This is a genomic window from Streptomyces sp. NPDC030021, assembly GCF_055574035.1.
This window is the reverse complement of the sequence record NZ_JBVIAH010000004.1, coordinates 363,463-419,200: the sequence shown is the minus strand read 5'-3', so window position 1 is coordinate 419,200 and position 55,738 is coordinate 363,463. Positions and strand designations below refer to the sequence as shown.

Below are 55,738 nucleotides of genomic sequence, written 5' to 3'. Positions count from 1 at the left end.
GGGCGAACCGTACCGGCAGGGACAGCAGGTGGCGTGACATGAGGGTGCCGCGCCATTGCAGCTCGCTGGCGTCGACCGCCAGCTGGAGGTCGGGCAACCGGTCCAGCAGGACCTCGATGCCGGTGTCCGCGATGGCGCGGCCGATGTCCTGGCCCGGGCACTCGTGCGGGCCGCTGCTGAAGGCCAGGTGGGAACGGTTGCCGTGGACGGAGGCCGCGGGATCCGGCCGGATCTGCGGGTCGGCGTTGCCCGCGGCCAGCCCGAGCAGGATCATGTCGCCGGCCTTCACCTCCCGGCCGCCGAGCACGGTGTCACCGGTGGCCCAGCGCCCGATGATCGTGTTGATCGGCGGGTCGTCCCACAGGACTTGTTCCAGGGCGTCGGGCAGCGTCATGTGGCCTCCGGAGAGGCTGGCCCGGAAGCGCGGGTCGGTCAGCACGGTCCGCAGCGTGTTGGCGATGAGGTTGGCGGTGGTCTCGTAGGCCGCGATGAGCACGACCCGCAGGTGCATCAGCACTTCGGTGTCGCTCAGGTTCGCGGGGTGCTCGATCAGCCAGGACGCGAGGTCGCGCACGGGCGTGGCCTTGCGCTCCGCGACCAGGTGTTCCAGCGTGGCGGTGACGTAGCGGTCGCTCTGGAGGGCCGTCTCGGTCCCCTGGAGCATGTCGCGCGCCGCGTTGACCAGCAGGGGTCCGTGTTCGTCGGGTGCCCCGATGAGCTGGGTCATGACCAGCATCGGGAGCTGGTCGGAGAAGGCGGACACCAGGTCGGCGTACCCCTCACCCGCGATCTGGTCGACGAGCTGGTTGGCGAAGCGGGTCACGTAGCGGCGGATGCCGCGCTTGTCGAAGCGCTCCAGGGACTCCACCACGGCCGAGCGCAGCCGCTCGTGGACGGGCCCGTCGGTGAAGTTGCACACCGGTACCCAGGAGACCATGGGGCCGAGCGGGGTGTCGGCCGGCACCCGGCCCTCTTTCATGTCGCGCCACCCCCGCGGGTCGCGGGCGAAGCGCGAGGACGTGCGTGCCACGTCCAGGTTCTCCTGGTGGCCGAGGACCAGCCAGGCCGGGAGGTCCCCGCTCACCAGTACAGGGGCCACGGCCCCGTGTTCGGCCCGCAGCTTCTCGTACAGTGCGAGGGGATCGGCCTGGGCCTCCGCCCCGTGGAGGCGGTACAGGCCGCCGGCGGTCGCCGCCGCCGCGTGGGCGGGGCACTCGGGCGGTGGGGTGGGGCTGTTATTCACATTGCCTCCTGGGTGGCTGCCTGGGAGTGCAGGTAGCGCATGAGGGTCAGCAGGACATCGCGGGACGAGTCCCGCCGTCTGGCATCGCAGACGAGGATCGGGACCGCGGGGGGCAGATCGAGGGCCTGGCGCAGTTCCTCCAGCGGATGCTCGGGTGCGCCGGGGAAGGAGTTGACGGCCACGACGAAGGGGACGCCCCGCTCCTCCAGCCGTCCGATGACATCGAAGCTGATCTCCAGCCGGCGGGTGTCGAGGAGTACGACCGCTCCGAGCGCACCCTCGAAGAGCCCGCGCCACAGGAACCAGAAACGCTCCTGGCCAGGTGTTCCGAACAGGTACAGGACGAGCTCGTCGTTGATGCTGATGCGGCCGAAGTCCATGGCGACGGTGGTGGTGATCTTGCGGTCCACGCCCCAGGTGTCGTCTACGCCGACGCCGGCCCGGGTCATCGTCTCCTCGGTCGTCAGCGGCTTGATCTCGCTGACCGCACCGACCATCGTCGTCTTGCCCACACCGAATCCGCCGACGATGACGACTTTCACGGCGGCCGCGGCCGTCTGCGGGAGTATGTCCGCCTCACGCGGCCCGGCGGGCGGGTCAGAGCTTCTGAAGTCCATCGATCACTGCCTCGATCAGAGCAAGGTCGGGTAGCTGCGCGGCGGGAACGGGCGGACGGACGTACACGCGTCGAGCGGCCATCAGGTCCCCGACCAGCACGGTGACGACGCTCACGGGCAGGCCCGCGTACGCGGCGATCTCGGCCACCGACAGCGGTGACTGGCACATCCGCAGGATGGCCGCCTGCTCGGGCTGCATCTCGGGCCGGGCGGACCCTTTGGCCACGACTAAGGTCACAAGGTCCAGATGGACGGCGGTGGAGGGTCCACTGCGTCCGCCGGTGATGACGTAGAGCCGTTCGGGGCTGCCGTCCTCCCAGCTTGTGGGCGGCTCATTCACGCGGGCTGCCCGTCATGTCGGGGCGGGCTGCTCAGGTGGTCCCCCATTCGGGTCACCAGGTTGCGCATCTGCGAGCCCATCAGGCCCGCGTCCACGCCCTCGTCGGCGAGGACCGCGAGGTAGGAGCCGTCGCCGGCGGCCATCAGGTAGAAGAACCCGCCGTCCATCTCGATCACGACCAGGCGCATCCTGCCCTCCGAGCGGGGCAGTTCCGCGGCCACCGCTCCGGCCAGGCTCTGCAGGCCCGCGCAGGCCGCCGCCAGGCGGTCGGCCGTGTCGGTCTCGGCCCCGTACTGCGCCACGCAGAGCCCGTCCGCGGACAGGACGATCACGTGCCGCGTCTGCGGCACTCCGGCGGCCAGGTCCTTGAGCATCCAGTCCATGCTGCTGATTCGCTGAGTCATCATTGTTACGCCCCCTTGGTCGCTGAACCCGACGTTCCTTCGGTGCCCGGCACATCGTGGCCGGGGGTGCCGGACAGTCCGCTGTGGAACGCCTCCAGCCACATTCCGGGGCCGCCGTCGTCCGCAGGCCGGGGCTCCGCGGCCGGCCGGGCGTCGGCGGTGGTCACACGGTCCTTCCGGCGCCGCTGCGGCAGGCCGGTCGCGGTACGTGCGCCGGCCTCCGGCTGCCCGGCGCCGACGGGCGCAGGCCTGGGCACCGGAGCCGGCCGGGGCGCGGGCGCGCCCACGCCCGCCGACGAGCGGTCGAAGGGGTGCTCGCGCGGTGTGGCGGCCACGGCCCTGGGCCCCGAGGAGGAGCCGATGCCGTGGGCGAGACCGGTCGCGGAGGACGCCGTGGTGATCAGGTGCTGCGGCACGATCACCACGGCGCGGACGCCGCCGTACGCGGACGAGCGCAGGGACACCTGGAACCCGTAGGCCTGTGCCAGCCGGCCGACCACCGCCAGACCCAGCCTGGGCGTCTCGCCCAGGTCGTTGAGGTCGATGCCGGACTGGGCCTGGGCGAGCATCTTCTCCGCCCGGCTGCGGGCCTCCTCGCTCATGCTCAGGCCGCCGTCCTCGATCTCCACGGCGATGCCCGACTGCACCTCGACGGCCGTGAGGTGGACCCGGGTGTGCGGCGGTGAGTACCGGGTGGCGTTGTCCAGCAGCTCCGCCAGGGTGTGGATCAGCGGCTCCACGACGGGACCGACGACGGCGACCTCGGAGACCGAGTGCAGCTCAACCCGCTGGTAGTCGATGATCCTCGACATCGCGCCGCGCATCACGCTGTACAGGGTGACGGCCCTGCTCCACTGGCGGCCGGGGCGCGCGCCGCCGAGGACCGAGATGGAATCGGCGAGCCGGCCGATCAGCGCGGTGCCGTGGTCGAGCCGCAGCAGGTCGCCGAACACGTCCGGGTTGCTCCCGTGCCGGTCCTCCATCTCGCGCATCTCGTGGGCCTGCTGATGGACGATCGCCTGCACGCGCCGGGCGACGTTCACGAAGGCCCGCTGCGCCGAGTCGCGCAGGCTCTCCTCGTTGTCGACCGCGTCGACGACGTGGGCCAGCACGGCCTGGAGGGCGGCTCTGAAGCGCGGGGTCAGGGCCTCGTCGTCGCCCCAGCGGCTGCCGTGGCCGCCGCGCCCTCCCAGGGCGGTCAGCACCTCCTCGGCCAGCTCGCCCTTGCGCAGCCGCTCGATGGCCTCGGGCAGCACCGACTGGGACAGCCGGGCCGCCTCGGTCTCCTGCCTGGCCAGGGCGTGCTGGAGAGCCGCGACCTGGGCGCGCCCGGCGGCGAGCGCGCGGCCGCGCCGCCGCGCCTCGACGAAGACCGCCGCGGTGCACACGGCGCCGACGGCGATCAGCACGGTGCCGAGCGGTCCCGAGGAGGAAGCAAGTGCCCCTACCAGGCAGGCGGCGGCCACGACCGCGATCGCGGGCAGCATCCGGCTTGCTCTTCCCTCCAGGTGGGCACTTTCGGGGGGCGTACCTCTTTGCTCCATCGGCGTCCTCGAACTATCGAAAAAGGGGGGCCTTCTGACCGGTGGGCGGGAGCATAACTACGCCCAACTGCCCTGATGTGGGCTTTCGTTGGAGTTCATCGGACCGGAGGAACCGTTATGCGCCATCGATGACGTCGAATTCCGGCGAGGATCCGGGCCCGCGCACGGCGCGCGGTGGCGTAACGGGAGGTGGGCGGCGCGCCGGCCCCGTTCGGCGCGCGGGAATCCGCGCGCGCATTCCTATCGGTTCCGGCCGCACCCCCTGGCTCGCGGGTGGCGGCCGGGACCGAAATGCGCTAGGGGGTGGGACGGGCCGCGCCGAGGCCGGTGAGCAGGACGTCGAGGGCGAGGTCGGTCGCCTCGTCCAGCGGCGTGTCCTCGAGCAGGGAGCCGACGGCCAGGGCCGCGAGGCCGTGCACCACGGAGAAGGCGACCTGGGCGAGCCGGGCCGGGTCGCCCGCCCGTACGACGCCCTCCTGCTGCGCGAGGGCGATCAGTTCGGCGGCGATCTCCAGGCTCTGGTGGCCGAGCTCGCGGAGTTCGGCGCTGGAGTGGTCGGCGTGCTTGGCCGTGAACATCAGGCTCAGCAGCGGGGCGTGCGCGACGGCGAAGCCGATGTACGCGCGGCCCATGCAGGCGAGCCGGGTGGTGACGGGGCCGGGCTCGCCCACGGCGGCCCGGAGGCGTTCGTTGAGCCGGGTGAAGCCGCCCACGGCGAGCGCGTCCAGCAGCGCCTGCCGGTCGCGGAAGTGGCGGCCGGGCGCCGCATGGCTGACGCCGAGGTCCCGTGCGAGGGCGCGGAGGGAGAGGCTGTCCGCCCCCGAGGCCGTGAGCACGTCCTCCGCGCGCGCCAGCAGCGCCTCCCTGAGATTGCCGTGGTGATAGGGCGCATCGGCGTCGGCCAAAGCGGTCTCCTCCCTCGATGTTGTCATTGACAACAATGTTTGCTCTGCCTACATTCAAGTATCGACCATCAACCGGAGTCCCGGAACGGAGCGCCGACCCATGTCTATGACATACCGCGGAACCACAGCCCTGATCACCGGGGCGAGTGCAGGCCTCGGCGTCGAGTTCGCCCGGCAGTGGGCCGAGCGCGGAGCGGACGTCGTCCTCGTCGCCCGGCGCGTCGACCGGCTGGAGGAGCTGGCGGCGGACCTGGAGCGCCGGTACGGGGTCACGGCCCGCCCGATCGCCGCCGACCTCGCCCGGCCCGGCGCCGCGGCAGCGCTGCGCGCGGAGCTCGACGCACTCGGCGTACCGGTCCATACGCTGGTCAACAACGCGGGCTTCGGCACCCACGGCCCCTTCGCCGACGAGGACCCCGCCAGGATCAGCGAGATGATCCAGCTCAACGTGCTCGCGGTCACGGAACTGACCAGAGAGTTCCTGCCCGGCCTGACGGCCGACGGCCGGGGCGCCCTCGTCACCGTGGCCAGTGCGGCCGCCTACCAGCCGACCCCGGCGATGGCGGTCTACGGCGCCACGAAGGCCTTCGTCCTGAACTTCACCGAGGCCGTCGCGTACGAGACGCGCGCCTCCTCCCTGCGGGTGCTCGCCGTCTCGCCGGGGCCGGTCCGCACCGAGTTCTTCGACGTCGTCGGCAGCCGGGACGCCGCCGTGGGCCGGATGGCCACCCCGGAGCAGGTCGTCACCGCCACGCGCCGGGCACTGGAACGCGGCAAGACCCCGCCCAGCATCGTCGTCGGCCTCGGCAACCGGCTCTCCGCCACCGCGTCCGCCCTGGTCCCCCGCCGCCTCGCACTGACCGTGGCAGGGCGCGCCCTCAAGGCATGACCGGACACACCTGAACGCCGGAGGGCGGGCCGTCACAGGGGTGACGGCCCGCCCTCCGGTCCTTCGGGGAGTGCGCACGGAGCCGGACGCTCCCCCGTGGACGTCCGGCTCGGGCGCCCCTCGCGCGACGGCGGACAGGCCTACCAGGCGGCGCGGCAGTTCAGCAGCTTGGTGGTGCCGACCTTGCGGTCGCAGGCGTAGGCCTTCACGTCCTTCTTGTTCTTGAAGGTCCAGCTCTTCGTGCCGTTGACCACCGCCACGTAGTTCTTCACCGAGTGCCAGGCCCCGTCCTTCCAGTCCTGGTAGGCCAGGGCCAGGACGGCCTCGTAACCGTCGCCCGCCACCTTGTCCTTGGCGGTGGAGCCCTGGAATGACCCGGAGTAGAGCTTCTCGCCGGTCTGCGGGATCGTTCCCGACACGTGGTACTCGTAGGTGCCGCTGATCTCGGCCTTGCCGCTGGTGGAGGTCTGGTAGAAGCCGATGGTGGCCGCGCTCGCGGTGCCCGCCAGCCCGATCACGAGGGCCGAGGCGACGGCGGAGGCTCCGACGAGCGTGCGCTTCACAAGAGTGGTCATGGCTGTGTCTCCCTTGCTCGGGGAATCAGAAGTCGATCGGTGCGCCGCCGCCGCGGTGTGCCCCGGCGGCCGGCCAGACAGAAAGCTAGGCGGGCCGGCGGCCGCCCGGCGGCACGCACCGGGATGATTCAGGCCTCCACCCGGTGCGGGTGGCGGACGTCCCGGCTGCAACCGCGGCGGTAGCCGGACCATGCGTACGTGGTAGGGCCCGGTCCTGCGGCAGGCCCATGGCCCAGCCGCCTGATGGCCCGTAAGCTGCGCCGATGCACGCTGGATCGGGATTCCTCGACAGGCTCGGGGGAAGGTACCGGCCGCTGGCGGTCGACTCGTTGCTCGCGCTGGGCTACGTCGGCGCAGGGCTGTTGCTGGGGCAGGAGCAGCCGCCGGCCGGATGGCGGTCCGTGGACGGGCTGGGGGCGGTCCTGACCGCCCTGGTGGGTCTGGTCATGGTGGCCCGCCGCTTCGCGCCCGTCGTGGTGTTCGGCGCCAGCAGTGCGCTGTGGACCGTGTTCATCGCCTGCGGGTACTGGCCGGTGGTCAATTCGATGCCCCCGCTCCTGGGCCTGTACACGGTGGCGGCGACCCGTCGCCCCCGAACCGCACTCGTGTGCACGGCCGTTGTGGCCGGGGTGTGGGTGTACGCCGGGATCGGCAACATCGACCACAGCTCCATGCCGACCGTCCTCGCCCAGGCGGTCCTGTTCCCGGCCGTCGTCCTCGTCGTCGGGCGCGGCTCGGGAGCACTCGCCGAACGGAACAGGCAGTTCGCCGAACTGACCTCCCAGCTGCGCAGACAGCAGGAGGAGAACGCACTCCGGGCCCTCACGGAGGAGCGGGTGCGCATCGCGCGGGAACTGCACGACGTGGTCGCACACCACATGTCGGTGATCTCACTCCAGGCGGGCATGGCCTCGTACGTGTTCCCGACGGACCCGGCGGCGAGCCGGCGGGCCCTGGACACCATCGCCGACACCAGCAGGGAGGCGCTGGAGGAGATGCGCCGGATGCTCGCACTCCTGCGCGTCGGCCAGGAAGGGCAGCGGGACGGACAAGGGGAGGACGGAGCCGCCTACGCCCCGGCCCCCGGGCTCGACCTGCTGGACCGGCTGCTGGAGCGGGTACGGGGCGCGGGGGCCGAGGTCACCATGGAGATCGCGGGACCCCCGGTCCGGCTTCCGCAGGGCATGGCGCTGTGCGTCTACCGAGTCGTCCAGGAGGCGCTGACGAACGTGCTCAAGCACGCGGGACCGACCCGGGCGGCCGTGACCATCCGTTACGAACGCCGCACCATCGTGGTGCGCGTGACGAACGAGGGAGGCGGCAACTTCCAGCCAAACAGGGAGATGTCACCTGGTCACGGCTTGATCGGCATGAGGGAGCGCGCGAAGATCTACGGCGGATCGGTCACCGCCGGCCCCCGCGCCCTCGGCGGATTCGAGGTACGGCTCACCCTTCCGGCGCCCACCACCAGTGACCGGCCGGGTGGTCTCCCGGCCCCGGGCACCGGGGACGTCCCTATCCGATGAGGACCGAATTCCCCGATGCCCACGGTACTGGTGGTCGACGATCAACTGCTCATCCGTGCCGGACTGGTGTCCCTGCTGAACGCCGCGCCAGGGCTGTGCGTGGTCGGCGAGGCGTGCGACGGGGAAGAAGCCGTCCGGCTGGCCGAGGCCACCGCACCCGATGTCATCCTCATGGACCTCCGGATGCCGGGCACCGACGGCATCACCGCGACGCAGCGCATCCTTCGCCGCGCGGGTGACACGGGTGACACACCGCCGAAGATCCTGGTGCTGACCACCTTCGACCTCGACGAATACGTCTACAACGCCCTTCGTGCGGGCGCCTGCGGGTTCCTGCTCAAGGAGACGCCCCCCGAGCGCCTGGTCGCCGCCATCCATACCGTCGCCTCGGGCGACATGCTCTTCGCGCCGACCGTCACCAGGCGCCTGATCGAGGCGTACCACCCGGGGCCGACACCGCCGGGGGCGATCGCCCCGGACTGGCACACCGTGACCGGCCGTGAGCGCGATGTCCTGCGTCTCGTGGCCACGGGCGCGACGAACACGGAAGTCGCCCAGCAGCTCTTCATCAGCGAAGCCACCGTGAAGACCCACCTCAACCGCGCGATGGCCAAGCTCGGGCTCTCCAGCCGCGCCCAGGTCGTCGTCTTCGCCTACGAGACGGCGCTCGTGACGCCGGGTGGCCCGACGAGCCTCCCCGGCTCCGGCCCTGCTGCGGGCGGGCCGGGCTGAGCGTCCGGGGGAGTCCCGCGCGCAGCGGCCTCCCCGCCCCCACAATGGAGGCCGGCGAGCAGGAGGGGAGCGGGAATGGCAGACGAGCAGGCCTCGGTGCGGGTGGAGCGGGACGGCCCCGTGTACACGGTGATCCTGAGCAGGCCAGCGGCACGCAACGCCGTGGACGGACCGACGGCGACACAACTGGCCGAGGCGTTCCGGGCGTTCGAGGCCGATGAGGACGCGGCCGTCGCCGTGCTCTGGGGCGAGGGCGGAACGTTCTGCGCGGGCGCCGACCTCAAGGCCATCGGTACCGGGCGCGGCAACCAGGTGCTCGCCACCGGCGACGGACCCATGGGGCCGACCCGGATGCGGTTGACCAAGCCGGTGATCGCGGCCGTCGCGGGGCACGCGGTGGCGGGCGGCCTGGAGCTGGCGCTCTGGTGCGATCTGCGGGTCGTGGAGGAGGACGCGGTGTTCGGTGTGTTCTGCCGCCGCTGGGGCGTCCCCCTGATCGACGGCGGTACGGTCCGGCTGCCCCGCCTCATCGGCGAGAGCCGGGCCATGGACCTGATCCTGACGGGCCGTCCGGTCCCGGCGGCCGAAGCGCATGCGATCGGGCTGGCCAACCGCGTCGTCCCCACGGGCCGATCGCGGGCGGCCGCGGAGGAACTGGCCCGCGAGATCGCCGGGTTCCCCCAGATCTGCCTGCGCCACGACCGGTTGTCCGTCCTGGAACAGCACGGACTGGCCGAGGAGGACGCACTGGCGGGGGAGTTCCGGCACGGCCTGGTGCCACTGACCGCGGGTGAGACCCAGGCCGGAGCGGGCCGGTTCGCGGCCGGGGCGGGCAGACACGGCACCTTCGGGCCGTAGCGGGTACCGGGCACCCTGAAGGTGTGGCGCCTGCCACGACCGGCCCCGGGAACCCGGCCTCCGGCGGCTCCGACCCCTGTCGTAGAGCGGCGTATCGGCCGAGCCATCGGAAGGAGCCATCGGATGAACTGCAGGAACGCGCTCCGGTCCCAGGTTGCTGCCGGCGTTGCGGCCGCGTAGGGAGGTGCCGCCGGGCTGACCACGGGACGCCCCTGTACCACCCACCACACGGCGCGCCCCGACCTGGAGAAACAGGGCGGCCTCCTGAAGAACGCCCGTGTGGCCGACCACGGAGACCCGCGGCGACCGGCGTGGAGGCCATGCTCGAATACGAGGCCCGCGGCACCGTGTGGACGCCGCCCGCGGCCGGGCCGCCGTAGCCGGCGGTCAGCGGTGCAGGTGCAGCGTCCAGTCCTCGGGTACCCGGCCGGCCGGGCCCGGGGTCGGCTGCTCCGCCGGGTGATCGCGCGGAGCGGCCAGCTCGGGGCCGGAGTCGTACAGGGCGTCCGTGTCGTAGTTCCAGAACCACTCCTCGCCCGGCTCGAAGCTCTGCACCAAGGGGTGGCCGGAGGACTTCCAGTGGGCGGTGGCGTGCTGGGCCGGGGAGGAGTCGCAGCAGCCGATGTGGCCGCACTGGGCGCAGCGCCGCAGGTGGAACCACCAGCCGCCCAGCTCGTCGCACTCGACGCAGCCGGTGCCGGTGGGCGCGGCGCTCGGGTCGATTCCCTCGATGTCGCTCATACGGGCTCCTCAGCGGTCTCGGTCTCGGTCGCGGATCCGGTATCGGTATCGGTCCCGGGGGCCGGTGCGGTCAGTGGTAGCAGTACCTGGAATCGGGTGTCCCCCGGGGCGGACTCGACCTGGAGGCTGCCGTGGTGCTTGTTCACGACGATCCGCCAGGAGATGTCCAGGCCCAGACCGGTGCCCTCGCCGACCGGCTTGGTGGTGAAGAAGGGGTCGAAGATGCGGCTGCGGATGTCCGCCGGGATGCCCGGTCCGGTGTCGCGGAACTCCACCAGCAGGCGGTCTCCCTCGCGGGCCGTGCGGACCGTCAGCGTGCCCTCGCCGCCGGTGCTCCCGATGGCGAACACGGCGTTGTCGATGAGGTTGGTCCACACCTGGTTGAGCTCCGCCGGGTAGGCGGGCACGTCCGGCAGGGAGCGGTCGTAGTCCTTCACCACCCGCACCCGGGAGCCGAACTTGCCGGACAGCATCAGCAGGGTGCTGTCGAGGAGTTCGTGGACGTCGACGACCCGGTACGGGGCGCGGTCGAGCTGCGAGTACTGCTTGGCCGCGTCCACGAGGTGGGAGATGCGGGTGGTGGAGTCGTCGATCTCGTCCATCAGCAGCTCGGTCTCGACCGTGTAGTTGAGCCAGCCGATCGCCGACGGCAGGATCTCCTCGGCCACGGTCGCCGCGACCCGGTCCAGCCAGTCCGTGTCCAGCCCGGCCTGCACGAAGGTCGGCGCGAGCCGCCAGCCCTCCGCGATGCCGTGGTCGTCCAGCCAGTCGGCGAGCTCGTCCTCCCGGTCGGAGGCTTCCAGCGGGCTGAGCGCCGTCGCCTTCGCGACGCGTTCGACGGTGCGCTCCTGGATCTCGATGAGGTCGGCGATCGTCTCGCGCGAGTACTGGCCCTGGGAGATGTGGGCCAGCTTGTGCCGCATCTTGCCGACCCGTTCCCGCAGGGTCGCCGTGGCCCGGACGGCGGCCGCCGCCGGGTTGTTGAGCTCATGGGTGAGGCCGGCGGACAAGGACCCGAGCGCCAGCAGCCGTTCGCGCTGCCCGATGGCCCGCTGGGTGTTCTTGGAGCCGAAGAACAGCCCCTCCAGCAGGTGCGCCGCCATCGGGAACCACTCCTGCATGATGTCCGAGAACGACTGCGCGGGCAGCACGAAGAACCGCGTCGGCTCGGTCACCCGCATCGAGTTGGTGTACGTCTGCGGCACCTGGTCGCCCAGGTACGCCTGCATGGCTCCCGCGTACACGCCGCGCTGCGAGGTGCGGCTCACCTCGACGTCGTCGCCGCCGACCCGGCGGAACAGCACGACCGTGCCCTCGATCATCACGTAGAAGCAGGTGGCCGGGGAGCCCTCGGTGTACACGGGACCGGCTTCGAACCGCTCCACCCGCCCCTCGGCGCACAACCGTCCGAGCTGCTCCGGGGTGAGCTTCTCGAACAGGAACAGCGAGGCGATCTCCTGCGGGCTGCAGGGCATGGACTGTCCGCTCATGACTGCTCCAGGTACCGGTGGACGAGCATCACGGCCATGGCTCCCTCTCCGACGGCGGACGCGACGCGCTTCGCGGACTGGGCGCGTGCGTCGCCCGCCACGAACACGCCGGGAATGTTGGTCTCCAGGTGGTAGGGCGGCCGGTCCAGTTCCCACTCCGCCGGGGGCCGCCCGTCCGGCGTCAGGTCCGGCCCGGCCAGGATGAAGCCGTGCTCGTCGCGCAGCACCGTTCCGTCCAGCCAGTCGGTCAGCGGGGCCGCGCCGATGAACACGAACATCCACTGCGCGTCGACGAGTTCGCTCCCTCCGCCGTCCAGGTCGCGCAGCGTCAGCTGCTCCAGGTGCCCCTCGCCGTGCGCCGCCTCGACGACGGTCCGGGTACGCACGGTGATGTTCGGCGTCTCCTCGATCTGCTGGATCAGGTAGTACGACATCGAGGCCGTTAGGGACTCCCCGCGCACCAGCAGCGTCACGGACTTGGCGCCCCTCGCCAGGTACATCGCCGCCTGCCCGGCCGAGTTGGCGCCGCCCACGATGTACACGTCCTGCCCCTGGCAGGAGGCCGCCTCGGTGAGCGAGGAGCCGTAGTACACCCCGCAGCCGGTCAGCTGGTCGCAGCCCGGCGCGTGGAGCTGCCGGTACGACACCCCGGTCGCCAGGATGACGCTGTGGGCGGCGATCGCCGAGCCGTCCGAGAAGCGGACGACGCGCGCGGCGCCGTTGGCCTCCAGCCCGGTGACCTCACGCGCCGTGAGGATCTCGGCGCCGAACCGGCCGGCCTGGCGGCGGGCACGCTCCGTGAGCTGGGCACCCGACACGCCGTCCGGGAATCCGAGGTAGTTCTCGATGCGGGAGCTCTGACCGGCCTGTCCGCCGGTCGCCGACCGTTCGACCAGTACGGTGCGCAGCCCCTCGGAGGCCCCGTACACCGCGGAGCCGAGCCCGGCCGGGCCGCCGCCGATGACGACGAGGTCGTAGAAGTCGGCGGCCGGCGTCGTCGCGAGCCCCACGTGGGAGGCCAGTTCGGGCGCCTCCGGTTCGATCAGCGCGGTGCCCTCGGGCGTGATGACCAGCGGCAGCCGCTGCCCGTCGGCCCCGGCCGCCTCCAGCAGCCGCCGCCCCTCCGGTTCGTCGGAGGAGTACCAGCGGTACGGCACCTGGTTGCGGGCCAGGAACTCCCGCACGTCCGAGGAGCGCGCCGACCAGCGGTGTCCGACCACCTTGGTGGCGGGTACCGGACGGTAGTCGCTGGTGCGCCAGGCCGTGAGCAGATCGTCCACGACCGGGTAGAGCTTCTCCTCCGGGGGGTCCCAGGGCTTGAGCAGGTAGTGGTCGAGGTCGACGACGTTGATCGCGTCGATCGCCGCGTTGGTGTCGGCGTACGCGGTCAGCAGCACGCGCCGCGCACCCGGATACACCTGGAGGGCCTGTTCGAGGAACTCGATGCCGTTCATCTGCGGCATCCGGTAGTCGGCGAGGATCACCGCCACCAGGTCCCCGCGCAGCTTCAGCTCGCGCAGCGCCTCCAGCGCGGAGTCGCCGGTCTCGGCGCGCACGATCCGGTACTCGGCGCCGTAGCGCCGCCGCAGGTCACGGGCGATGGCCCGGGAGACTCCCGGGTCGTCGTCCACGGTCAGGATGACGGTCCGCGCCGTGTCGGCGGCCTGTGCCATACGTCGTCTCCACCCCGAGTGCTCTGGGCAGGCGGCCCGGCGAGCCGCCCGCGCCGGTTCCCGCCCATCGTATGGTCGATCGTCCGGAACCGCTCCGGGACGACGCGGGCCGTGCGCTCCGGGTACCCACCCGGTCGCTCCTGGTCAACGCCCCGCGGCCGCTCGCGGAACGTCACGTACGGAGGTGCTCCGGTCACGCGCCGGCATCGACGATGCGGCCGTCGCGCAGTTCCACGACCCGGTCGGCGAGTTCGATCAGGTTGGGGTCGTGGGTGGCGACGAGGATGGTCACCGACTCGCTGCGCACCACCGCGCGCAGCAGCTCCATGACCGACCGGCCGGTCTCCGAGTCGAGCTGGCCCGTCGGTTCGTCCGCGATGATCAGGTCCGGGTCGTTGGCCAGGGCGCGGGCCACCGCCACGCGCTGCTGCTGGCCGCCGGAGAGTTCGCCGGGCCGCTGTTCGGCGTGGTCCGCGAGCCCGACCAGGGCCAGCAGGGTCCGGGCGCGCTCCTCCCGCACCTTGGCGGGCACGCGCCGCAGCCGCATCGGAACGCCGACGTTCTCGGCAGCGGTCAGGACGGGTATCAGACCGAAGGACTGGAAGACGAAGCCGATGCGGTCGCGGCGCAGGGCGAGCAGGCCCGGCTCGTCGAGGGTCGCCAGGTCGGTGCCGTCGAGGGCGATCCGGCCGCCGGTCGGGGTGTCGAGGCCGCCGACGAGGTTCAGCAGGGTGGTCTTGCCGGAGCCCGACCGGCCCCTGAGGGCGGTGAGTTCGCCACGGCGGACCTCGAAGGACACCCCGCGCAGGGCGTGGACGGCCTGCGATCCGCTGCCGAAGCTGTGGTGCACGTCGTCGACGACCACGATCGGAGAGCCGTCGCCCTGCCTCCCTGCCTGCGTCGCGACCGTCGCTGTCGCCTGATGATCCGTCATCGTGTCCGTTCCCCCGTCGAGTTGTCCGCGCGGGGCGCCCGGCCCCTCGTTCCGCACCATCTGCCGCTGCAGCTTTCTGATCGCATTTGCGCATCTGTCGCACCAATCACGCAAGCCCCTTCCCTCTATCGATCACATCTGACAGCATCGTCCGCTATCCGGTACTGACGGTCCGGACGGGGGAGGAATACCACACGTGCTCGGCTTCGTCGTGCGCCGACTGCGCGGGCGATGGCCGCTCGCCGTCGCCGTGCTGCTCACCGTACTGATCACCGCGACCACACTGACCGCGCTGACGGCATTCACCCGTGGCGTGGGCGAGGAAGGGCTCCGGCGGGCCCTGACCGGGACGGCACAGTCCCGGACCACCGTCCTGATCACCAGCGGCCATCCCGCCGACTCCCGCGCCAAGGACGACGCGTCCGTACGGGCCTTCGCGGACGAGGTGTTCGGGCGGCTCCCGGTGGCATCCGAGAGCGTGGCCCGCAGCCGCTCGTACGGGCTGCCCGGCGTCGCAGCCTCCGGCCGTGACGCCGACCTGACCCTGCTCGCCGCCCTCGGCAAGGACCACGTACAGCTGCTCGCCGGTGCGTGGCCCGCGCCGGTCGCCGCACCCCCGGCCGTCGGCGTCCCGGCCGCGCCGACCCAGGTGGCCGTGCCGCGCGCAGCGCTCGCCCGCCTCGGCCTGGCCGAATCCGCGCTGCCCGCACCGGTCCGGCTGGACGACCGGTTCGGCGGGGCACCGCTGACCGTGCTGGTCACCGGCGTGTACCGGGCCGCCGACCCGGACGCCGCGTACTGGCGGCTCGACCCCCTCGGCGGCCGCGAGGTCCAGGCCGACACCTTCGCCATCTACGGCCCGCTCCTGGTGGACGACAGCGCCTTCACCACCGGCAGCATCCTGCAGAACCACCGCCTCACGCTGCTCACCCCGGACCTGCGCACGGTCCGCGCCGCCGAGGCCGAGGCCGTGCGGACCGCGACCGACCCCGCGAGCGTCGCCCTCGAACGGGCCGGCTCGCTGCGGACCGCCACGGAACTGCCCAAACTGCTGGCCGAGCTGAGCGCCGGCACGGTCGTCGCCCGCTCCACCCTGCTGATGGGCGCGCTCCAGCTCGCCGTCCTGTCGACCGCCGCGCTGCTCCTCGTCTCCCACATCCTGACCGTCCGTCAGGAACCGGAACGGGTCCTGCTCACCGCACGCGGCGCCTCCCGCCGCCGCCTCGGCGCGCTCACCGCGGCCGAGTCCCTGCTGCTCGCCCTGCCCGCGGCCGTCCTTGCGCCCCTGCTCACACCGCCCCTGCTGCGCCTGTTCGGCCGGTTCGGACCGCTCGGGCGGGTCCACCTGGAGATCCCGGACACCTGGCTGGTCTGGCCGGTCGCGGTCGGCTGCGCCCTGGCCTGCGTCCTGCTGACGACCCTGCCCTCCGTCCTGCGCGGAGCCTCCGCCGCCGTGCTGCGCCGCGTGGGCAGCCGCCAGGCGCTGGTGACGGGAGCCGCCCGTTCCGGCCTCGACCTGGCCGTCGTGGTCCTCGCCGTCCTCGGCTACCAGCAACTCTCGCAGTACGGCGGTACGGACGCCCCCGCGACCGGCGCCTCCGCCGGCGCCGGGCTCGGTGTCGACCCGGTCCTGGTCGTCGCTCCCGCCCTGGCCCTGTGCGGGGGCACGCTGCTGGTCCTGCGCCTGCTGCCGTTCGCGGCACGGGCCGGGGGACGGCTGGCGGCGCGCGGCCGGAGCCTGGGCCCCGCCCTGTTCGGCTGGCAGCTCGCCCGACGGCCCGGCCGGGCAACCGGACCCGTGCTGCTGCTCGTCCTCGCCGTCGCCAGCGGCATCCTGGCGCTCGGCCAGCACACCGGCTGGTCCGCTTCCCAGCGTGACCAGGCCGACTTCGCGACCGCGGGCGGACTGCGGATCTCCGGAAGCAGCATGTCCCCGATGGGGCAGGGCGGACGCTACGCGGGCCTGCCCGGCGGCGACCGCCTCGTACCGGTGGTCCGCCGGGAGCAGAAGCTGCCGGACGGGAATCCCGCCGACATCGTCGCGCTGGACGCCGTCAAGGCGGCCGAACGAGTACCACTGCGCGCGGACCTGCGCGGCGGGCACGGCATGCGCGAGCTGTTCACCCCGCTCGCCGCCGGCGGCCCGGGCGCCGCGGCCGCCCCCGCGAGCCCCGGTGTCGCCCTGCCCGGCTCCCCGCGCCGGATCGACCTCGACGTGTCGGTCCGGTCCTCCGGTACGAGCTGGGCCGCCGTGAGCCTGCTGCTGCGCGACCGGTTCGGGGCGACGTACGGGACGGCCTCGGTCACCCTTCCCGAGGGCGGCGACGTCACCCTCCCCTTCCTCCTCGACGCGCTGACCGGCGCCCCGGTCGGATCGGCGGCCACCCCGCTGACCCTGGCGGGGATACGCCTCTCGTACGCCGGGGACGGCGACAACCCCGGCGACGGCAGCGAACTGACCCTGCGCCGGATCGCCGTCTCCGACACCGCGGACGGCGCCGCCACGGGCGTCACCCCACCCGCGGACGCCGCCGGCTGGCGGGCCTCGCTCCCGCAGGGGACGAGCGGTAAGAGGGCCCCCGAGCCGATCCCGGTCCCGGCCGGCTCCACGGACCTGCTGCGGCTGCGCTACTGGGGCGGTTTCGGCACCCAGCAGGGCGTCACCACCGTCGTGTTCCCGGCGCCCGCCGCACCGGCCCCCACCGCCATCCCCGCGGTCGCCACCACCCGCTACCTCCGGTCCCTGGGCGCCTCCGTGGGTGACACGGTCCCCGTCACGCTGGACGGCGCAAGCGTCCCGATGCGGATCACCGCCTCCGTGGACTCCCTCCCCGTGGCCGGCCGCTCGGCGCTCGCCGTCGACCTCCACGTGCTCGGCCGGTTCCTGCTGGAGTCCGTCGGCCAGCAGCCGGCCTCGCCCACCGAGTGGTGGCTGCCCGCCGACTCGGCCGCCGACCCGGTCCCGGCCCGCGCGGCGGACAAGCTGCGCGAAGGCGCCCGGATCGAGCGCGTCCAACTGCGCGAGGAGATCACCGAGCGGCTGCTGGACGACCCGCTGAGCGCCGGCCCGCAGAGCGCCCTGGCCGCCCTCGCCGCCGCCTGCGCGGTCCTGGCGGCCATCGGCTTTGCGACCTCCACCGCCGCCGAACGACGCGTGCGCGGACGGGAGTTCTCGGTCCTGCTCGCACTCGGCACCCCGCGCCGCTCGCTGGCCCTCGCGTCCGCCGCCGAGGGCGGGGTGCTGATCGTCATCGGGTCCGCGGTCGGGACCGGGCTGGGCATCGCCCTGGTCCACCTGATGGCGCCCCTGGTCGTGCTGACACCCGCTGCCGGGCGGCCGTTCCCACCCGTACAAGTGGACATGCCGTTCTGGCAGACCGTGCTCACGGTCGCCGCCATCGCAGCCGTTCCCCTGCTGTCGGCCGCACTCAGCGGCCCCCGGGGCCGCGACATCGCCGCCCGGCTGCGTCCCGTGGAGGAGATGTGACCACCCCGCCGTCCGCCACCCCGCCCTTGTCCGCCCCGGCGCCCGCCATCCCGGCGTCCGCCACCGCCCCGCGGCCCGCGCCCTGGGTCAGGACCCGGCTGCGGGCGGCACCACTGGGCACCCTGCTCGGCGCCGCGCTGGCCTTCGTCGCCGTCCTGCTGGCCGCCGCGCTGCCACGCGCCCAGGACCGGGGCGCCGACCAGGCCCTGCGGTCCTTCCTGGAACGCAGCGCGGCCGGCAACACCAGCCTGCAGGTGACCGCGCCCTCCCCGGACAGCGGGCAGAGCGCCCAGGCCCTGGACTCCACGCTGGAGAAACTGCTCGGGCCGACCGGATCCACCTTCCGCGTGGACCCGGAGAAGACGGTCCACGGCGCGCGCACCACCAAGCGGCAGCTGCTGCTGAATCCGGAACTCGCCCGGCCCTCCGGCCTTCCGCCCAGCATGAACCTCCTGCACGTCCGCCAGGCGGAAGCCCATGTGAAGCTGGCGGAGGGGCACTGGCCGAGCAGCACATCCACGGCCCCCGCGCAGACCGTCCCCGGGGAGATGGCGCCCCTGCAGGTCGCCCTCTCGCAGAAGGCCGCCGCGACCCTCGGCGCCCGCGTCGGATCCGTCCTGAAGAGCGAGTCCCGGGCCGACGGCACACCGTCCGTCGAGGTCGTCGGCCTCTACGTGGTCCTCGACGAGACCGACGACTTCTGGACGGACAACCTGGGGTGCCTCGCCCGCGCCTGCGAGCACTACTACAACGAGAGCCTCGCCTGGGACGTCGACGCCCTCGTCGGCACCGGGGACCTCGACCGGATGAGCACCTGGAGCCGCACCTCCGAGGACTTCTGGCAGCTGCCGGTGGACGTCGGCCGGCTGCGGGCCGACCGGCTCGACGCCACGAGGAAGGACATCGCCTCGTACATCGCCGGGCCCACCGCCGCCACCCTCGCCCGGGAGACCGGCCGCGCGCGGCTGCACACCACCTCGTGGCTGCCCGAGCGGTTCGAAGAGGCCCGCGCCCGCACCCAGGCCGCAGCGCCGCTCGCCGCGATCGGACCCGCCGGGGTCGGCGGCGTGGCCTTCGTCGTCCTGTGCCTGGCCGGCGCGCTCGCGGCCGACCGCCGCGACGCCGAACTGCGGCTGCTGCTCGCGCGCGGCGGCTCGCGCGCCGCCATCGTCGGCCGGCTCCTCGGCGAGGGCGCCGTCACCGTACTCCCGGCGGCCGCGGCCGCCACCGCGCTCGCCGTCCTGCTGCTGCCCACCCCCCGGCTCGCGCCCGCACTGCTCTCGGCCGCGGCCGTCGCCCTGCTCACCCTGCTGGCCTTCCCCGTACGGGCGGCCGTACTGCTGTCCCCGGCACGCCCGGCCGGGCGCTGGCGCAGGCCCGTGGCCGAACTGCTCGTCCTCGTCGCCACCGCCGCCGCCGTGGTGGAGGTCCGCCGCCGCGGGGTCGCCCCGCCCGGCAGCGACCTCGACCCGTTGCTGATCGCGGCCCCGCTGCTGCTCGCCCTGTGCGGGGGGCTGCTGCTGGCCCGGATCCAGCCGGTGGTCACCGGATGGCTCGCCCGGGCGGCCGGCCGCAGCTCCGGACTGGTCGGCTTCCTGGGGCTCGCGCGGGCCGCCCGCGGCCCCGCGACGACCGGCGGGCAGGCCCGCGGCCGCACCGGCCCCTCCGTCCTGCCGATGGTCGCGCTGCTCGTCGCCATCACCACCGGGGGATTCGGCGCGGCCGTGCTCCAGTCGGTGGACTCGTCCCGGCTGGGAGTCGCCCGGCTGACCGTCGGGGGCGACGCGGCGATCTCCGCGTACGGGAAATCCCCGCTCCCGGCGGGGCTCGCGAAGGCCGCGGGCGAGCTGCCGGGCGTACGGACGTCCGTGCCGCTGTGGATCGACCACGACTCCTCCCTGCACGGCACCACCGTGAGATCCAGCCAGGTCACCGTGATCGTTGCCGAGCCGGCCGCGTACGCGGAGCTGTCCCGGGTCCTCGGCTGCGGATCCTTCGACCCCGCCCTGCTGGCCACCGGCGGTGCGGCGTCCGCCGATGCCCCGGTGCCCGCGCTGTTCAGCGCGAGCCTGGCCGGGCAGGCCGAGCAGCGCGGCACGTACACGGTGCAGCCCGGCGACGGCGGGGAGCTGAAGGTACGGGTCGCGGGCCTGGTCGACTGCACCCCGGCCCATCCGGCGCGGGACGCCGCGACCGTCGTCCTGCCGGCGGGCGCCGCGACGGCCCTCATGGGCGGCGCCGACCACCCGAACCGGTGGCTCGGCCTCGGTGACGTCGACGGCGACCGGCTGCGTGAGCTGGTCCGCTCCAAGCTCCCGGCCCCGTCCGGGACTCCGGCCCCGGCGCCCGCCCCGATCCCGGGTTCCGGTTCCGCCGCGGGCCCGGCCCCGCTCGACGAGTTGTACCCCGTGCACACCAGCGCCGAGGCCGTCACCGCACTGGGCGCCGATCCGCTGCAGCGCTCGGCGCAGCGCCTCTTCTGGGCCTCCATGGCCGGAGCGGCGGGCTTCGCCCTGCTGGCCGTCCTGCTGACGCTGGTGCGGACCGTCCCCGAACGCGCCGCGCTGCTGGCCCGGCTGCGCACGATGGGGCTGCGCCGCAGGCAGGGCGTGGCGCTGATCCTCGCCGAGACCCTGCCGCAGACCCTGGCCGCGACGCTGGGCGGGGCCCTGGTCGCGGCGGCCGCCGTGGCCCTGCTGGGCCCGGCGATGGACCTGTCCACGCTGGTCGGCGCGCACGTGCCGAACGGCGTGCAGCTGACGGCGGGGCCCGTACTGACCCAGGCCCTGGGTCTGGCCGCCCTGGTCGCCGCGGCCGTGTGCGCAGAGGCGGCGACATCCGGGCGACGGCAGATCACCACCGAGTTGAGAGCGGGAGACCAGCGTTGAACACCGACCAGCCGACGTACGAGGAGCTGCGCCGCCGGGCGACGGCCGCCGCGGAGCCGCGCACCCCGGCGGCGGACGCCGCGATCGCCTGCGACCGTCTGGTGCGGATCTTCAGCCAGGACGGCATCGAGGTACAGGCCCTCCAGGGGCTGGAGCTGACGGTCGAGCAGGGCGACCTCATGGCCCTCGTCGGTGCCTCCGGCAGCGGCAAGTCCACCCTCTTGAACATCCTGGCCGGCCTGGACGTCCCCACGGCCGGCAGCGCGGCGGTCGCCGGCTACGACCTGCTGGAACTCTCCGCGCGGGACCGGCTGCGCTACCGGCGCGAAGCGGTCGGGTTCGTCTTCCAGCAGACGGCCCGCAACCTGTTGCCGTTCCTGACGGCCGCCCAGAACGTCGCCCTGCCGATGCAGCTGAAGGGCGACAGCCCCCGCCGCGGCGCGGGCGCACGCCGCGCGGCCAGGGTCGGGGAGATCCTGGAGGCCCTCGGGATCGGCGACCTCGCGCACCGCCGCCCGGCGGAACTGTCCGGCGGCCAGCAGCAGCGCGTCGCGATCGCCGTGGCGATGGCGAACGACCCCAAGGTGCTGCTCGCCGACGAGCCCACGGGCGAACTGGACTCGGAGACGGCCGCAGCAGTCTTCGAGACCTTCCGGACGGTGAACAAGGAACTCGGCGTGACGGTGGTCATCGTGACGCACGACCCGATGGTGGCGGGCGAGGTCCGCCGGACGGTGGCGATCCGCGACGGCCGTACCAGCAGCGAGGTCCTGCGCCGCCTGGTCACCGACGAGCACGGCGAGGAATCCATCAGCGAACGCGAGTACGTCGTCCTCGACCGCTCCGGGCGCGTCCAGCTCCCCCCGAAGTTCCTGGAGGCCCTGGGCATGGAACACCGCGTAGCGGTCGACCTGGCCCCGGACCGCATCGAACTACGCCCGGACGGCGCCTACTAGAGGCTCCGTCGCCCGTGAGACGCCAGTCGTGAAGGTCTTCCAGGCCCTCGTGCGGGCGACCGCATGCCCGACGCGGACGCGGACCCGCTGCTGGGACGGCGCTGTCCAGGCCGGCTCGGACGCTGTGATCACCACCATCTCGGGATCAGCGCACCCGGCCGGCGGGCTCCCGACAGCAAGCCCTTCCCACGTCAGCGGAACTCGTGGACCAGCTGGATCTCGCCGACGATATGGGCGTTGAAGTCGTCCAGCTCCTCAGCCGGAACCCAGAGCTCGAGGATCGTCCGCCCGCCCGCCTGCTGAACGGGATATCGGCTCAAGAACTCCGACTCGACCTCGAAACGAGTGACGAAGCCGGCGCCATCGTGCTTCACGTTCCAGTCCCGCGCGATCCTGATCGCGTAGTCCTCGTTGAGGACCGGGTAGAAGATCGGCTGCTCGGGCAGCCTGGGCGGCCACGCACGCCAGTTCAGCTCCCGCACCAGATCCAGCTCCTCGGGGCCGGTGGGGCGCCACAGGGTCGTCGTTGCCTGTCGGCTGGTCATCTGCATCGCTTTCTTGACGTGGGCCGCCGGTACGGCGGGTCGGGAGACCGGACGCTACAGGCACCTCAAGGTCGGCAGCTACGCAGTTTCGGTACCTGGCGCCCGAGGTGACGAGCACCGCTGCCGGCCCGACCGGCGGCGCCAGGGACCCGCGGACAGCGGTAGGGACGGTTCGCCGGATCACGGACATCGATCGCTCCTTCGTTCGTTCGTCTGACACCTCCAAAGTCCCATCGCCTGTGACTCACCGTCATCACCCCTCGGAGCGGTCCGCGATCTCATACCTGAGAGCCACCCGCACGGATCCGGGCTTCCACACGGCGCGCAGCCGCTCCGCGGCAGCGGCCGCCTGGTCACGGCCCGCCCGGCAGGCCGGCGCCCAGTTCACCCAGTTCACCCAGTTCACCCAGTTCGCCCGGTCGTTGAGGCCGGCGCCGAACGCCCGTACCGCTTCCGCGTCGGGGCCGATGGTCACCACGGTGCGGGCGGGCCCCGCCCGCCGCCGGACTCCGGTCCAGGGGCTCACCCGGCGAAAGGCGCGCCAGGGGCTCGATGACGACGACCGTGCGAGCTCCGGCCGCCAGGTCCGCGTTCCCGCCCCGGAGCGCAGGGCGCCGTCCATGTACCGCCGCTCCTGCACGGAGTCCGGCAGCTCGGCCGCGGGGAGGCGGCCTTCGCCCTCGGCGCGACGCACGCGCCCGACGCCGACGCCGACGCCGACGCCGAGGTCGAACCGGCGGTCCGCTCCCGAGGGTTGTCCGGCGGTTCGACCTGCGGCGTTCAGAGGTGGGATCCGGTGGTGGACGGCCTGGTTTCGAGGACCCAGGTGTGGTGGCGGACGGTGTCGGCCCCGGCGCGGCCGGCGAGGATGTCGCAGAGGAGCTCCGCGCAGGCCCGCCCGTAGTCGGCGGGGCGCAGGTCGACCGCCGTCACGGGCGGGTTCGCGCTCCGGTTCGCGGTGCCGTCGACGCAGGAGGCGACCAGCAGGTCGGCGCCCACCGTGCGGCCGAGGCCGGCCGCGGCGCGCAGGGTTCCGGGGGCGGCTCCGTCGGGGGCGCAGATCACGGCGTCGATCCCGGGGTCGGTGGCGAGCAGCCGCCGGGTGGCGGTGTCGGTGTCGGCCTCGGTCGCCGCGAACGGGACGGTGTGCAGGGTGACTTCGGTCCGGTGCGAGGTACCCCACGCGGCGGCCGTCTCGCGCAGGGCCTGGGCCCAGGCGGAGGTGCCCTCGGGCGCGAGGAGGGCGGGGCGGCGGGCACCGCGGTCGTGCACGTGGTCGAGGAGGGCCGTGAGCGAGGCGGCGTTGTCGCAGACGACCGCGCCGTCGGGGGTGGGGGAGGGGCCGAGGTAGCGCTCACCGGTGACGACGGGGACGCCGGAGTCGAGCAGCCCCGGGACGGCGCTGTCGCCGACCTCGGGGTCGATGACGAGGAGGCCGTCGACCCGGGAGGCGAGCGGGCCGGAGGCACCGCCGCCCGGGGCGAGCAGGACGACGTCGAGTCCTTCCTCCTGGGCGCGCTGGACGGCTCCGAAGGCCAGGTTCATGTAGTAGCCCAGCCGGGTCGCGGTCTGGGGCAGGTGCAGGCCGACGGCTCCGGTGCTGGAGCGGCGCAGCCGTCGGGCGGCGCTGTTGGGGCGGTAGCCGAGCTCCTCGGCGACCGCGCGGACCCGGTCCCGGGTGGCTTCCGCGACCCGCCCGGAGCCCTGGAGCGCGTCGGAGACGGTGCTCTTGGAGACACCGGCGGCGCGGGCGACATCGAGCAGGGTCACGGCAGGTGGGGTCACGCCCCGCATTCTAGACGCTCGGTCCAGCCTTGCCGGAACGTTCCGGCAGCGTCTACATTCATGCCTTGCCGGAACGTTCCGGCGCCGCCCGCGTCCGGCCCGTCCGGCGCACCGCACCGACCGCTCCTTGACCGATCCTTTCCGCATCCCGCATTCTGACTGAAATTTCAGTCAGAACTTCGAAAGCAGCCCGCCCGTGACCTCGTACGCGCTCCTCACCTCCTTCGGATCCCCGCTCGGCTCCCCGGGCCGCACCCAGCCCGGCGAACGCGAACCGCTGCGCGTCGGCCTCGTTCAGATGCGCTGGTACGCCGATGCCGCCGAGCACGACGACCGGCTCCGCGAGGGTGTCGCCCTGGCCGCCGGGCAGGGCGCCACGGTCGTCTGCCTCCCGGAACTCACCCGCAGCCCCTACTTCTGCAACACCGACGACCCCATGGCCGACGGCGCCGCCCGTCACCTGGAGGACGTGGAGACCGGCCCCACCGTCGCTCTCGCGGCGGAACTCGCCACCGAGCTCGGCATCACCGTCCACGCCTCCCTCTACGAGCGCGCCGAGGACGGCGGCCTCGGCTACAACACCGCCGTCTGCGTGGACTCCGACGGCAAGCTGATCGCCCGGACCCGCAAGAACCACATCCCCGCCTTCCCCGGCTACCGCGAGGACCTGTGCTTCCGCCCCGGCGACAGCGGCTTCCCCGTCATCGCCCACGAAGGCGCCCGCTTCGGCTTCCCCACCTGCTGGGACGAGTGGTTCCCCGAACTCGCCCGCGCCTACTCCCTGGCCGGCGCGGAGATCCTCGTCCACCCCACCGCCATCGGCTCCGAGGTCGACCTGCCCGACTTCGACACCCGGCCCATGTGGGAGCACGCCATCAGTGCCAACGGCCTGGCCAACGCCCTCTTCATGATCGTGCCCAACCGGGTGGGCACCGAGGGCCGTTCCACCTTCTACGGCTCCTCCTTCATCTCCGACCCCTACGGCCGGATCGTGCTGCGCGCCCCGCGCGACCGCGAGGCCGTCCTCGTCGCCGACCTCGACCTCGACCAGCGCCGGGACTGGCTGGAGTTCGGCCTCATGCGCACCCGCCGCCCCGGGCTCTACGGCAGCCTCACCGAACGGCTGGACGCGCCCGGAGCCCAGGCCCTGTCGTGATGCTCCCCCGAGGGTCCCTCCCCGAGCCGGGGGAGGGGCCCTCGGGGGACCCGTTGTAGTGATCATCGGGGGGGGGTGTCCGCGTGTCAGGGTGCGGCGTCCTCGCCAGGACGCGGGCATGCCTCGCTCCCTCTCCCGCCGGGCCCTGCCCCGTATGGACGGGGTCACCAGCGGTCACTGCGGTGCGGCGGCTCCGGAGTCCGGTGACTGCTGGAGGCCGGACGCGTCGACCGCCTCGAAGTCCGAGCCCTTGAGGTCCTTGAGCCCGTCGAGCTGCGCATTGTCCCAACCGGGGTTCTCCTCGCCGGTGATGTACCAGGGCGAGCCGTTGTCCGCGACGATGGCGCCGTACTTCTTGAGCGCGTCGGCCACGGCCTTGGCCTGCGGGGCCAGCCCCGAGGTGTCCACCGAGCTCTTGAGCCGCAGCCGCAGTCCCATCGGAGGCAGCGCGCTGTCCGCCGCCGAGCCCGCCTGGTGCCTCGCGGGCCAGACGTAGCTCTGGTCGGAGTGGGGCACGGTGATGCGGATGGCGTGGTCGATCCGCCCGCCGGCCGCCTCGTCGTAGCGCGCCAGGCCGGGGAGGATGGCGAGGCCGGCGGCATCGGCGGATGTCCATCCGTCGGGTCGCAGGGCGTTGGACCGCAGGTCGAAGATCGCACCCGAGCCGGCGTGCCAGGTGGTGCCGCCCTGCCGCTCGGCGTCGAACAGCTCGTAGGACTTGCACAGGGCCTTGTCCCAGACGACGACGTGCCGGTCCCCGTCGCTCGCCGGACCATTCTCGATCCTGGCGTCAGGCGGGATCCGGTAGCCCGATGTCTCGCTCTCCTCGGGGTAGTCCAGGGACACCTCGGATTCCGGCACCGTGGTGTCCGAGACGGTGATGGGAATGCCGAAAGGCCGACCTTCCACGAGCCCCGATCCGAAATCCGGATGGAGGGGGTCGGCGGTGCCGATCGAGGCGACGTACCGGTCGGAATTCGGGTGCACGGGCAGTTTGTCCACGGGGGCGTGCCAGAAACTGTCCGACGGTGCCGTGGGGCAGGAGGGTGCTTTCCTGCCGGGATCCGCCGCCCCGGACAGCAGGCAGGCGGCGGTCAGTGTGACGACGGTGGCGATGGCCGGGATTCCATTGCGCGAGCGCAATGCCGTGATGCGCTTCATTGGCATCGACTGTCCTGAGTGCCGGTCGAACGACTCGATCGATCTGCCCGAGCGGAATGCTGAGAATTCGCCGGTCCGGCTGGTCCGGCTGGTCCGGCTGGTCGGCCGTTTCGGCGGTATCGGCCTTTCGGTCGCTTCCGTCCATGTTAATGCCGGGGTGGTCGAGGCGCCTGAGCTCCAGGGGCCGCCTCATCGGCCGGTGAGAGCTGCGTCACTGCCGGCGCCTGCTGCTGCCTGCCGGCCCGGAGGTGTGGAATGCGCCACTTGTGGGGGTCGGTGGTGAAGAGGGTGGCGCGCTCGACGGCCGTACCGATCCCGCGTAACCCGCAGGTGGCCAGCGCATATACCGGTTCCGGCCTGTTTTCCTGACCAACTACGCAAGAGTTAATAAATCGGGCAAAGCGACCCGTTTCTTCCACAACTCCCTTTACGGTCATATGCGACTTGATGGTGTGTCAGCCCCGAACGTGCGAGCCATAATCGGCCCCGGTCGTCTCCGGAAGCAATGGAGCCATCGGGACACCGATCGACCTCCCAGGCGGATCGCCGCACCGGACCGACCCTCAAGGCGCTGTACATGTCCCTGGCCCGCCGCACCCGACTCGCGGCCCTGCTCGCCGCGCTCTCCGTCGGCACCGCCGGGGTGACGGCCTGGGCCTACGGACACGGGACCGAGCTTCCGCAGGTGGCCCCCGAGGTGCTGGTCACCCCGAGCGTGACCGAGGGCTCCGCCCTCCAGGTCGTCGCGCACCCCGACGACGACCTCTTCTTCATGAACCCCGACCTCAGCCGCTCCATATCGACGGGCATCAAGGTCACCACCGTCTACCTGACCTCCGGCGAGTCCGACGGCAGGAACGAGGCCCACAGCCCGCACCTGCAGGACGCCGCCGGTCCCGCCGACCGCGCCGCCTACGCGGAGGCCCGGCAGAACGGCATACGCGCCGCCTACGCGCAGATGGCCACCGGGGACCGCGCCAGCGCCTGGCAGCGCAAGTCCGTACCCACCGCCGGTGGCGGCAGCGCCGAGGTGGACGTCCTGGTCGCCCGGCCCCAGGTCAATCTCGTATGGATGGAGCTGCGCGAGGCCCGCAGCATCTCCGGGGACAATCCGGAGAGCCTCCGCGGCCTGTGGGACGGCCGGACCCCCGCCCTGGGTGCCCAGCTGACCTCCGGGACCCCGGTCAAGGACTGGTTCTCCTACACCAAGGACCAGACCGTGGCCGCCATCGCGGGCGTGTTCGAGGCGTACCGGCCGACGACGATACGGACCCAGGACCCGACCCCCGGCAGGGCGGAGGGCGGCGGCGCCTTCCTCGACCACCAGGACCACATCTACGGCGCCCGTTTCGTGCAGGCCGCCGCCGAGCGCTACGCCAAGACCACGGCCAGGCCGCACTTCTCGGTCCAGAACTACGTGAGCTACCCGAACAGCTCACTGCCCCCGACGCTCGACCCGCAGACGGCCGAGGAGAAGCTCGGCTACCTCAAGACCTACGCCTGGACCGACCACCAGGACTGGTGCGGCAGCCCCGCCGGCTGCGGCGACCGCAAGACCGCGACCCGGCCCACCGGCGCCGGCTGGAGCCAGACCATCCGCTACAGCCGCGGTGACGGCACCTCCTGGATGACCGAGGGCGTCTCCGGACGGCTGTGGGCCTTCGCCGCGCTGGACGGCCGTATGGCGTACTGGTCGCGCAGCGGCCCGCAGGCCCTCTGGCAGGGCCCCGAGTTCCTGCCCGGCGACGGCATCGACTCCGGGGCGGCGGCCGTCCGCCTCTGGGACGGCCGGATCGGCGTGTTCGCCACCCGCACCACGCTCGGCGCGACGCCCCAGGAGTACGGCCGGGAGATCGTCTACGCCGTCCAGAGCGAGGTCGACGGCGGATTCGGCCCGTGGCGGTCGCTGGGCACCCCGGACACCGTGGACAGGTCCGGCACCTCGGCGATCAGCGGGCCGTCCGTCGCCGTGGACGCCGAGGGCCGGATGACGGTGTACGTCCGCGACTCCCGCCGGACGCTGCGCGCCCGGGCGCAGGAGACCCCGGGCGGCGACTTCGGCGCGTGGCAGGCCCTGGGCGGGGCCGGCCTCCAGGGCGATCCGGTCACCGCGACCGACGCGTCGGGGCGGCGCCACGTGTACGCGGCCACCGCCGGGTCCGTACTGGCCTGGGTCCAGCCGGCACCGGAGGCCCCGTTCGGAGACCCCGTCCCGACCGGGCTGCCCCAGACGACGGGCGCGCTCTCGGTGCGCCCGGAGGGCGACGGCGTCCGCCTGTTCTTCCGCCGGCCCGGTATCGGCACCGTCGCCACGAGCCTGGCCCGCGCGGGCGGGTCCGCGCCGGAATTCTCCCCGGTCGCCGAGGCCGGCGGCCTGGGCGGCTACGGCGCCGTGGGCATCGCGGGCGACCTGCTCGCGGGCCGAGCGGGCGCGGGCACGGTGGGCGTGGCGGCCACCGACGGGCCGCAGCCCTGGCAGGAGTCCCAGATGCTGTACACGGGAGCCCCGGCCGGTGTGGCCGAGGGGGCCGGTACGGCCGTCGCCGCGGCGCTCGGCCTGGACGCCGATCTGCACGTCATCACGACGGTCCCTGCGGGCGGGGCCACGCCGCCGGGCAGCCGGACCCCCGCCCCGTGGCATCGGGCCGTCCAGCCCTGGACGCTCGCGCTGGCCGGCCGCCCGGGCGCGACCGTCGCCGGGGGACAGCCCCCTCGGTGACCTGCGCCGCAGCGTTCGCCCGCGGCCCCTGCGGCCCCCCGGGCCGCCGGGTGGCAGGGCGGATGGGGGCGGGCGAGGATGTCAGCCAGACCACCTCGCGCAGCCAGGGCGGCCGCACTCGGACCAACGGGCGATCGGGGCTTCCATGACCCCTCCTCTCATCTCGTGCCGACGCATGTGCGCAGGACCCGGAACGATGCGCGCCTTCGCAGCCCTGGCCGCCTGCACGGCACTGGTGGCCGGATGCGGCAACGACACCGCGCCCGACTGGGGGTACCCGGAACTCGGGAAGACCCTCCGGTCGCTCTCCCGCGATCTCGACCGGGCCTGTGCGCGGACGGAGACCCCGGAGAGCTGCGCGGAGGACCTCGACCGGCTCACGGCACCGACGGAACGCGCTTTCGCCCAGGCCCTGGAGCACAAGCTGCTCGATGTCGGCACCGTGGCGGCGATGAACGAACTGGACAGGGCGAGGGAGGCCCGCGTCGCCGCCGCCGAGGAGGCCAGGACCCGGCAGGATCCGCACCACCTCCCCCTCGCGCGCGCCGTGGCGGCCGAGAAGCTCGCGTACGAGCACCTGCTCGCCGAGCTGGAGCGCCTGCGCACCGCTCCGCCGCCCGGTGACGGAACGGACCCGGTCTGAGGCGGTGCCGCAGGCCGAAGGGCTGAGCGGGCTGAAAGGTCTACGGGTCTACGGGTCTGCGGAGCTTCGGCGCTTCGGCGCTACGGCGTCCGGGGTGGTGCGGGGAGCGCCCCGCCGTCGAGTGCCACCAGGGTGAGGACGACGATCGAGCCCGTCCAGGCCAGGGGGGCGACCGACGAGGGCCGGCCCGCCCGGTCCACCTTCTCGGGCAGCTCCCCGAGCGGGTTCCGCTTGGCGAGGACCCAGTCCAGGACCTGCCGCGCCTTCGCCGGCTGCCCCGTGCCCGCCCATGCGAGGGCGAAGAACGAGGTGCTGGGGGTCCAGGCGTTCACACCCCAGGGCGCGGTCGGATCGTTCCCGGGGGTGAGCCCGCCGTTGGGCAGCAGCAGCGCCTTGTACGTGGTGTCCAGCGCCCGGGGCAGATCGGCCGGGGCCGTGTTGAACGGGGGTGCCATGAAGGCCACCGCGCTGTCCTGTCCGTGCTGTCCGTCGACGGTGCGCTGGTAGCCGAGGGGGGCGAACTTCCGGGTGATCCCGGTGGAGAGCCGCCCGGCGGCGCCGGACCAGCGGGCCGCGTCCTGCGGCCGGTCCAGTTCGCCGGCGAGGTGCGCGGCGGCGTTGAGCCCGGCGAGCAGGGGTGCGGCCGTACCGATGTTGGTGGTGGTCGTCATCACCTCCCAGTAGTCGGGGGAGGCCGGGGGCAGCCCGTCCGCCCCGAGGGAGGCCGCCGCGCGGTCGGCCGCCTTGCGGATCATCGGGTAGAGGGCGGTCAGCCGGGCGAGGCGGGTGGCGGGAGGCGCCGTCAGGTACCACTGCCAGGTGGCCCACGGCACCCAGCCGTTGGCGTCGAGCTGCCACCGTCTGCTGTCCGGCGGGCCGGATCCGTCGAGTTCCGTCCGCGCGTCCCAGGTGCCGTCCTTGCGCTGGGTCGCGGCGCTGTAGCGCAGGATCCGGTAGGCCTCGGCGTCGTGGCCGGTGTGCGCGAACGCGGCGGAGGCGAAGCTGGAGTCGCGCGGCCAGGAGTACATCCAGCCGGGAGACCAGCCCGCCGCCATGGCCCCGTTCGGCCGCAGCAGGGCGCGCATGGCCAGCAGGGCCCGCTCCGCCGCCGTGCGCTGGGCCGCTGAACCGCCCGGCACCCGGCCGGCGGCCAGCCAGGCGCGGCTCTCCGCGATCTGCAGCCGGGCCGTCGGGTCCTCCGGGGGCGCCACGAGCGACGCCGTCCGGCCGGTGGGGAGGTACCTCCACCGGCCGGACAGCAGCCGCAGCACGTGGCTCCGCTCGACGTACCGTGCGCCCCCGGCGACGGCAGGTGTGACGCCCTCGGCGGCGTTGGTGTTGGAGAGGAGCCCGACGGTGGGGGCGACGAGCATCGACAGGGGCGCGTAGCGGCCCTCGGCCTCGCCGTGGCTCTGGTGTCCGAGGGGCCGGACGAAGAACACCGGCCGCCCTTCCTGGGAGGGCCGGCCGACGGGGTTCCCCGCGACACACACGGGGAGGGCGACGCTCGCGAAGGACGCCGTGACGGCCGCCCAGCGGACGACCCGGGCAGCATGCATCGCCACTCCTTCTGTCGGGCTTCCGTGCGGGCGGCCCCCGGAGCTCCCATCGTGGGCCGGACGTGCTGAGCCCGCCACGACATGCCCGCCGCCCGGGTGACGGCAGGGAAGGGCCTGAAGCGGCCTCGCGTTCCCGCACGGAGCAACGCACGCACCAGGGACGCAGCAAGGGGCGCGCAACGGACGGAGCAACGGACGCGGCAACGGACGCGGCAATGGACGCGGCAACGGAGCAGCGGCCGAGACAGGGGCGAAGGTGCCCGTGGCGCACGGCAGGAGCGCCGCGGGCCCGGTCCCGGCGGCTCTCCTCGCGGATGCCGGTGGGCGGCGGACCGTGCACATTGGTGTGACCGGAACCGGCAGGCGCATCGGCCGTCGGCAGTCGGTCCGGCCGCGCTTCGCTGCGAAGGACTGGTGAATGAGCACTGCTTCGACCGAGGGGAATCGCCGGTTCGTCCGCAGGCTCCTGCCGGTCGCGGGCGGCTCCCTCGTGGCGGCGGCCGGAGCCCTGATCGCCGTGGGCTGCTTCCTCGGCCTCTACGTCCGGCCCACCTCGGACGACTGGTGCGCCGCCTGGAAGTCCCGCGATCTGGGCGTCCTCGGCATCACGCACGACTTCTACACCACCCAGAACGGCCGGATCACCAACGCCTTCCTGAGCGGCATCGTCTACGGCGACGGACTCGCCGGGATGAAGATCCTGCCGACCGTCATAGCCGTCGCCTTCACCATCGGCCTGGTCCTCCTCGGGATCAGGTTCCTGCGGTGCCTCGGCGTGAAACCCCCGGTGCTGCTCCTGGTCGCCGCCGCCCTGGCCGTCCAGGCCGTGATCTACTACGGCGGCACACGCAGCTATCAGGTCCTGCTGTGGGCACCGGCCACGATCTCCCACACCATTCCGAGCGTCATCGGAGTGTGGGCGCTGCTGCTGGCCATCTGGACGGTCCGCCAACCGCGGGCCGCCCTACGCGCGGGCGGCTTCGCCGCGGCGTTCCTCATCGGGTTCGCGATCGGCACCCTGAGCGAGTCGTTCTCCCTCGTCAGCGGCCTCCTCGCGGCCTGCGCGGGACTGCTGGCCGTGCCCCGCCTCAAGCTGGCGCAGACCTGGCATCCGTTCACCTGGTGCCTGCTCTGGTGCGCCGGGGTCGTCTGCGGGCTGATCGTGCTCACCACGTCCCCCGGCGCCCGGTGGCGCCGTGCCCAGCAGCCGCCCAAGGAGTCCATGCTCTCCGCGGGCGAACTCCGGGGCACCTACGAGGACTGGCTGCACATGTGGGACACCGTCACCGGCCAGTGGGCCTACCTCGGAGCCGCCGCGGTCGGCGTCCTGCTGGGCCTGGGGGCCGGGCTCGCGGCGCCCGTGCCCGCGCCGGGGAAACGGGAGTCGGGCCGGGCCGTCCCGCGGAAGATGCTGGTCGCCCTGCTGTTGCTGCCGGTGCTCGTCGTGGTGCTGGGATCGTTCGCGGTGGTGGTGGGGCTGCGCAGCGGCTACGGACCGAGCGGATGGACGTACGCCCGGACCTGGACGAACTACCTCGTACCCATGGAACTGGCGCTGTGCTCCTACGGCGTCCTGCTGGGGGTGTGGGCCCGCCGGTACCTGGCGCGCCGGGGGGCCGCCGTGGCCCTGCCGGCGGGCATCGTGGTCGCGGCCGGACTGACGCTGGCCTCGCTGGCCGTGCTCGTCCCGGGCGTCAAGCAGCTCACCACCGCCACGGTCACCCGCGCGGTGGCCTGGGACGCCCAGAACTCCCGCATCCGGACCGAGGCCGCGGCGGGTGCCACCGACCTCGGATACCGGCCCATGTACATCGGGAGCCTGGCCGAACCCTTCTTCACGTCCGACTACCAGCGGGACTGGGTCGCGGCCTGTGTCTCCACCTGGTACGGCATCGAGCGGATCCACCGCCTCTGAGCACGGTCGTGCGGGCTCAGCCGCGCGGCACCGCACGGGCCAGGAAGTGACCGGCGGCGTCCTCGTACTCCTCCAGCTGCCAGCCCGTGGTCTCCAGCGCGCGGCGGAGGTTGCCCTCGGCGAGGAGGTCGTCGGGGTCGAGGGAGCGGCCGTGCCGGGCCGCGCGCTCCGCCCGGCCCGACGGGTGGAAGAGCAGCAGGACGCCGTCGGCCGCGGTGACGCGGGCCCATTCGCGCAGGGCGGCGGCCGGGTCCGGGAGGTGGTCGAGCAGCCCCGCCGAGAAGATGCCGTCCAGGGAGGCTCCGGCCAGCGGGAGCCGGGTGCAGTCGGCGGCGAGGAGGGACCCGTGGCGGGTGCGGCCGTGCCGGGCGGCGGCGGCCAGCATGGCCGGGGTGAGGTCGACGCCGAGCACCTGGCCGCGGGGTCCGACCTGCGCCCGGAGCGCGGGCATGGCCCGGCCGGTACCGCAGCCGAGGTCCGCCGCCCGTCCGCCGGGTGCCAGCCGCAGCCGGGCGATCGCCGCCTCGTAGGCGGGGGTCTGGTAGGAGAACCGCTCCTCCCAGGCGTCGGCCCGGCGGGTGAAGAAGGCCCGGGTGGCCGTGTGTTCGGCGCGGGCGGCCACGAGGGTGGCGAACCGGCCGAGGAGCTGCTCGCCCCAGGGGTCCAGGGGGAGCTCCTGCGGCAGGAAGCGGACGCCCCAGGCGCTGGCGCCGATCCGGAACGCCTGGTCCGGGTACCCGTCGCAGGAGGCCAGGACCACGGCGTCGGCGGGCAGTTCCAGAGGGTCGCAGGCCGGCCGCAGGTACCGGGAGGGCCGGGCGGCCCCGGCGAACAGCGGGTCGGAGCCGACGGCCCGGGTGAGTTCCACCGGCGGGCGGCCGGGGGCGGTCTCGGGCCGGGCCCCCGGAGCGTCGCCCGCCTCCCGCACCAGCAGTCGGGTGCCGGGTTCCAGGGCCAGTACGGGCACCTCCGCCGCGAGGGCTTCCTGTAGGAGGGCCGGATCGGCGGCGCCCAGGACGATCAGGCCCTCCACCCCGGCGAGGTCGGCGGACGGGCCGGCATCGTCCGCGAGCGGGACGGTCCGGGAGGTCAGACCCGCTGCGGCGAGCACCCTGCTCACGGCGGTGGGAGCCTGCCCGGCCGCGGGCTGCATGACGACTACCGCCATACCTCAGTCCTTACATTCGAGCCGATGTAGCTGTTTCGGGCTGTATCTGCGTAAGCATGCCCACATGGAGACCGCATATGCCAGATGTGCTCCGCTCCGTGAGACGGGCGGCCGGAACGCGACAGCCGGAACGTGGTGGCCGGAGTGCGGGGGCGCGGTTAGCCGGCACGCAAAGAGGCCCCCGCGTGCCGAACACCGCGATCGGCATGCAGGGGCCTCTTTTTGCCGGTGCTCCCCATGGCGGCGAGAGCCGCTCGACCGTCACGGGGCCGGTGTACGTGCCGTCGGCCGACGTCGACCCGGCGGGGCGACCGGACGTGGACACGGAGGCGGGCCGAAGCGGCCTGCCTGGAGTCAGTTAATCATCCACAAGGTGAATGCGCCATAGTGGACGGCATATGCGAGGCGATTGCCGCTCTTCTCGTAGCGTGTGCCTGTTTCGATGCCGCCCGTCGATCGGAACTCACAGGGGCACGAGGGTGATCTCGGTGGCCTTGACGCTGCACCACACCGCAGTGCCGTCGGCGATCGCCAGCTCGGCGGCGGCCTGCGGGGTGATCTCGGAGACGACGTCGGCGGCGGCCTGCGACGTGACGAGGACCCGGAGCCGGCTGCCCGCCGCGGTGATCTCACGGACGGTTCCCGGCCATACGTTGCGCGGACTGCCGGACGGCTGCTCGCGATGGAGGGAGACGGCCTCGGGTGCGACGATCGCCAGCGCCTCGGAGCCCTCCGGCACGGGTTCCGCCACCACGACGGACCCGCCGGCGACCAGCTTGAGCCCGTCCACCGTGGTCGTCCCCGGCCAGGCGTTGCGGCCGAGCATGCGGGCGACCCACGGGGAGCGCGGATTGCGCGTGACCTCCGCGGGCGGCGCGTCCTGGAGGGCCCGGCCGTGGGCCAGTACGAGGACCCGGTCGGCCAGCGACACGGCCTCGACGGGATCGTGGGTGACGATGAGGCAGACTCCGCCGAAGCCGGCCAGGTGGGTGCGGAGGGTGTGCCGGACGCGGGCCCGGGTGGTCTGGTCGAGTGCGGCCAGCGGTTCGTCCAGGAGGAGGAGCCGGGGGCGGGCGGCCAGCGCCCGGGCCAGCGCCACCCGTTGGGCCTGGCCGCCGGACAGCTGCGCGGGCTTGCGCTCGGCGAGATGGCCGACACCGAGCCGGTCGAGCCACAGGCGCGCCCGGGAGCGGGCCTCGGCGCGGCTCGTGCCCTGCGCGCGCAGGCCGTAGGCGGTGTTGCCGAGCGCAGAGAGGTGGGGGAACAGCGCGCCGTCCTGGGGGACCCAGGCCACGCCCCGCCGGTGCGGCGGCAGGGCCGTCACATCGTCGTCGCCGAGCCGTAGTGCGGCATGGGCGCGCGGGGTGAGGCCGAGCAGGGCGCGCAGCAGGGTGGTCTTGCCGGCGCCGTTCTCACCGACCACGGCGATGGTGGTGCCGGGTTCGGCGTCCAGCGTGAGCTCGTTGAAGCCCGTGACCTCGGCGTGCAGGGACCAGCGGCCGGCGGGCGCGGAGCCGGCGACCGGTTCCGGCTCGGGGGCCCGGGCGACCGGGTCCTCGGTGGGTGTCGCGTGATGGGTGTCGCGTACGGCGTGGCCGGAGGTCCAGCGGCCGCGCAGGGCGACCAGTACCGCCATCGCCACGACGAGCAGGAGGAGGGACAGCGAGGTCGCGGCCTCGGGGTCGTCCTGGAGCAGCAGGTAGACCTGGAGGGGGAGCGTCTGGGTGACGCCGGGCAGGTTCCCGGCGAAGGTGATCGTGGCCCCGAACTCCCCGAGCGCCCGGGCCCAGGTGAGGGCGGCTCCGGCGATCAGGCCGGGGGCCACCATCGGCAGGGTGACGGTGAAGAAGACCCGCAGCGGGGTGGCGCCGAGGGAGGCCGCGGTCTCCTCGTAGCCCGGTCGCAGCCCGCCCAGGGCCCCTTCGAGGCTGATGACGAGGAACGGCATGGCCACGAAGGTGGCCGCCACGGCGGCGCCCGAGGTGTGGAACGGCAGGGTGATCCCGAAGGCGTCGTCCAGGAAGGGGCCCAGCAGACCGCGCCGGCCGAAGCCGAGCAGCAGCGCGACACCGCCCACCGTCGGAGGCAGCACCATCGGCAGCAGCACCAGGGACCGTACGACGGTCTTCCCGCGGAAGTCGATCCGGGCCAGCAGCCAGGCCAGGGGTACGCCCAGGACCAGGCTGAGGCCCAGCGCCCAGAAGGAGACGACGAGGGAGAGCCGCAGGGCTTCCAGGGAGCCGGGCGTGGTCAGGTGCTCGCCGAGCTCGCCCCACTGGGTGCGGACGAGGATCCCGGCCAGGGGGAGCATCAGGAAGGCGATCGCGAGGAGCGCGGGCACGGCCAGGAGGAGCGGCGGGCGGGGCCCGGCGGTGCGGTGCCTGGTCACGGCTGCTGGAAGCCCGCCTCCTGGAGGATCTTCTGGGCCTCCGGCGAGGACAGCCACTGGACGAAGGCGTCCGCGGCGGCGACGTTCTTGGTGTCCTTCAGCGCGGCGGCCGGATAGGAGGCGACGGCGTTCTGGTCGGGCGGGATGTCGACCGCGCCGACCTTCCCCTTGGCGGCGGTCGTGTCCGTCTTGTAGACGAGGCCGGCGTCCGCTTCGCCCAGCTCCACCTTGGACAGCACGGCCCGTACGTTCGGCTCCAGCGAGACCGGCTTGACGGTGATGTTCTGCTTGTCGAGGATCTCCTGGCTGTAGCGCCCGGCGGGGACCTCCGGGGCCGCCAGGACGACCTTCAGATTGGGGTCGGACAGGTCCTTCAGGGAGTCGATCTTGTGGGGGTTGTCCGGAGCGGTGGCGATCACGAGCTCGTTCTTCGCGATCACGGTCGGGGTCCCGGTCTCCGCCTTGAGGCCGTCCATCGTCTTGGTGTCCGCGGTGACCAGGGCATCGGCCGGGCCTCCCTGCCTGACCTGTGCGGCCAGTTCCTGCGATCCGGCGAAGGAGAAGGTGACCTTCGTGCCCGGGTGCTCCTTCTCGTACTCCGCCCCCATGGTCTTGAACACGTCGGTGAGGGAGGCGGCGGCGAGCACGGTCAGGTTCGCGGCCGGTACGGAGCCCGATGCGGAGGCGCCGGTCGGTGCGGCCGCGGAGGTGCCGGTGCTGCCACTCCCGCAGGCGGCCAGGACGGGAACGAGGAGGGCGCCGCCGAGGAGGCCGGCGGCCGCCCGGCCCTGTCGGACGTGCAAAAAGAAGCGCATGGCGGGATGTGTTCTCCGGTCCGGTTGTCCGAATCCCGCGCACGCACGGCATGAGAGACGGGAACGGTGCTGCATTTGCTGCCAATGGAGCATTGCCGGGCCCGCATCTGCAATTCGCCGCTCCGGGGTCGAGGGGGTGCCGATTCCGCCAACCGGGTCATAAGTCCCAGGTCAGGAAGGCGAAGGGCCCGGAAAAAGAGAGGATCTGGGGCCTTTTCCGGAATACGCCAGGAGCTTGCGTCCATTCGGTTGGCGAATGCGATGGGGGCGCTCCGGACCCCGTCCTTCATCGGCTACGGTCGGCCATGACGCAGGTCACAGAAGTACTTGCGGTTTCGTTTCCGACTATGTGAGGCGTGTTTTCCATGAGCCTGTCCATCCGCAACCAGATCGCCGGCACCGTCACGGACGTCGCGACCGGTGGCGCCATGGGCTCGGTGAAGGTCTCCGTCGAGGGTGGCGAGCTGACCGCCGCGATCGCCAAGGACGCCGTCGAGGCCCTCGGTCTGGCCTCCGGCACCTCCGTCGTCGCGCTGATCAAGTCGACCGAGATCTCCCTGGCCGCCGCCTGATCCCCCGCATCACCCTGAGGGCCGCACCGCACCGGTGTGCGGCCCTCAGGCGTGGGCGCGAGGTTCACGCCCGGGTGAGGCGGGAGGTGAGCGGATCGGAGCGCAACCGCAACCCTCCCGCGGGGACCCGGAAACGCCCCGGGCCGACAGTCGTGTTCATGCCTCCGACGACCGCGCCTGCCCTCGCACCCGCCCCCGATCCGGTCTCCGCCTCCGCGTCCATGCCCAGAGTCCCGGCACGGCCCCCCGTGGTGTCCTGGGCGCGGGCCCGGGTACTGGCCCACGGCGCGGCGCGCCCGCTGCCCGCCCGTACGGTCCCCCTGTGCGACGCGGCCGGACTCACCCTGGCCGACGGCCTGCCCACCCTGCGGCCGCTCCCGGGCTTCGACACGGCCGCGATGGATGGCTACGCGGTGTCCGGCACCGGCCCCTGGCGGGTACGGGCCGCCGTCCGCGCGGGCGCGCCCTGGGCGGGCGTGCTCGGCGCGGCGGAGTGTGTGGAGATCTCCACCGGGGCCGAGGTGCCGGCCGGGGCCCGCGCCGTGCTGCCGCTGGAGTCGGCGGTGACCACGGACGACGGCCGGGTGTCCGGCCCCGTGCCGCCGCCGGGCCGGCACATCCGGCGCACGGGCGAGGACGCCCCCGCGGGCCGCCGGCTCGCCCCGGCGGGCACCAGGATCGGCCCCGCGCTGCTCGGGCTCGCCGCCGCCTGCGGCCATGACACGCTGCCGGTGCGGCCGCGCCCCCGGGTCGGCGTACTGGTCACCGGGGACGAGCTGGACCACGCGGGGGTACCCGGCCCCGGCCGGGTGCGCGACGCCCTCGGGCCGCTGCTCCCTGCTCTGGTCGCCGAACTCGGCGGCGCGACCGAAGAGGTGCGGTACGTCCCCGACCGGCCGGGCGGACGTCTGTCCGGGGCCGTGCACGCGGTGCGGGGCGCCGACATCGTCGTGGTGACCGGCTCCACCTCCGTCGGTGCCACCGACCAGCTGCGCCGGCTGCTGGAGGCCGCCGGGGCGCGGATGGTCGTCGACACCGTCGCCTGCCGGCCCGGCCACCCCATGCTGCTCGCCGAACTGGCCCCGGACCGCTGGGTGGTGGGGCTGCCGGGCAATCCGTACGCCGCCCTGGTCGCCGCCCGTACCCTGCTCGGCCCCCTGATCGCGGGCCTGTCCGGACGTGCCCTCGGTGCCCTGCCGCACGTTCCGGTGCACGGGCGGGCGCGGCCCGCCCCCGGACTGACCCGGCTGGTGCCCGTCGCCTGGGACGGCGCGCGGGCCGGGATCGCCGAAGGGCACGGCGCCGCGTTCCTCCAGGGGGCCGCCGTGGGCGACGCGCTCGCCGCGATCCCCCCGGACTGGACGGACGGCGCTCCGGCCCCCCTGCTCCTGACGGCCGGCTGACGGCCCGGCCGACGACCCGTCAGACGAGGTCCAGCAGCCGTTTGTACGAGCCGCCGAAACCGCGGCGCTCGTCGACCAGATGGATCTCCAGGATCCAGTGGGCCTGCCACCCTCCCCCGACGGTCCGGCGCAGCGGACGGTCGTTCTCCGCGCAGATGTACGCGTCTGGCCGTGCGTCCCGGACACCTGCCGAGGGATCCGCCCCGACCAGGTGACCGCAGTGCCGTCCGGCCGTCGTCCAGCCCGCCGCGGTGGCGAGCGCCAGGAGCTCGGCGTGCAGTTGCCCGCCCGTGAGGCGTGGGTCGGCGAGCAGGGCCTCGCGGCAGGCGTCGAACATCTTCGGCAGGTCCAGGGCGAGCCGGCGCTTGTCCGGGTCCCCGCCGAAGACGAGGGTCGAGGCGAAACCGGCCTCGGACACCGCGAGCACCGAACCGAGTTCGGCGATGACGAGGTCGTCCTCGCCGACCACCCGGTCCGGTGTCTCCGGGCCGTACGGGAGCAGGGTGTGCGGGCCCGAGCGCACGATCGGCCCGGGCAGGCGCGCGGCCGTGCCGAACAGTTCCCTCGCCAGGTCCCCGATCCGGTCGCTCGCCTCGCGTTCACTGCGGCCCGGCGCCACCAGGCCACGGGCCGCCGTTCCGGCGAAGAGGGCCTCGGCCATGCGCTGTGTCTCCACCAGCCCCAGGGCGCGCAGTCGTTCGTCCATCCGGTCGGGTACTGACATCGCGTTCTTCCTCTTCTTCCGCATCTTCCTACGGGGTCGCGCGCACGATCACGAGCGATCCCTCGTAGGTCGGCCGACTGCGCAGGTGGCCGAATTCCTCGTCCCAGGCGCCGGACTCCAGGTCCGCGCGGAGGGTCCGGTCGAAGTGCTCGCGGACCCGGTCGTCGACGAAGCTCCAGGCCGAGCACGCCTGTCGGGCGGCGGGGTCGAGCAGCGTCTCCGGGCGCCCGTAGTAGGCCTCGTCGAATCCGTCGGTGCAGTCCAGGGGGATGGGCACGGTCCGGACCGTGCCGGAGCCGCCCAGGGCCGACGCCAGCTCCTCGACGGTCGGGTGGCGCAAGGCTTCGGTGTCGAGGACCTCGGGCGCGTACCGGTACAGCCAGAAGTCCCGGACCAGGGCGGGGTCGCGGGTCAGGATGACCACCGGGCCGCGGGCCACGCGCCGCATCTCGCGCAGCCCCGCCCGTACATCGGACCACTGGTGGACGCCGAACAGGGTCATCGCCGCGTCGAACTCGCCGTCGGCGAAGGGCAGGTCCTCGGCGACGGCGCCGACGTCGAGAATGGTCCGGGAGTCGCCGAGGGCCTCGGCGAGCAACCGGGCGATGCGCTCGTCCGGGCGGCCGTGGGGGGAGTCGCCGGCGGAGAGGGAGCCGATGGCTCCGCCGCCGTACGGGGTCCGTGTGGTCATACGGTGTTGCCTCGCCTTGTGAACAGGAACGGGGAGGGGCCCGTACGCCGGTGGTTGTGCCGGTCGGGTGCGGGTGTTCGTGGGAGTCGTAAGACCAAGGGGTCCTACGACCAGAGGGTCCTACGACCAGAGCCGGAAGCGTTCCCAGCCGTCCCCGGCCCGCTCGTAGCGCAGCCGGGTGTGCACGCGGCTGCGGGCCGCCTGCCAGAATTCGACCTCGCCCGGGGCGAGGGCGTAGAGGGTCCAGCCGGAGTCGACGAGCGAGGAACCGGCGGACCTCCTTGCCTGCTCCGGGCAGGCTGAGCAGCCGGTTGCCGGACAGCCGGGCGGTGTAGGGGGAGTTGCGGTCCACCGCGGACCGGGGCTTCCCGGCGCGCTCCGGGTCCGGGGCGGCCGTGAGTGCCTCGCGCACCTGCTCCAGCCACCGTCCCGCGGGCTCCTCGTAGTCGGGCTCGCAGTCCGGGCGGGGCAGGAGCCGCCGGCCGCCGAGCTCTTCGAGGCGCTGGTCGAGCCGGCGGCCGTCACCGCCCGTGGCGATGTCCAGGACGATCCCGCACCCCACGCCGCAGTCGGAGCAGAACCTACGCACCCGCTGCCCGGTCGCGGCCTTCGCCTCCGCCTCTGCGGCCGTGTGCAGCTCGGTCCCGTTGCGGTCCAACGCAGGAGTCCCTGTTGCGCGCAGGTGACGGGCGGTGCCCCCGGGGTTTACAGGCGGCTTCGCCAAGATCACCACGGGTGGTGAGGCGGTCAGCGGCCGAGCGCGTCGAGGTGCTCGTAGAGCGCCCGGTGCCCTTCGGCGGTGGGGTGCAGGCCGTCGACGAGCAGGTCGGTCCGCTCCCGCAGCGGCTCCCACAGGTCGAGGTGGTCGATGTGGTTCGCCTCGCACCAGGCCCGGAGGAAGGCGCGCAGAGCGAGTGCGCGCGCCCGGGTGAAGCGCAGGCCCTCGTAGTCGCGGGTGCGGTCCTCGTCGAGCCAGGACGGCCCGGCGACGACGAGCCGGGCGTTGTGGCCGAGGGCGGTGGCGGCCAGCGCGTCGAGGCTGCCGGTGAGCTGCGTGAAATCGGCGGCTCCGTCGGCGTCGGCCTCCGCGGCGGCGAGCGGCACGGCGGAGTCGTTGATGCCGGCGGCGACCAGGAGGGTGTCGGGCCGGCGCGCCGCCAGCAGTGCGGGCGTCTGCTCGCCGACGTCGGCGAGGGTGCTGCCGGGGACCGCCAGGTTGAAGAGCCGGCGTCCGGCCTCGTTCGAGGCGATGTGGGCGGCCGCCAGGTGGCCCGCCCAGCCGCCCCGCGGGTCGCAGCGTCCGTAGGCGATGCTGTCGCCCACGATGACGATGCGCTCCGCCGGGCGCAGCGGCCTCGCGTCCAGGTAGGCCCAGGTGCTCTCGCCGGAGGAGAGGACCACCCGCCGGCGGGTGTAGTCGTCGACCTCGTAGGCATCGGCCGCGGCGAGCTCCTGGTCGGTCAGGTGCAGCACGGCGCCTTCGACCGAGGCGCCGAGCCTGCGCTCCAGGATCAGATGCACGTCGAGCCCGCTGGCCGCGATCACCGCCGGATCGGTGATCTTCAGGGGCCGGGTGGTGTAACCGGCCAGCGACGCCGGGGAGGTGGGCACGGCTCTGCCGAAGAGAGCGGTCTGGACCCGCTCGTCCATCAGCGTGCCGAAGGAGAAGAGGGTGTGCGTGCGTGATTCGGTCACAGTGAGCCGCAGGGCCTTTCTTCACGGAGGGTCAGGTTTCACCCTAACGGCCGCCCACCGCCCGACCACGTCCGCGCGGAGGCCGGCGAGCGCGGAGAAGGCGTCGGCCCGGACCGGCCCGTCGGGGTCCTCCTCGTACCGCTGCGCGAGGCGGTCCCCTACGTCCTCGCCCACCAGGGAGGCGAGCGGCGTGAGGCCGACGACCGCTCGCCGGGTCTCTGGATCGGGGTCCTCCAAGAACCGCAACAGGGCCGGGAGTTCGGCCAGGACCAGGTCGAAGGCAACCGCGTCCGCGCCGCCGCGCTCCGCCGAACCGGGCCCGCGCCCGTCGGCGATGTCCGCGAGCCGGCGGATCAGGTCCGCCGGTACGCGGGGTACGTGCGCGGCCGCGTGCGCGAGGAATGGGATCGCCGCGAGCGTGGCCGAGTACACCTCGTTCCAGCGGGTCAGCACCCACAGCGGGCGCACCAGGTCGCGCGCCAGCCGCCCGTCGTCCGCGTACAGCGCCCGGATGATCCGGGGAACGTTCGAGGCCTCCGCCCGCTGCGGTCGAGGAGTACGGCCCGGACCGGTGGCTCGGCCGGTCGGACGACCTTGAACTCCACCGGTCCGAGACGCGCTTGGTGGATGGTGACCGGAAGCCTCAAACGACGCATCGCGACAGCCGGCCCCTACGCCGCACGCGTCTTGTCCGCGGCGCCCACGCGGGGGACACCGTCGACCGCCGTACAGATACCGAAGACACGGTCGTGGCCGGTCCAGCCGTTCACCCGGCCCCGGTTGTTGCTGATCTGCACCCGCTTCCTCGCCGGGTCCACGGCCGACACCAGGTGCAGGTACACCGTCCCGGCGACACGGGCGAGGACGATGTCCCCGGCCTTCAGCTTCAACGGGTCGGCCGGAGCGACCACCACCCGCTGACGACTGCGTATCAACGGGACCATCGAGGAGCCGGTCGGCCGGAACTCCACGGTGGCTCCGCCGGCGACCCTGCCGGCCACTGCGTCCAATGCACCCATCCGTGGATGCTCGCAGATCCGGCCGCGGGACCCCATCGATTTACGCCGGCGCGCGTACGGCGGCCTCCCGGTGTGTCTGCGGTGTGTCTGCGGCGGTCCGTTCCCGGCGGGCGGTATGGATGGTGGGTCGGGGACGAGAGCGGGGAGCGGCGCGTGGCGGCGATGGTCGGACTGTTCTGGGTCACTCCGGACGCGGTGTACGTGGGGTCGCCGCCGAACGCCCTCGGGATCTGCGTCCGGCTGACCGCCGAGGGCCTGGATGCCGCGGACCCCGACAGCCCCCGGACATGGACGTGGGCGGGGCTGCGTTCCGCCGTGGTCGAGGACGTGCCCGGGCACAACCCGGTGGGCCGTGCGACGAAGGCCCTCGGCGCGATGTTCTCGGCCGCGATCGGAGCGGACTACCTCGGCGAGGGGCCGCCGGAGATGACGCTGCGCCTGGAGACGGAGGAGGGTACGCACGAGGTCACCGTCCACGCGGCGGTGGCAGGCTACCCCGCCGAGGAGGCACGGCTCTCCCAGGACCTGCTCGACCGCTTCGTGGCCGGAACCGCGGACCCGCGGGCCGTCGAGGCGTGGGGCCGGGAGCACGCCGTGGAAGGCACCCCCGAGCCGCGTGCGCGGGAAGCCCTGCTGCACACCTGGGCGCAGCAGTAGCCGGTCCTCCCACTCAATCGATGCAGAACTCGTTGCCCTCGATGTCCAGCATCGGGATGCACGCATCATTGCCGTCGTACAGCGTGCGCACGTGTACCGCGCCGAGCGGGACCAGTCGTGCGCATTCGGCCTTGAGTACGGCGAGGCGCTCTTCACCCACGAGGCCGGTGCCGACCCGCACATCGAGGTGCAGCCGGTTCTTGGCGGCCTTCCCTTCGGGGACGCGCTGGAAGTACAGCTGCGGACCCACGCCCGAGGGATCGGTGCAGGCGAACCACGCGTCCTGCTCCTCGGGCGGCAGCGAGCGCTTGAAATCGTCCCAGGTGGCGAACCCTTCCGGGGGCGGCGGTACGACATACCCCAACACCTCGCACCAGAAACGGGCGAGGCGCTCAGGTTCCGCGCAGTCGAAGGTGACCTGGAACTGCTTGATCGACGACATCGGTCCAGCATAGAGGCGTGATCTAGGACGACTCCTGGAGGTAGGCGGCGATCATCGCGAGGTCGTTGGCGATGGCCAGCACCTCGGTGGGGTCGGCGCTCGGTGTGGAGGCGCCGTTGACACCCGCGTAGAAGGTGTCGAAGCGGCCGCCGCCCTTGTCGAGGTAGCCCGCGATGGTGATGGCGCCGACGGCCAGCCGGTCGTTGAGGGCGTCACCGCCGACGGCCGCGCCGGTCTTGGCGAACACCTTCCCCCGGGCCGGACAGCTGCGGCAGTTCTCGGCCAGCAGACCGTCGACCCCGAGGACGGGCAGGGCCTCCCGGAACAGCCGCGCGTCCGGGGTCCGTTGCCAGTACGCCAGCATCTGCACCAGCACCTGCGGCGTGGCCCGGTCGGCGGGGTTGCCGCCCCGGCCGTCCATGAGCTGCGCCTGCTCGCGGTCGACGCCGGCCTGGTCGAGGAAGTCGGCGAGCACCGGGAAGCCGGCGGGGCACTGGTCGCTCTTCGCGGTGACGGCGAGGAGGCAGATGCCGAGGTTGGCGCCCAGGTTGTGGCTGACCTTGAGGATCAGCTTGGCGTACTGGGCGTAGGGCGGGGAGGTGTACGCGGCCACCCGTGGCCGTCCGTCGTAGTCGCGCGGCAGCCGCCCCACCGGGTTGGCGCCCGACGGGTCGGCGGTGACGTGCACCCCGGCGCGTTCGAGCGCCTCGATCAGCGCGACCCGTCCGAAGGCGGCCGGGTCGCCGATCGGGGAGGTGCGCAGCAGCGGTTCCGAGCCTGCCGCGATCGTTCCCGTCAGGCGGATCCGGGTGCCGCCGTCCGTGGCCGTCACCGTGACCGCGGTCGGCTTCCCGGCCGCCACGGTCTTCACCGCCGAGGTGACCTGGTAGGGCGCGACCTTGGGCCGCCAGTCCAGCCGGGCGTCCGCGCCGGGCCGGTCCCCGGGGGTGGTCATGAGGTCGATCAGGTTGTCGTTGATGATCAGGGGCGTCGGCGTGGGGACGAGCTCCGGGTCGGGGAGGAACAGCCGGCTGTCCACGATCACGTCGCCGTCGACGCGGGTGATGCCGGAGGCGCGCACCTGCCGGGCGAGCAGGTCGATTCCGGCGAGCGGGTTCTCCGGGGTGAGGGTCGCCCCGGGGAAGTCGTTGGCGTAGGTGTGGTCGAGGTCGGTGTACGCGACCGTGCCGTCGGGGCGCGTACGGCCGCCCATGGTGAGGTCGCCCTGGGCGACGAGGTCGAGGTCGCCGGTCAGCGTGGCGCCGTCACGCTCGCCGACCGCGTAGAGCGGGGTCACGAAGCGGTGGTCGGCGCCCAGGGTGTGCCACGGGCCCGAGACGCTGATCAGCTTGGCCGTGGACCCGGGAATGAAGAACTGCCCGGGGAAGAGGCTGTGCACCACGCGGCCGTTGTCCGGGTCCGTCTGCAGGAGGCCCCACTGGGCATTGCGGTAGTCCGGCTTGCGCATGATCTCCCTGATGCGCGGGTCGAGGCCGGCGAGCCCCGTGTCGCCGGTCGCGGACGGCGCGGTCGGGGTCGTAGCCGGGGATGGGGACGGGGGCGGGGTCGCTCCGGTCGCGGTACCCGAGGCGAGGGCCACGAACAGCAGGGCGGCGCAGGCGGCGGGCATACCGCGCCGCAGTGCTGCGGGGTGGATCGGTCTGCTCACAGCGCGCTCCGTTCGTCGCGGCTGTCTCCTCCCGAGGCCAGGAAACAGCGTGGCACGGCCGCGCCGCCCGGGCGCGCCGAGCGGGTTCACTCCTCGGTCGGCAGCCAGCAGCCGTGCAGGCCGAGCGGGACGCGCACGGGGATACGGGCGCGAGCCACCGGGCCCGAAGCGGGATCCTCCGCGGGGATGACCAGGAACCAGCTCGATCCGTCCGTGCGGTCCGTGGCGAAGGTCAGCCAGTGGCCACCCTTCTCGGAGCCGGTCCCCGAGCCCGGCTCGGGGGCGAAGACCGGCTCGCCGACCGAGAGGTCCCCGGCCGGCCAGACGCGGGAGGTGCCGGTCTCGTTGTCGTACCAGCGCACGGCGTCGTACTCGCCGGGCAGCAGGTCCGTCCGCCCGGTTTCGGTGGCCAGCGCGGTGTACCGGTGGCGCCGGCCGATGCGCCGGTCGTCGACCCGCGGGAACTCCACCCGGGAGTCGTCCAGCGGGGTACGGGCCATGTGGCCGGCCGCCGGGTCGATGCGCGCCCGCACCAGACCACCGCTGATCGGTTCGGTGTCCTCCTCCGGGCCGCCGACGGTGAGCCTGCTCCACTGCACGTAGTCGAGGACCACCGGGGCGTCCGCGCCGGGGCCGTCGTCGTACGCGTTCACGGTGTGCCACGCCCAGAAGGCCTCGTCCGCCGCCCAGCGCACCGGCCCGCCGTCGCGCGGGATCAGCGCCACCCGGGTGCCGCGCTCGGGGCGCCAGGCGAGGAAGGAGCCGCCCGTCATGGCGGCGGCGAGGTCGAAGAAGGCCGGGGCGAGGACGAGGACGGCGTAGCGGCCGGTCAGGGCCATGTCGTGGATCATCATCGGCTCGTCCACCCCGTCGACGGAGGTGGGCCCGCGGCTGACCGCGCCGTGGCGGTCGATGACGGACCAGGTCAGGTAGGGCGGCTCCAGGCCGTAGCAGAAGACGACCATCTCGCCCGTGACCGGGTCGATCTTGGGATGGGCGGTGATGCCCGCGGGCAGGGCCCCGCCGAAGCCCTCGCGGCCGAGCGTCGCCAGTTCGGCGTCGACCTGGAAGGGACAGGCCGATTCGGCCAGGGCCAGCAGACGGCCGGCGTGCCGGACCACGTTGATGTCGGGCATGTCCCGGAAGGTGCCGGCGAGCTCCGGTCCCACCTGGTCGGCATCCGGCATGATCATCGATTCGACGCCGCCCCACAGGGCTCGGCCGGCCCGTTCCTCGGCCAGCAGCGCGGGGGTGCGTACGAAGCGGTTGCGGTAGCGGGCCCGCCCACCGGAGATCCACACGCCGTGCAGCATGCCGTCGCCGTCGATGGGGTACAGGTACGAGCCGATCGGCGTGAACCGCGGATTGGGGCCGTTGCGCACGTACAGGCCGTCCAGGGTGTCCGGCAGCTCGCCCGTGACCTCCAGGTCCGCGACGTCGACCTCCTCGGACACGGGCGCGAAGGACCCCAGCAGGTGGGGGACGCGAGCGGGGTCGAAGCGGGGTGACACGTACGTGTTCACTGGACCTCCCGGGTGCGCGGTCCTGCGTGGGCGCGCTGGTACGGCATCTTCCAGTGAAACGCGCGCCGGGTGCGGGTGCCAGACGGCCCCGGACCGCCCAGGCCGGCCTCAGGCGGAGTCGAAGAGTTCCTCGTGCGCGCCGTCGAGGACGAACCCGTTGTCGAAGCGGACGCGGACCGTCACGCGGAGCTTCTGCTCCTGGAAGGCGGTCCACGCCGGTTCCAGGGAGGTGACCTTCTCCTTGAGCTGCTTCCTGCTCCCCTCGGGCATCTGATGGCCGAAGGAGTCGAGGAGCGACTTCAGGCGCTCGTACTCGCGGACGTCCTCGCCGCTCTGCGGCTGGTGCTCGTCCACCCGCTCGACGGTGCCCTCGGTGCCCGAGGCCAGGGCCAGGAATCCGGCGACGGCCTCCCCCGCCGCCGTGACCGAACCGGTCAGCGTGAGGTCCGCGGCCAGCTTCACCCGGAGGCCTTCGTTCAACGTCATAGATCCTTCATCTCCCCGGTCGGTGCCCGAGCCTATCGGTGGCTCGGGCGCCGGGCCCGACCGGCACCGCTCAGTACGACAACGCCATCGGGACGGTCGTCAGGGGCGGGCCGACACATGGTCGGCGACGGCCTCGTGGGTCAGGTGGAGGCCCGCCCGCAGGACGGCGTCGTGCCGGGTGGGGTGGGCCGCGCGGTGGGCGAGGTCCAGGCCGCGGGCCCGGTCGAGGTCCGCGGCGCAGTCCTCGCCGCGCAGGGCGGTGTCCAGCGCGCGGGCGGTGGCCCGCACCAGCGGGGCGAGATCGCGCAGGGCGGGATCGGGAGCCGCACCGGGATCGGGAGCCGCGCCTGGGCCGTCCGTGCGGGCGCGCTCCCGGAGTTCCTGGGCGAAGTACTGGAGGGTGAGCGCACTTTGGGCGGCGAGCCGCAGCCGCTCCCCGAGCCCGTCCGGCGGGCGGCTCGGCGTACGCAGGTACAGCCGCGGGAGCCGGGCCCGCCGGGCGGCCCGGTCGTAGGACGCGAGGCCGTTCCGGGGGCGCAGCCACAGTTCCGCCTCCTCGGGGAGCTCGGGGGCGGTGGGCGGTCCGCCGCCGCCGAGGCGGGCGGTGACGGTGCCGAGGAGGCCGCCGAGTTCGCTCCGGTACGCGTCGAGGCCGTCCGCGGCCGACCGGTAGGGGTCCGGCGGCCACAGCAGGGGTCCCAGCAGGACGACGGTGGCGATGCCGACCGCGCTCTCCACCAGGCGGGCCAGGGCATAACCGGGGAGGGCGGTCGCGTAGATCACCAGCGCGCTGACCAGGACCTGCTGGTTGGGGGCGCCGCCCTGGTACATCAGGTACATGCCCGCGCAGCCGCAGGCCAGTACGGCGAGGAAGGACACCGAGGCCGCCGCCGACACCGAGGTCACGGAGGAGGCCGGGGGCGGCGGCAGCCAGTGCAGTACGAACGTGCTCAGCGCCACGCCCACGACGACGCCGACGAGCCGGTTCCACCCGAGGCGCGGGGCGGCGTACACGTCCTCGCGGAGGATCAGTACGGCGGGCAGGGCGGCGGGCACCGGGACCGTGCTCGTGCCCCACCAGAGGCAGAGGAACCAGGGCACGGCGGTGCATACGGCCAGGCGGGTGGCGGACCGCAGTCGGGCGCGGGGCGGGGGGTTGTGCGGAACGGCGACCGTACCGGGCATGGCGGACATCGTAGGCGTGTGCGGCCGACCGCGCCGCCATCGACGGGACGGCCGGGCCCGCCTATGATTCCGACGCGCCACGCACCTCGAACATGCATACCCACAACGGGCGATGGCGGTCTCCGGGGCCCTTGCCGGGACGCCGTCCTCGCCCGACGAGTTCGGAGGTCCCGTTGAGCACATCCACACGCACCCCGCGCCCGCGCACCTCGCGCAGACTGGCGGCGCTGGCCGTCGGCCTGACCGCCGTCCTGGCAGCGTCGGCCGGTCCGTCCTTCGCCGCCCCGCACAGTTCGACCGGCCCGGCGGTGACGCGCACAGCGGCCGCCGCTGCCCCGTCCGTGGTCAACCCGGGCAACCAGGTGTCCCTCCAGTACGACTCCGCGTACTTACCGATGACCGCCACCGGCGGCACGGCCCCCTACACGTGGTCCGCGGTCAACCTGCCCACCGGTGCCACGATCAACGCGTCGACCGGCCTGATCTCGGGCCTCCTGCGCGGCAGCGGCATCCGTACCGTCACCGTCACCGCCCGGGATGCCGCGGGTGCCACGGCCTCCGCCACCTTCACCTGGCGCGTGATCCGCGACGCCTGTCCGCGCTGCTGACCGCCGCCCGGCGCCCCCCGCCCGCCACCACGGCCGGGGGCGCCGGGCCGTCCCCCTCGGGCAGGATGTGCGGATGAGCACGACGGAACCGGTAGTGAGGGCGCGGGCGCTGGCCACCCCCGGCGAGCGGCGCGTCCTGGGCATCGCCGGGCCCCCGGGGGCCGGGAAGTCGACACTGGCCGCCCGCCTCGCGGACGCGCTCGGGCCGGAGCGGGCCGTCGTGGTCCCGATGGACGGTTTCCACCTCGCCCAGGCCGAACTGGACCGGCTGGGCCGCGCCGACCGCAAGGGTGCCCCGGACACCTTCGACGCCGCCGGGTACGTCGCCCTGCTGCGCCGGCTGCGCGCACCGCACGGACCGACGGTGTACGCGCCCGCCTTCGACCGCGCCCTGGAGGAGCCGATCGCGGGCAGCATCCCCGTGCCCCCGGACGTACCGCTGGTGATCACCGAGGGGAACTACCTGCTGCACGACGCGGGGGAGTGGGCCTCGGTACGCCCCCTGCTGGACGAGGCCTGGTACCTCGCCCCGGCCGAGGACCTGCGCCTGGAGCGGCTGATCGACCGTCATGTGCGGCACGGCAAGGACCCCGCGTACGCGCGCGACTGGGTGACCCGCTCGGACGAGCGCAACGCGCGACTCGTCGCCCCGGGCCGCCACCGCGCCGACCTCGTGCTCGACACAGGCTGACCGCGCGCGGCGGGTCCCGGGCTCACCGAGCGGCAGCAGCCACGGGGCTCACGGGACGCGCCAGACGTTGGCGAACGCCGCGTTCTCGATGGACCGCCGCTGGCGTACGGCCTCCAGTTCCATCACGGCGTCGCCGACGACGGCCAGTACGGTCGTCACCGCTTCGTCGTCCAGGCCGGGCTCGTCCTCGGAGCGCGGGCCGCGGATGCCCACGGCCGCGGCAAGAGAGGCGAGCACGGGCTCGTCCGCTTCCCAGCGGCTCAGGGCCTGGCGGTGAGCGGGCGTATCGGCCACTTCCAGGCGATCGGATCCGAAGGGCAGCAGACCGCGGCGTCCCCGTGTCAGCTGACCGGCTTCTTCGAGGGTGGCCTGGTAGGAGGCGGAGAGGTCACGGCCGCGGCGCCACAGCCAGTCCTCGACCCGCTCGTACGGCGTCTGCCGGGTGAGCGCCGACGAGGCCTCCGCCAGGAGCCCGTCGTCCAGCACGGGCTGCCCGCCCGGCACGATGCGGTCGCCGTCCAGAACGGCCGCCTGCGCGTCGAGGAGATCGATCAGCTCGGCTCCGGCGAGGGCGAGCGACAGGTCACCCTGGCCGACCGAATGGTCCGGCTGCGGGTCCATGGCGATGATGAACAGGTCTTTCGCCGTGCTCATGAACGGCTCCCCTCGGAGTCATCGGAAGTCGGATCCCGCTGATCACCTTCCTATGGTCGCACCAACGCCCACCACCGTTGCGGGGTTCCCGCACATCGCCCGGACGGACGACACGACCTATTGGGGGGCGTCCTCCAGCAGGGCCTGGCCGGCATAACCGCCCGGCCGGACGCCGCCGGGGACGACGAACAAGGACGAGGCCTCGTGGACCAGGTAGCGGCCGAGGGCGTCGCCGCGGGCGAGGCGCTGCTGGACGGGGACGAAGCCGGTGCGGGGGTCGGACTGCCAGGCGACGAAGAGCATTCCGGCGTCCGGTGTGCCGTCCGCGCGCAGGCCGTCGTAGTACGACCAGCCGCGGCGCAGCATCGTCGCGCCGCCGTTGGTGCCGGGTGCGGCCAGCCGGATGTGTGCGTTGTGCGCGATCACCGGGACGCCGTCCGGGCGGTGGGCGGTGAGGTCGGGGGCGGTGTGTTCGCCGCCGCCGGTGAGCGGGGAGCCGTCGGCGGCGCGGCGGCCGACGGCCTGTTCCCGGTGCTCCAGGGGGAGGGTGTCCCAGCGGTCGAGGAGCATCCGGATCCGGCGGACCACCACGTAGGAGCCGCCCGTCAGCCAGGGCGGCGAACCGGGGGCGGTCACGAGGATGCGGTCCCGCGCGGCTCCATCGGCGGGGGAGGGGTTGGCGGTGCCGTCGAGCTGTCCCATGAGGTTGCGGTGCGTGGGCGCGGCGCGGCCGGGCACCGGCGCGGTGGTGAACCCGGACATCACCCAGCGGGTCTTCGCCTCGCCGTGCGCCAGGCGCTGCACGGTGCGCAGGGCGTGCAGGCCGACGAGCGGGTCGTCGGCGGCGATCTGGACGAACAGGTCGCCGCCTCCACGGGCCGGGTCGAGCTGGTCGCCGGGGAAGGCGGGCAGCGGTGCGAGTGCCTCGGGGCGGGCCGTGGCCAGGCCCACCCGGTCGAAGAAGCTCGCGCCGAAGCCGAAGGTGAGGGTGAGGGAGGCGGGCCCGGAGCCCAGCGCGACGCCGGTGTCGGCGGCCCGGGGACCCGGCGGGCCGATCTCCTCGCCGACCGGTTCGCCTCGGGTGAGGCGCTCGGCGGCGGTGCTCCAGCGCAGCAGGAGCGCGGCGGCCCGGCCCCGGTCGGTCCGCGCCCCGAAGTCGAAGGCGGCCAGGTGGGCGTGGGTCTGACGGGGGTGCAGGATCCCGGCCTGCTGCGGGCCGTGGAAGGGGACGGTCGCCCCGGCGCCGCCCGGCGCGGCCGGGGACTCGCGCACGGTGGCCGCGACGAGGGCGCTGCCGCCCGCCACGGCCCCGAGCCCGGCGGCGCCGAGCAGCGCGCGCCGGGTCACGGACCGTCGGCGGCCGGGCGCTCCGGATGCCTCAGTGGGCACCGTCGACCACCGGATCGACGGTGCCGGCCCACAGCTGATTCAGTTCGGAGACGTAGCGGCCGCCGCGGGTGTCCTGCGGGACGACCAGGCGAGGGCCGGCCGAGTCGTCGAACGCCGTCCCGTCCTCGGAAACGGCCAGCAGGATCTGGGACTTGGCGAAGCCCGGATCGAGTTCGGCCCAGGCGAAGACCGCACGGTAGTCGCTGCCGCCGGTGGCCGAGACGACCCCGCGCAGTTGCCCGTTCTTCTTGCTCTGGTCGAAGCGCGGCTGGGCCGCCTTCAGCACCTCGTGCAGCAGCACGCCCTGGTAGGTGTGCTTCTGGTCCCCCTTGGCGCTGATGAACTCCACCGAGGCCTCGGCCTGGGGCAGCTTGCGGAGGTCGGCCAGGGTGATCGTGTACGGCTTGTCGACTCGCCCGCGATCCGTACCTCACCCGGGTTGATCGGAGCCGACGAGGCCTTCGGGGAGGCCGATGCCGATGCCGGGGCGGACGAGGCGGCCGCGTCCTTCGGGTCGCCGGCCGTGCCGCAGGAGGTGATCAGCAGGGCGGTGGCGGCGGCGGCACACGCGTGCGCCACACGGCGCGATGCCCGCCCCGCGCCTGTCCGGCGGTCTTCGTCCTGCGTCATGCGGATCTCCTGGTCAGCGACTGCCGTCCACCGAGGCCAGATCGCTTCGCCGAACGCATCTGCGAGGGTGAATCGGCATATGGAATGTAATTTGCCGCGTGAAACATGCATGAGAACTGTCAAATGCCAACAGCATCGGAAAGGAATTCCGGCACCGGATCCGGGCCGCCGTCAGAGCCTCATGTGGCATGGCACAAAGGAGAGTCGAGCCGACCGCGCCTTTTCGGTCCTGGCTCGGTCGAAGCCACGAAGGCGAGGTCCGCGCCGGTGGATTCCTCCGGGAGGGAACGCGGGGCCCGCTCCGCCCCTCTTGCCTGGTGCGCTACCCACTGGTATCGCTCCGGACCGAGCGTCCGGACGGGGACGGTGCAGAGGGTTCACTGATTCATGGGTCTGACGAGTGGCACGCTCATGGCGAGCGTTGCGGTGTGCACGGCGCTGCTGTTCGCCCTCACGGTAGGGGTGTGGCCCAGGCTGGGAGGGCCGGGCGCCCGAAGGGTGCTGGGACGCGTCGGGCTGCTCCTTCTCGTGCAGTTGACGGTTCTCGCCTCGGTCGGCGCCGCGGCCAACCGCACTTTCCTCCTCTACGACTCGTGGGCCGACCTCGCCGGTACGAAGCAGCACGCCCCGGCCGCCCCGGGCGGCGCCGCCGTGGAAGTGCTGGGCCGGCAGGCCCCGGAGGTGCCCGGTGGCCGGAACCCGCAGGTGGGTGGGGTGATCGAGAAGGTGACGATCCACGGCGAGCGGTCCCGGGCCGCCGCCGAGGCATACGTGTATCTGCCGCCGGAGTACTTCGACAAGAGCGACGGGCAGCGCAGGTTCCCGGCCGCCGTGGTCCTCACGGGTTACCCGGGCATGGCCGAGAACCTCATCAAGAAGCTGCACTACCCGCGGCTGGCGTGGAGCCTGGCGAAGCAGAAGCGCATGCAGCCGATGATCCTGGTGATGATGCGGCCCACCATCGCCGGGCCCAACACCCAGTGTGTCGACGTCCCCGGGGGCCCGCAGAGCGAGGCCTTCTTCGGCGCGGATGTCGTCAAGGCGGTCTCCGGCACGTACCGCGTGGGCACCTCGCCGCGGAGCTGGGGCATCATCGGCGATTCCACCGGGGGCTACTGCGCCCTGAAGATGGCGGTGCAGCACCCGGAGGCGTACGCGGTCGGCGTGGGCCTGTCGGCGGAGTACAGGCCCGAGATCGACCAGGACTCCGGTGATCTGTTCAAGGGGAACAAGGACGAGGAGAAACGGTCCGACCTGCTGTGGCACCTGGACCACCTGCCGCAGCGGAACTCCTCGTTCCTGGTGACCTCTTCGCTGCGGGGCGAGCCGAACTACGGCGAGACGCAGGAGTTCATCCGGAAGGTGAAGGCACCCGCGCACGTCTCGTCGATCATCCTCGACAGCGGTGGCCACAGCTTCAACACCTGGCTGCGGGAGATCCCGCCGGCGCTCGTGTGGACGGGCGCACGGCTCGCCGCCGAGTGAGCGCGAGGGCGGGCAGGGGGTTTCCGGGGCGTCCTGCGGCCCCCGGGGCGGCCGCAGGCTGCCGGGTGAGCCGCGTCTCACCTGACCCCTGCCGCTTGTCTATGCAACGAGTTGCATAGAAAGATCGGGGCATGGCGCTCGACCACGCGATCCTCGTCTCCCTGCTGGAGAAGCCGGGCTCCGGCTATGAGCTGGCCCGCCGGTTCGACCGGTCCATCGGCTACTTCTGGACCGCCACCCACCAGCAGATCTACCGCGTCCTGGGGCGCATGGAGGGAAGCGGGCTGCTCGCCGTCCGCGAGGTCCCGCAGCAGGGCCGGCCGGACAAGAAGGAGTACTCCGTCGCCGGCCCCGGCCGCGCCGTCCTCGCCGAGTGGCTGCACGAGCCGATCGAGCCCGAGAGCCTCCGCCACGACCTCGCCGTCAAGATCCGCGGCGCGGCCTTCGACGACCCGGCCGCGCTGATCCACGAGGTCGAGCGGCACCACCGGGCACACAGCGACCGGCTGGCCCGCTATCTCGCCGGTGAACTGCGCGACTTCACCGGGCCGGACGCCC

General features: G+C 73.4%; 48 protein-coding genes and 5 pseudogenes (2 of these 53 running past the window's edge). 19 read left to right on the top strand and 34 right to left on the bottom strand.

The window, feature by feature from the left end:
• The 6 genes from ACZ4YL_RS10805 to ACZ4YL_RS10780 all read right to left on the bottom strand — a co-directional run.
• Window positions 1-1,243 carry the 5' portion of a cytochrome P450 gene (locus ACZ4YL_RS10805; RefSeq protein WP_468115421.1) on the bottom strand. The gene continues 152 nt to the left of window position 1, outside the view, so the window shows 1,243 of its 1,395 coding nt (coding positions 1-1,243); the start codon lies at window positions 1,241-1,243; its stop codon lies off the left edge, out of view.
• Entirely contained in the window at window positions 1,240-1,860 is a 621-nt protein-coding gene (locus ACZ4YL_RS10800) for a GTP-binding protein (RefSeq protein ID WP_314245026.1), read from the bottom strand. The genes ACZ4YL_RS10805 and ACZ4YL_RS10800 overlap by 4 nt, the downstream gene beginning before the upstream one ends.
• Window positions 1,841-2,200 (bottom strand): DUF742 domain-containing protein, encoded by a 360-nt coding sequence (locus tag ACZ4YL_RS10795; protein ID WP_351155422.1) that lies wholly within the window; start codon window positions 2,198-2,200, stop codon window positions 1,841-1,843. Before ACZ4YL_RS10795 ends, ACZ4YL_RS10800 begins: the two co-directional genes overlap by 20 nt.
• Window positions 2,197-2,607: a roadblock/LC7 domain-containing protein gene (locus ACZ4YL_RS10790; RefSeq protein ID WP_468115418.1), complete on the bottom strand. Its 411-nt coding sequence runs from the start codon at window positions 2,605-2,607 to the stop codon at window positions 2,197-2,199. Before ACZ4YL_RS10790 ends, ACZ4YL_RS10795 begins: the two co-directional genes overlap by 4 nt.
• Before the next feature lie 2 nt (window positions 2,608-2,609).
• A complete protein-coding gene (locus ACZ4YL_RS10785) occupies window positions 2,610-4,091 on the bottom strand; it encodes a sensor histidine kinase (protein ID WP_468115416.1) in 1,482 nt (493 codons plus the stop codon).
• Between the two features lie 353 nt (window positions 4,092-4,444).
• On the bottom strand, window positions 4,445-5,080 hold the full coding sequence (locus ACZ4YL_RS10780) for a TetR/AcrR family transcriptional regulator (protein ID WP_468115414.1): 636 nt from the start codon (window positions 5,078-5,080) through the stop codon (window positions 4,445-4,447).
• Between the two features lie 73 nt (window positions 5,081-5,153).
• Here ACZ4YL_RS10780 and ACZ4YL_RS10775 point away from each other — a divergent pair, with 73 nt between their 5' ends.
• Window positions 5,154-5,942, top strand: coding sequence for an SDR family NAD(P)-dependent oxidoreductase (locus ACZ4YL_RS10775; protein ID WP_468115412.1), 789 nt, complete (start codon window positions 5,154-5,156; stop codon window positions 5,940-5,942).
• A 140-nt stretch (window positions 5,943-6,082) separates the two neighbouring features.
• On the opposite strand, the gene ACZ4YL_RS10770 is transcribed toward ACZ4YL_RS10775, so the two are convergent.
• The gene (locus tag ACZ4YL_RS10770; protein WP_468115410.1) at window positions 6,083-6,517 is read right to left on the bottom strand and encodes a hypothetical protein; all 435 of its coding nucleotides are present in this window, start codon (window positions 6,515-6,517) and stop codon (window positions 6,083-6,085) included.
• Between the two features lie 263 nt (window positions 6,518-6,780).
• Between ACZ4YL_RS10770 and ACZ4YL_RS10765 the strand changes: the two genes are divergently transcribed.
• The 4 genes and pseudogenes from ACZ4YL_RS10765 to ACZ4YL_RS10750 all read left to right on the top strand — a co-directional run.
• Window positions 6,781-8,043 carry a sensor histidine kinase gene (locus tag ACZ4YL_RS10765; RefSeq protein ID WP_468115408.1) on the top strand — a complete coding sequence of 421 codons (1,263 nt, stop codon included), beginning with the start codon at window positions 6,781-6,783 and terminating at the stop codon, window positions 8,041-8,043.
• A 15-nt stretch (window positions 8,044-8,058) separates the two neighbouring features.
• Window positions 8,059-8,775, top strand: a complete 717-nt coding sequence (locus ACZ4YL_RS10760; protein ID WP_468115407.1) for a response regulator — start codon at window positions 8,059-8,061, stop codon at window positions 8,773-8,775.
• A 75-nt stretch (window positions 8,776-8,850) separates the two neighbouring features.
• Window positions 8,851-9,633: a crotonase/enoyl-CoA hydratase family protein gene (locus ACZ4YL_RS10755; RefSeq protein WP_468115405.1), complete on the top strand. Its 783-nt coding sequence runs from the start codon at window positions 8,851-8,853 to the stop codon at window positions 9,631-9,633.
• A 186-nt stretch (window positions 9,634-9,819) separates the two neighbouring features.
• A pseudogene (locus tag ACZ4YL_RS10750) lies at window positions 9,820-10,013 on the top strand (DJ-1/PfpI family protein); the annotation flags it as partial.
• A gap of 7 nt (window positions 10,014-10,020) precedes the next feature.
• On the opposite strand, the gene ACZ4YL_RS10745 reads toward ACZ4YL_RS10750, so the two are convergent.
• The 4 genes from ACZ4YL_RS10745 to ACZ4YL_RS10730 all read right to left on the bottom strand — a co-directional run bounded on the left by ACZ4YL_RS10745 (window position 10,021) and on the right by ACZ4YL_RS10730 (window position 14,471).
• Entirely contained in the window at window positions 10,021-10,374 is a 354-nt protein-coding gene (locus tag ACZ4YL_RS10745; RefSeq protein WP_468115404.1) for a UBP-type zinc finger domain-containing protein, read from the bottom strand.
• A complete protein-coding gene (locus ACZ4YL_RS10740) occupies window positions 10,371-11,864 on the bottom strand; it encodes an ATP-binding protein (RefSeq protein ID WP_468115402.1) in 1,494 nt (497 codons plus the stop codon). Before ACZ4YL_RS10740 ends, ACZ4YL_RS10745 begins: the two co-directional genes overlap by 4 nt.
• On the bottom strand, window positions 11,861-13,537 hold the full coding sequence (locus ACZ4YL_RS10735) for an NAD(P)/FAD-dependent oxidoreductase (protein WP_468115400.1): 1,677 nt from the start codon (window positions 13,535-13,537) through the stop codon (window positions 11,861-11,863). Before ACZ4YL_RS10735 ends, ACZ4YL_RS10740 begins: the two co-directional genes overlap by 4 nt.
• 193 nt (window positions 13,538-13,730) lie before the next feature.
• Complete coding sequence (locus tag ACZ4YL_RS10730; protein ID WP_468115398.1) at window positions 13,731-14,471, bottom strand: ABC transporter ATP-binding protein; 741 nt, start codon at window positions 14,469-14,471, stop codon at window positions 13,731-13,733.
• A 196-nt stretch (window positions 14,472-14,667) separates the two neighbouring features.
• Here ACZ4YL_RS10730 and ACZ4YL_RS10725 point away from each other — a divergent pair, with 196 nt between their 5' ends.
• The 3 genes from ACZ4YL_RS10725 to ACZ4YL_RS10715 are packed head-to-tail and all read left to right on the top strand — an operon-like array spanning window position 14,668 to window position 21,802.
• Window positions 14,668-17,958, top strand: coding sequence for an FtsX-like permease family protein (locus tag ACZ4YL_RS10725; protein ID WP_468115396.1), 3,291 nt, complete (start codon window positions 14,668-14,670; stop codon window positions 17,956-17,958).
• Window positions 17,955-20,846, top strand: coding sequence for a hypothetical protein (locus ACZ4YL_RS10720; RefSeq protein WP_468115394.1), 2,892 nt, complete (start codon window positions 17,955-17,957; stop codon window positions 20,844-20,846). Before ACZ4YL_RS10725 ends, ACZ4YL_RS10720 begins: the two co-directional genes overlap by 4 nt.
• Window positions 20,843-21,802, top strand: coding sequence for an ABC transporter ATP-binding protein (locus tag ACZ4YL_RS10715; protein ID WP_468115392.1), 960 nt, complete (start codon window positions 20,843-20,845; stop codon window positions 21,800-21,802). Before ACZ4YL_RS10720 ends, ACZ4YL_RS10715 begins: the two co-directional genes overlap by 4 nt.
• 191 nt (window positions 21,803-21,993) lie before the next feature.
• Here ACZ4YL_RS10715 and ACZ4YL_RS10710 read toward each other — a convergent pair whose 3' ends face one another.
• From ACZ4YL_RS10710 to ACZ4YL_RS10700, 3 genes are all read right to left on the bottom strand, one after another.
• The gene (locus tag ACZ4YL_RS10710; protein WP_468115391.1) at window positions 21,994-22,347 is read right to left on the bottom strand and encodes a hypothetical protein; all 354 of its coding nucleotides are present in this window, start codon (window positions 22,345-22,347) and stop codon (window positions 21,994-21,996) included.
• Window positions 22,348-22,600: 253 nt separating this feature from the next.
• A complete protein-coding gene (locus tag ACZ4YL_RS10705; protein WP_468115390.1) occupies window positions 22,601-23,041 on the bottom strand; it encodes a hypothetical protein in 441 nt (146 codons plus the stop codon).
• 86 nt (window positions 23,042-23,127) lie between these two features.
• Window positions 23,128-24,132 (bottom strand): LacI family DNA-binding transcriptional regulator, encoded by a 1,005-nt coding sequence (locus ACZ4YL_RS10700; RefSeq protein WP_468115389.1) that lies wholly within the window; start codon window positions 24,130-24,132, stop codon window positions 23,128-23,130.
• Window positions 24,133-24,328: 196 nt separating this feature from the next.
• Here ACZ4YL_RS10700 and ACZ4YL_RS10695 point away from each other — a divergent pair, with 196 nt between their 5' ends.
• Window positions 24,329-25,288, top strand: coding sequence for a nitrilase-related carbon-nitrogen hydrolase (locus ACZ4YL_RS10695; RefSeq protein ID WP_468115388.1), 960 nt, complete (start codon window positions 24,329-24,331; stop codon window positions 25,286-25,288).
• A gap of 174 nt (window positions 25,289-25,462) precedes the next feature.
• Here ACZ4YL_RS10695 and ACZ4YL_RS10690 read toward each other — a convergent pair whose 3' ends face one another.
• Complete coding sequence (locus ACZ4YL_RS10690) at window positions 25,463-26,449, bottom strand: hypothetical protein (protein WP_468115387.1); 987 nt, start codon at window positions 26,447-26,449, stop codon at window positions 25,463-25,465.
• Window positions 26,450-27,026: 577 nt separating this feature from the next.
• Between ACZ4YL_RS10690 and ACZ4YL_RS10685 the strand changes: the two genes are divergently transcribed.
• Window positions 27,027-29,168: a PIG-L family deacetylase gene (locus ACZ4YL_RS10685; RefSeq protein ID WP_468115386.1), complete on the top strand. Its 2,142-nt coding sequence runs from the start codon at window positions 27,027-27,029 to the stop codon at window positions 29,166-29,168.
• Window positions 29,169-29,364: 196 nt separating this feature from the next.
• Window positions 29,365-29,811 carry a hypothetical protein gene (locus ACZ4YL_RS10680; RefSeq protein WP_468115385.1) on the top strand — a complete coding sequence of 149 codons (447 nt, stop codon included), beginning with the start codon at window positions 29,365-29,367 and terminating at the stop codon, window positions 29,809-29,811.
• An 80-nt stretch (window positions 29,812-29,891) separates the two neighbouring features.
• Here ACZ4YL_RS10680 and ACZ4YL_RS10675 read toward each other — a convergent pair whose 3' ends face one another.
• Complete coding sequence (locus tag ACZ4YL_RS10675; protein WP_468115384.1) at window positions 29,892-31,370, bottom strand: glycoside hydrolase family 15 protein; 1,479 nt, start codon at window positions 31,368-31,370, stop codon at window positions 29,892-29,894.
• Window positions 31,371-31,788: 418 nt separating this feature from the next.
• On the opposite strand from ACZ4YL_RS10675, the gene ACZ4YL_RS10670 reads away from it, so the two are divergent.
• Entirely contained in the window at window positions 31,789-33,285 is a 1,497-nt protein-coding gene (locus ACZ4YL_RS10670) for a DUF6056 family protein (protein ID WP_468115382.1), read from the top strand.
• 16 nt (window positions 33,286-33,301) lie between these two features.
• Here the strand turns inward: ACZ4YL_RS10670 and ACZ4YL_RS10665 are convergent, their stop codons facing one another.
• From ACZ4YL_RS10665 to modA, 3 genes are all read right to left on the bottom strand, one after another.
• Window positions 33,302-34,453, bottom strand: coding sequence for a methyltransferase domain-containing protein (locus ACZ4YL_RS10665; protein ID WP_468115380.1), 1,152 nt, complete (start codon window positions 34,451-34,453; stop codon window positions 33,302-33,304).
• A 463-nt stretch (window positions 34,454-34,916) separates the two neighbouring features.
• Window positions 34,917-36,842, bottom strand: coding sequence for an ABC transporter permease (locus ACZ4YL_RS10660; RefSeq protein ID WP_468115378.1), 1,926 nt, complete (start codon window positions 36,840-36,842; stop codon window positions 34,917-34,919).
• Window positions 36,839-37,657 (bottom strand): molybdate ABC transporter substrate-binding protein, encoded by an 819-nt coding sequence (gene modA, locus ACZ4YL_RS10655; protein ID WP_468115377.1) that lies wholly within the window; start codon window positions 37,655-37,657, stop codon window positions 36,839-36,841. The genes ACZ4YL_RS10660 and modA overlap by 4 nt, the downstream gene beginning before the upstream one ends.
• A gap of 371 nt (window positions 37,658-38,028) precedes the next feature.
• Here modA and ACZ4YL_RS10650 point away from each other — a divergent pair.
• Both ACZ4YL_RS10650 and ACZ4YL_RS10645 read left to right on the top strand, forming a co-directional pair.
• Window positions 38,029-38,229 (top strand): annotated as a pseudogene (locus ACZ4YL_RS10650) (TOBE domain-containing protein); the annotation flags it as partial.
• Window positions 38,230-38,387: 158 nt separating this feature from the next.
• On the top strand, window positions 38,388-39,632 hold the full coding sequence (locus tag ACZ4YL_RS10645; protein WP_468115376.1) for a molybdopterin molybdotransferase MoeA: 1,245 nt from the start codon (window positions 38,388-38,390) through the stop codon (window positions 39,630-39,632).
• 19 nt (window positions 39,633-39,651) lie between these two features.
• Here the strand turns inward: ACZ4YL_RS10645 and ACZ4YL_RS10640 are convergent, their stop codons facing one another.
• From ACZ4YL_RS10640 to ACZ4YL_RS10610, 7 genes and pseudogenes are all read right to left on the bottom strand, one after another.
• Window positions 39,652-40,356 (bottom strand): M24 family metallopeptidase, encoded by a 705-nt coding sequence (locus ACZ4YL_RS10640; protein ID WP_468115374.1) that lies wholly within the window; start codon window positions 40,354-40,356, stop codon window positions 39,652-39,654.
• Window positions 40,357-40,384: 28 nt separating this feature from the next.
• On the bottom strand, window positions 40,385-41,047 hold the full coding sequence (locus ACZ4YL_RS10635) for a class I SAM-dependent methyltransferase (RefSeq protein WP_468115373.1): 663 nt from the start codon (window positions 41,045-41,047) through the stop codon (window positions 40,385-40,387).
• Window positions 41,048-41,167: 120 nt separating this feature from the next.
• Window positions 41,168-41,281: pseudogene (locus ACZ4YL_RS10630) on the bottom strand (pyridoxine 5'-phosphate oxidase C-terminal domain-containing protein); the annotation flags it as partial.
• Between the two features lie 31 nt (window positions 41,282-41,312).
• A pseudogene (locus tag ACZ4YL_RS10625) lies at window positions 41,313-41,573 on the bottom strand (hypothetical protein); the annotation flags it as partial.
• A gap of 221 nt (window positions 41,574-41,794) precedes the next feature.
• The gene (locus ACZ4YL_RS10620) at window positions 41,795-42,742 is read right to left on the bottom strand and encodes a GDSL-type esterase/lipase family protein (RefSeq protein ID WP_468115372.1); all 948 of its coding nucleotides are present in this window, start codon (window positions 42,740-42,742) and stop codon (window positions 41,795-41,797) included.
• A 21-nt stretch (window positions 42,743-42,763) separates the two neighbouring features.
• Window positions 42,764-43,210 carry a HEAT repeat domain-containing protein gene (locus ACZ4YL_RS10615; protein WP_468115371.1) on the bottom strand — a complete coding sequence of 149 codons (447 nt, stop codon included), beginning with the start codon at window positions 43,208-43,210 and terminating at the stop codon, window positions 42,764-42,766.
• 203 nt (window positions 43,211-43,413) lie between these two features.
• The gene (locus ACZ4YL_RS10610; RefSeq protein ID WP_468115370.1) at window positions 43,414-43,761 is read right to left on the bottom strand and encodes a S24/S26 family peptidase; all 348 of its coding nucleotides are present in this window, start codon (window positions 43,759-43,761) and stop codon (window positions 43,414-43,416) included.
• Between the two features lie 153 nt (window positions 43,762-43,914).
• Here ACZ4YL_RS10610 and ACZ4YL_RS10605 point away from each other — a divergent pair, with 153 nt between their 5' ends.
• Window positions 43,915-44,418: a hypothetical protein gene (locus tag ACZ4YL_RS10605; RefSeq protein ID WP_468115368.1), complete on the top strand. Its 504-nt coding sequence runs from the start codon at window positions 43,915-43,917 to the stop codon at window positions 44,416-44,418.
• A gap of 13 nt (window positions 44,419-44,431) precedes the next feature.
• On the opposite strand, the gene ACZ4YL_RS10600 is transcribed toward ACZ4YL_RS10605, so the two are convergent.
• The 5 genes from ACZ4YL_RS10600 to ACZ4YL_RS10580 all read right to left on the bottom strand — a co-directional run bounded on the left by ACZ4YL_RS10600 (window position 44,432) and on the right by ACZ4YL_RS10580 (window position 49,723).
• A complete protein-coding gene (locus tag ACZ4YL_RS10600; protein ID WP_468115366.1) occupies window positions 44,432-44,860 on the bottom strand; it encodes a VOC family protein in 429 nt (142 codons plus the stop codon).
• A 22-nt stretch (window positions 44,861-44,882) separates the two neighbouring features.
• Complete coding sequence (dacB, locus tag ACZ4YL_RS10595) at window positions 44,883-46,529, bottom strand: D-alanyl-D-alanine carboxypeptidase/D-alanyl-D-alanine endopeptidase (RefSeq protein WP_468115365.1); 1,647 nt, start codon at window positions 46,527-46,529, stop codon at window positions 44,883-44,885.
• An 86-nt stretch (window positions 46,530-46,615) separates the two neighbouring features.
• Window positions 46,616-48,052 (bottom strand): carotenoid oxygenase family protein, encoded by a 1,437-nt coding sequence (locus tag ACZ4YL_RS10590; protein WP_468115364.1) that lies wholly within the window; start codon window positions 48,050-48,052, stop codon window positions 46,616-46,618.
• Window positions 48,053-48,160: 108 nt separating this feature from the next.
• Window positions 48,161-48,538 (bottom strand): hypothetical protein, encoded by a 378-nt coding sequence (locus tag ACZ4YL_RS10585; RefSeq protein WP_468115363.1) that lies wholly within the window; start codon window positions 48,536-48,538, stop codon window positions 48,161-48,163.
• Window positions 48,539-48,637: 99 nt separating this feature from the next.
• Window positions 48,638-49,723 (bottom strand): aromatic acid exporter family protein, encoded by a 1,086-nt coding sequence (locus ACZ4YL_RS10580; RefSeq protein ID WP_468115362.1) that lies wholly within the window; start codon window positions 49,721-49,723, stop codon window positions 48,638-48,640.
• A gap of 173 nt (window positions 49,724-49,896) precedes the next feature.
• Here ACZ4YL_RS10580 and ACZ4YL_RS10575 point away from each other — a divergent pair, with 173 nt between their 5' ends.
• Together ACZ4YL_RS10575 and ACZ4YL_RS10570 are read left to right on the top strand one after the other, a co-directional pair.
• Window positions 49,897-50,331, top strand: coding sequence for an Ig domain-containing protein (locus tag ACZ4YL_RS10575; RefSeq protein ID WP_468115360.1), 435 nt, complete (start codon window positions 49,897-49,899; stop codon window positions 50,329-50,331).
• Window positions 50,332-50,404: 73 nt separating this feature from the next.
• Window positions 50,405-51,022, top strand: a complete 618-nt coding sequence (locus ACZ4YL_RS10570) for a nucleoside/nucleotide kinase family protein (protein ID WP_468115359.1) — start codon at window positions 50,405-50,407, stop codon at window positions 51,020-51,022.
• A gap of 48 nt (window positions 51,023-51,070) precedes the next feature.
• Here the strand turns inward: ACZ4YL_RS10570 and ACZ4YL_RS10565 are convergent, their stop codons facing one another.
• The 3 genes and pseudogenes from ACZ4YL_RS10565 to ACZ4YL_RS10555 form a co-directional block, all read right to left on the bottom strand.
• Window positions 51,071-51,676, bottom strand: a complete 606-nt coding sequence (locus tag ACZ4YL_RS10565) for a GOLPH3/VPS74 family protein (protein ID WP_468115357.1) — start codon at window positions 51,674-51,676, stop codon at window positions 51,071-51,073.
• 117 nt (window positions 51,677-51,793) lie between these two features.
• Complete coding sequence (gene efeB / locus ACZ4YL_RS10560) at window positions 51,794-53,065, bottom strand: iron uptake transporter deferrochelatase/peroxidase subunit (protein WP_468115356.1); 1,272 nt, start codon at window positions 53,063-53,065, stop codon at window positions 51,794-51,796.
• A pseudogene (locus ACZ4YL_RS10555) lies at window positions 53,055-53,471 on the bottom strand (molybdopterin-binding protein); the annotation flags it as partial. The gene efeB and the pseudogene ACZ4YL_RS10555, both read right to left, overlap by 11 nt.
• A gap of 611 nt (window positions 53,472-54,082) precedes the next feature.
• Here ACZ4YL_RS10555 and ACZ4YL_RS10550 point away from each other — a divergent pair.
• Complete coding sequence (locus ACZ4YL_RS10550; protein WP_468115354.1) at window positions 54,083-55,180, top strand: alpha/beta hydrolase; 1,098 nt, start codon at window positions 54,083-54,085, stop codon at window positions 55,178-55,180.
• A 131-nt stretch (window positions 55,181-55,311) separates the two neighbouring features.
• Window positions 55,312-55,738 carry the 5' portion of a PadR family transcriptional regulator gene (locus tag ACZ4YL_RS10545; protein WP_468115352.1) on the top strand. The gene runs 146 nt beyond the window's last position, so the window shows 427 of its 573 coding nt (coding positions 1-427); the start codon lies at window positions 55,312-55,314; the stop codon falls past the right edge of the window.

Excerpts from the sequence above, each read along its gene's own strand:
- ACZ4YL_RS10800 (WP_314245026.1), bottom strand. The coding sequence starts at position 1,860 with ATGGACTTCAGAAGCTCTGACCCGCCCGCCGGGCCGCGTGAGGCGGAC.
- ACZ4YL_RS10790 (WP_468115418.1), bottom strand. The coding sequence starts at position 2,607 with ATGATGACTCAGCGAATCAGCAGCATGGACTGGATGCTCAAGGACCTG.
- ACZ4YL_RS10785 (WP_468115416.1), bottom strand. The coding sequence starts at position 4,091 with ATGCTGCCCGCGATCGCGGTCGTGGCCGCCGCCTGCCTGGTAGGGGCA.
- ACZ4YL_RS10780 (WP_468115414.1), bottom strand. The coding sequence starts at position 5,080 with ATGACAACATCGAGGGAGGAGACCGCTTTGGCCGACGCCGATGCGCCC.
- ACZ4YL_RS10775 (WP_468115412.1), top strand. The coding sequence starts at position 5,154 with ATGTCTATGACATACCGCGGAACCACAGCCCTGATCACCGGGGCGAGT.
- ACZ4YL_RS10770 (WP_468115410.1), bottom strand. The coding sequence starts at position 6,517 with ATGACCACTCTTGTGAAGCGCACGCTCGTCGGAGCCTCCGCCGTCGCC.
- ACZ4YL_RS10765 (WP_468115408.1), top strand. The coding sequence starts at position 6,781 with ATGCACGCTGGATCGGGATTCCTCGACAGGCTCGGGGGAAGGTACCGG.
- ACZ4YL_RS10760 (WP_468115407.1), top strand. The coding sequence starts at position 8,059 with ATGCCCACGGTACTGGTGGTCGACGATCAACTGCTCATCCGTGCCGGA.
- ACZ4YL_RS10755 (WP_468115405.1), top strand. The coding sequence starts at position 8,851 with ATGGCAGACGAGCAGGCCTCGGTGCGGGTGGAGCGGGACGGCCCCGTG.
- ACZ4YL_RS10745 (WP_468115404.1), bottom strand. The coding sequence starts at position 10,374 with ATGAGCGACATCGAGGGAATCGACCCGAGCGCCGCGCCCACCGGCACC.
- ACZ4YL_RS10740 (WP_468115402.1), bottom strand. The coding sequence starts at position 11,864 with ATGAGCGGACAGTCCATGCCCTGCAGCCCGCAGGAGATCGCCTCGCTG.
- ACZ4YL_RS10735 (WP_468115400.1), bottom strand. The coding sequence starts at position 13,537 with ATGGCACAGGCCGCCGACACGGCGCGGACCGTCATCCTGACCGTGGAC.
- ACZ4YL_RS10730 (WP_468115398.1), bottom strand. The coding sequence starts at position 14,471 with ATGACGGATCATCAGGCGACAGCGACGGTCGCGACGCAGGCAGGGAGG.
- ACZ4YL_RS10710 (WP_468115391.1), bottom strand. The coding sequence starts at position 22,347 with ATGACCAGCCGACAGGCAACGACGACCCTGTGGCGCCCCACCGGCCCC.
- ACZ4YL_RS10690 (WP_468115387.1), bottom strand. The coding sequence starts at position 26,449 with ATGAAGCGCATCACGGCATTGCGCTCGCGCAATGGAATCCCGGCCATC.
- ACZ4YL_RS10685 (WP_468115386.1), top strand. The coding sequence starts at position 27,027 with ATGTCCCTGGCCCGCCGCACCCGACTCGCGGCCCTGCTCGCCGCGCTC.
- ACZ4YL_RS10680 (WP_468115385.1), top strand. The coding sequence starts at position 29,365 with ATGCGCGCCTTCGCAGCCCTGGCCGCCTGCACGGCACTGGTGGCCGGA.
- ACZ4YL_RS10675 (WP_468115384.1), bottom strand. The coding sequence starts at position 31,370 with ATGCATGCTGCCCGGGTCGTCCGCTGGGCGGCCGTCACGGCGTCCTTC.
- ACZ4YL_RS10670 (WP_468115382.1), top strand. The coding sequence starts at position 31,789 with ATGAGCACTGCTTCGACCGAGGGGAATCGCCGGTTCGTCCGCAGGCTC.
- ACZ4YL_RS10665 (WP_468115380.1), bottom strand. The coding sequence starts at position 34,453 with ATGGCGGTAGTCGTCATGCAGCCCGCGGCCGGGCAGGCTCCCACCGCC.
- modA (WP_468115377.1), bottom strand. The coding sequence starts at position 37,657 with ATGCGCTTCTTTTTGCACGTCCGACAGGGCCGGGCGGCCGCCGGCCTC.
- ACZ4YL_RS10645 (WP_468115376.1), top strand. The coding sequence starts at position 38,388 with ATGCCTCCGACGACCGCGCCTGCCCTCGCACCCGCCCCCGATCCGGTC.
- ACZ4YL_RS10640 (WP_468115374.1), bottom strand. The coding sequence starts at position 40,356 with ATGTCAGTACCCGACCGGATGGACGAACGACTGCGCGCCCTGGGGCTG.
- ACZ4YL_RS10635 (WP_468115373.1), bottom strand. The coding sequence starts at position 41,047 with ATGACCACACGGACCCCGTACGGCGGCGGAGCCATCGGCTCCCTCTCC.
- ACZ4YL_RS10610 (WP_468115370.1), bottom strand. The coding sequence starts at position 43,761 with ATGGGTGCATTGGACGCAGTGGCCGGCAGGGTCGCCGGCGGAGCCACC.
- ACZ4YL_RS10600 (WP_468115366.1), bottom strand. The coding sequence starts at position 44,860 with ATGTCGTCGATCAAGCAGTTCCAGGTCACCTTCGACTGCGCGGAACCT.
- ACZ4YL_RS10585 (WP_468115363.1), bottom strand. The coding sequence starts at position 48,538 with ATGACGTTGAACGAAGGCCTCCGGGTGAAGCTGGCCGCGGACCTCACG.
- ACZ4YL_RS10580 (WP_468115362.1), bottom strand. The coding sequence starts at position 49,723 with ATGCCCGGTACGGTCGCCGTTCCGCACAACCCCCCGCCCCGCGCCCGA.
- ACZ4YL_RS10570 (WP_468115359.1), top strand. The coding sequence starts at position 50,405 with ATGAGCACGACGGAACCGGTAGTGAGGGCGCGGGCGCTGGCCACCCCC.
- ACZ4YL_RS10565 (WP_468115357.1), bottom strand. The coding sequence starts at position 51,676 with ATGAGCACGGCGAAAGACCTGTTCATCATCGCCATGGACCCGCAGCCG.
- ACZ4YL_RS10550 (WP_468115354.1), top strand. The coding sequence starts at position 54,083 with ATGGGTCTGACGAGTGGCACGCTCATGGCGAGCGTTGCGGTGTGCACG.